The sequence below is a fragment of the Marinobacter santoriniensis NKSG1 genome, from assembly GCF_000347775.1.
In the GTDB taxonomy this organism is placed as follows: Bacteria; Pseudomonadota; Gammaproteobacteria; order Pseudomonadales; family Oleiphilaceae; genus Marinobacter; species Marinobacter santoriniensis.
This window is the reverse complement of the sequence record NZ_APAT01000023.1, coordinates 56,603-107,751: the sequence shown is the minus strand read 5'-3', so window position 1 is coordinate 107,751 and position 51,149 is coordinate 56,603. Positions and strand designations below refer to the sequence as shown.

General features: G+C 59.4%; 47 protein-coding genes and 1 pseudogene (1 of these 48 cut by a window edge). 19 read left to right on the top strand and 29 right to left on the bottom strand.

Annotated features, from left to right (window positions below):
- Positions 1–49: 49 nt before the first annotated feature.
- The 4 genes from oadA to MSNKSG1_RS15970 all read right to left on the bottom strand — a co-directional run bounded on the left by oadA (position 50) and on the right by MSNKSG1_RS15970 (position 4,386).
- The gene (gene oadA / locus MSNKSG1_RS15985) at positions 50–1,849 is read right to left on the bottom strand and encodes a sodium-extruding oxaloacetate decarboxylase subunit alpha (protein ID WP_008940334.1); all 1,800 of its coding nucleotides are present in this window, start codon (positions 1,847–1,849) and stop codon (positions 50–52) included.
- Positions 1,850–1,870: 21 nt separating this feature from the next.
- Complete coding sequence (locus tag MSNKSG1_RS15980) at positions 1,871–3,292, bottom strand: acetyl-CoA carboxylase biotin carboxylase subunit (RefSeq protein WP_040887014.1); 1,422 nt, start codon at positions 3,290–3,292, stop codon at positions 1,871–1,873.
- 103 nt (positions 3,293–3,395) lie between these two features.
- Positions 3,396–3,995, bottom strand: a complete 600-nt coding sequence (locus MSNKSG1_RS15975) for a CBS domain-containing protein (protein WP_008940332.1) — start codon at positions 3,993–3,995, stop codon at positions 3,396–3,398.
- 64 nt (positions 3,996–4,059) lie between these two features.
- Complete coding sequence (locus MSNKSG1_RS15970; RefSeq protein WP_152638804.1) at positions 4,060–4,386, bottom strand: hypothetical protein; 327 nt, start codon at positions 4,384–4,386, stop codon at positions 4,060–4,062.
- A gap of 429 nt (positions 4,387–4,815) precedes the next feature.
- Here MSNKSG1_RS15970 and MSNKSG1_RS15965 point away from each other — a divergent pair, with 429 nt between their 5' ends.
- The 6 genes from MSNKSG1_RS15965 to MSNKSG1_RS15940 all read left to right on the top strand — a co-directional run bounded on the left by MSNKSG1_RS15965 (position 4,816) and on the right by MSNKSG1_RS15940 (position 11,149).
- Entirely contained in the window at positions 4,816–6,222 is a 1,407-nt protein-coding gene (locus MSNKSG1_RS15965) for a hypothetical protein (protein WP_152638803.1), read from the top strand.
- Positions 6,223–6,363: 141 nt separating this feature from the next.
- Entirely contained in the window at positions 6,364–7,206 is an 843-nt protein-coding gene (locus tag MSNKSG1_RS15960; protein ID WP_008940329.1) for a hypothetical protein, read from the top strand.
- A gap of 240 nt (positions 7,207–7,446) precedes the next feature.
- Complete coding sequence (locus MSNKSG1_RS15955) at positions 7,447–8,643, top strand: acyl-CoA dehydrogenase family protein (RefSeq protein ID WP_008940328.1); 1,197 nt, start codon at positions 7,447–7,449, stop codon at positions 8,641–8,643.
- A gap of 10 nt (positions 8,644–8,653) precedes the next feature.
- Positions 8,654–9,796 carry an acyl-CoA dehydrogenase family protein gene (locus MSNKSG1_RS15950; RefSeq protein WP_008940327.1) on the top strand — a complete coding sequence of 381 codons (1,143 nt, stop codon included), beginning with the start codon at positions 8,654–8,656 and terminating at the stop codon, positions 9,794–9,796.
- A gap of 109 nt (positions 9,797–9,905) precedes the next feature.
- The gene (locus tag MSNKSG1_RS15945; RefSeq protein WP_008940326.1) at positions 9,906–10,664 is read left to right on the top strand and encodes a class II aldolase/adducin family protein; all 759 of its coding nucleotides are present in this window, start codon (positions 9,906–9,908) and stop codon (positions 10,662–10,664) included.
- 26 nt (positions 10,665–10,690) lie between these two features.
- Positions 10,691–11,149, top strand: a complete 459-nt coding sequence (locus MSNKSG1_RS15940) for a MaoC family dehydratase (RefSeq protein WP_008940325.1) — start codon at positions 10,691–10,693, stop codon at positions 11,147–11,149.
- A gap of 20 nt (positions 11,150–11,169) precedes the next feature.
- Here the strand turns inward: MSNKSG1_RS15940 and MSNKSG1_RS15935 are convergent, their stop codons facing one another.
- The 14 genes from MSNKSG1_RS15935 to MSNKSG1_RS15870 form a co-directional block, all read right to left on the bottom strand.
- Positions 11,170–12,105, bottom strand: a complete 936-nt coding sequence (locus MSNKSG1_RS15935; RefSeq protein WP_008940324.1) for a ketopantoate reductase family protein — start codon at positions 12,103–12,105, stop codon at positions 11,170–11,172.
- A 34-nt stretch (positions 12,106–12,139) separates the two neighbouring features.
- The gene (locus MSNKSG1_RS15930) at positions 12,140–12,922 is read right to left on the bottom strand and encodes an SDR family NAD(P)-dependent oxidoreductase (protein WP_008940323.1); all 783 of its coding nucleotides are present in this window, start codon (positions 12,920–12,922) and stop codon (positions 12,140–12,142) included.
- Between the two features lie 95 nt (positions 12,923–13,017).
- Positions 13,018–14,166: an ABC transporter substrate-binding protein gene (locus MSNKSG1_RS15925; protein WP_008940322.1), complete on the bottom strand. Its 1,149-nt coding sequence runs from the start codon at positions 14,164–14,166 to the stop codon at positions 13,018–13,020.
- Between the two features lie 50 nt (positions 14,167–14,216).
- Positions 14,217–14,924, bottom strand: coding sequence for an ABC transporter ATP-binding protein (locus MSNKSG1_RS15920; protein WP_008940321.1), 708 nt, complete (start codon positions 14,922–14,924; stop codon positions 14,217–14,219).
- Positions 14,911–15,678 carry an ABC transporter ATP-binding protein gene (locus tag MSNKSG1_RS15915; protein WP_008940320.1) on the bottom strand — a complete coding sequence of 256 codons (768 nt, stop codon included), beginning with the start codon at positions 15,676–15,678 and terminating at the stop codon, positions 14,911–14,913. Before MSNKSG1_RS15915 ends, MSNKSG1_RS15920 begins: the two co-directional genes overlap by 14 nt.
- Positions 15,671–16,705, bottom strand: a complete 1,035-nt coding sequence (locus MSNKSG1_RS15910) for a branched-chain amino acid ABC transporter permease (RefSeq protein WP_008940319.1) — start codon at positions 16,703–16,705, stop codon at positions 15,671–15,673. The genes MSNKSG1_RS15915 and MSNKSG1_RS15910 overlap by 8 nt, the downstream gene beginning before the upstream one ends.
- Positions 16,706–16,707: 2 nt before the next feature.
- Positions 16,708–17,571 (bottom strand): branched-chain amino acid ABC transporter permease, encoded by an 864-nt coding sequence (locus MSNKSG1_RS15905; RefSeq protein ID WP_008940318.1) that lies wholly within the window; start codon positions 17,569–17,571, stop codon positions 16,708–16,710.
- Positions 17,572–17,734: 163 nt separating this feature from the next.
- A complete protein-coding gene (locus MSNKSG1_RS15900; protein ID WP_008940317.1) occupies positions 17,735–19,399 on the bottom strand; it encodes a long-chain fatty acid--CoA ligase in 1,665 nt (554 codons plus the stop codon).
- Between the two features lie 5 nt (positions 19,400–19,404).
- Complete coding sequence (surE, locus tag MSNKSG1_RS15895) at positions 19,405–20,202, bottom strand: 5'/3'-nucleotidase SurE (protein ID WP_008940316.1); 798 nt, start codon at positions 20,200–20,202, stop codon at positions 19,405–19,407.
- 14 nt (positions 20,203–20,216) lie between these two features.
- Complete coding sequence (locus MSNKSG1_RS15890) at positions 20,217–21,281, bottom strand: phosphotransferase (RefSeq protein ID WP_008940315.1); 1,065 nt, start codon at positions 21,279–21,281, stop codon at positions 20,217–20,219.
- Positions 21,282–21,448: 167 nt separating this feature from the next.
- Positions 21,449–22,216: an SDR family NAD(P)-dependent oxidoreductase gene (locus tag MSNKSG1_RS15885; RefSeq protein ID WP_008940314.1), complete on the bottom strand. Its 768-nt coding sequence runs from the start codon at positions 22,214–22,216 to the stop codon at positions 21,449–21,451.
- Positions 22,217–22,379: 163 nt separating this feature from the next.
- Positions 22,380–23,582 carry an acyl-CoA dehydrogenase family protein gene (locus tag MSNKSG1_RS15880; protein WP_008940313.1) on the bottom strand — a complete coding sequence of 401 codons (1,203 nt, stop codon included), beginning with the start codon at positions 23,580–23,582 and terminating at the stop codon, positions 22,380–22,382.
- A 77-nt stretch (positions 23,583–23,659) separates the two neighbouring features.
- Positions 23,660–24,100 (bottom strand): PaaI family thioesterase, encoded by a 441-nt coding sequence (locus tag MSNKSG1_RS15875; protein ID WP_008940312.1) that lies wholly within the window; start codon positions 24,098–24,100, stop codon positions 23,660–23,662.
- On the bottom strand, positions 24,100–24,894 hold the full coding sequence (locus MSNKSG1_RS15870) for an SDR family NAD(P)-dependent oxidoreductase (RefSeq protein ID WP_008940311.1): 795 nt from the start codon (positions 24,892–24,894) through the stop codon (positions 24,100–24,102). The genes MSNKSG1_RS15875 and MSNKSG1_RS15870 overlap by 1 nt, the downstream gene beginning before the upstream one ends.
- Positions 24,895–25,038: 144 nt before the next feature.
- On the opposite strand from MSNKSG1_RS15870, the gene MSNKSG1_RS15865 reads away from it, so the two are divergent.
- A complete protein-coding gene (locus MSNKSG1_RS15865; RefSeq protein ID WP_008940310.1) occupies positions 25,039–26,631 on the top strand; it encodes a class I adenylate-forming enzyme family protein in 1,593 nt (530 codons plus the stop codon).
- On the opposite strand, the gene MSNKSG1_RS15860 is transcribed toward MSNKSG1_RS15865, so the two are convergent.
- The gene (locus MSNKSG1_RS15860; protein ID WP_008940309.1) at positions 26,628–27,368 is read right to left on the bottom strand and encodes an enoyl-CoA hydratase/isomerase family protein; all 741 of its coding nucleotides are present in this window, start codon (positions 27,366–27,368) and stop codon (positions 26,628–26,630) included. The genes MSNKSG1_RS15865 and MSNKSG1_RS15860 overlap by 4 nt on opposite strands.
- Before the next feature lie 169 nt (positions 27,369–27,537).
- Here MSNKSG1_RS15860 and dctP point away from each other — a divergent pair, with 169 nt between their 5' ends.
- From dctP to MSNKSG1_RS15840, 4 genes are all read left to right on the top strand, one after another.
- Positions 27,538–28,584, top strand: a complete 1,047-nt coding sequence (dctP, locus tag MSNKSG1_RS15855) for a TRAP transporter substrate-binding protein DctP (protein WP_008940308.1) — start codon at positions 27,538–27,540, stop codon at positions 28,582–28,584.
- Between the two features lie 76 nt (positions 28,585–28,660).
- Positions 28,661–29,209 carry a TRAP transporter small permease subunit gene (locus MSNKSG1_RS15850; protein ID WP_008940307.1) on the top strand — a complete coding sequence of 183 codons (549 nt, stop codon included), beginning with the start codon at positions 28,661–28,663 and terminating at the stop codon, positions 29,207–29,209.
- Entirely contained in the window at positions 29,206–30,516 is a 1,311-nt protein-coding gene (locus MSNKSG1_RS15845) for a TRAP transporter large permease (protein ID WP_008940306.1), read from the top strand. The genes MSNKSG1_RS15850 and MSNKSG1_RS15845 overlap by 4 nt, the downstream gene beginning before the upstream one ends.
- Positions 30,517–30,590: 74 nt before the next feature.
- Complete coding sequence (locus MSNKSG1_RS15840) at positions 30,591–32,435, top strand: methyl-accepting chemotaxis protein (RefSeq protein ID WP_008940305.1); 1,845 nt, start codon at positions 30,591–30,593, stop codon at positions 32,433–32,435.
- Positions 32,436–32,503: 68 nt separating this feature from the next.
- Here the strand turns inward: MSNKSG1_RS15840 and MSNKSG1_RS15835 are convergent, their stop codons facing one another.
- From MSNKSG1_RS15835 to MSNKSG1_RS15825, 3 genes are all read right to left on the bottom strand, one after another.
- Positions 32,504–33,901, bottom strand: coding sequence for a sodium-dependent transporter (locus tag MSNKSG1_RS15835; RefSeq protein ID WP_008940304.1), 1,398 nt, complete (start codon positions 33,899–33,901; stop codon positions 32,504–32,506).
- A 166-nt stretch (positions 33,902–34,067) separates the two neighbouring features.
- Positions 34,068–35,642 carry a methyl-accepting chemotaxis protein gene (locus MSNKSG1_RS15830; RefSeq protein ID WP_008940303.1) on the bottom strand — a complete coding sequence of 525 codons (1,575 nt, stop codon included), beginning with the start codon at positions 35,640–35,642 and terminating at the stop codon, positions 34,068–34,070.
- Between the two features lie 152 nt (positions 35,643–35,794).
- Complete coding sequence (locus tag MSNKSG1_RS15825) at positions 35,795–36,667, bottom strand: carboxylate/amino acid/amine transporter (protein ID WP_008940302.1); 873 nt, start codon at positions 36,665–36,667, stop codon at positions 35,795–35,797.
- A gap of 97 nt (positions 36,668–36,764) precedes the next feature.
- On the opposite strand from MSNKSG1_RS15825, the gene MSNKSG1_RS15820 reads away from it, so the two are divergent.
- The gene (locus MSNKSG1_RS15820) at positions 36,765–38,165 is read left to right on the top strand and encodes an MATE family efflux transporter (protein WP_008940301.1); all 1,401 of its coding nucleotides are present in this window, start codon (positions 36,765–36,767) and stop codon (positions 38,163–38,165) included.
- Here the strand turns inward: MSNKSG1_RS15820 and MSNKSG1_RS15815 are convergent.
- Complete coding sequence (locus MSNKSG1_RS15815) at positions 38,134–39,141, bottom strand: GGDEF domain-containing protein (RefSeq protein WP_040887012.1); 1,008 nt, start codon at positions 39,139–39,141, stop codon at positions 38,134–38,136. The genes MSNKSG1_RS15820 and MSNKSG1_RS15815 overlap by 32 nt on opposite strands.
- Positions 39,142–39,374: 233 nt before the next feature.
- Between MSNKSG1_RS15815 and MSNKSG1_RS15810 the strand changes: the two genes are divergently transcribed.
- Together MSNKSG1_RS15810 and MSNKSG1_RS15805 are read left to right on the top strand one after the other, a co-directional pair.
- The gene (locus MSNKSG1_RS15810) at positions 39,375–40,238 is read left to right on the top strand and encodes a substrate-binding periplasmic protein (protein WP_008940299.1); all 864 of its coding nucleotides are present in this window, start codon (positions 39,375–39,377) and stop codon (positions 40,236–40,238) included.
- Positions 40,239–40,339: 101 nt separating this feature from the next.
- Positions 40,340–40,726 (top strand): annotated as a pseudogene (locus MSNKSG1_RS15805) (PAS domain-containing protein); the annotation flags it as partial.
- Positions 40,727–40,767: 41 nt separating this feature from the next.
- Here MSNKSG1_RS15805 and MSNKSG1_RS15800 read toward each other — a convergent pair.
- Positions 40,768–41,463, bottom strand: a complete 696-nt coding sequence (locus MSNKSG1_RS15800; protein WP_040886998.1) for an EAL domain-containing protein — start codon at positions 41,461–41,463, stop codon at positions 40,768–40,770.
- Positions 41,464–41,704: 241 nt separating this feature from the next.
- Between MSNKSG1_RS15800 and MSNKSG1_RS18765 the strand changes: the two genes are divergently transcribed.
- Both MSNKSG1_RS18765 and MSNKSG1_RS15790 read left to right on the top strand, forming a co-directional pair.
- Positions 41,705–42,142: a helix-turn-helix domain-containing protein gene (locus MSNKSG1_RS18765; protein WP_083871119.1), complete on the top strand. Its 438-nt coding sequence runs from the start codon at positions 41,705–41,707 to the stop codon at positions 42,140–42,142.
- Positions 42,143–42,265: 123 nt separating this feature from the next.
- Positions 42,266–43,390, top strand: coding sequence for an HD-GYP domain-containing protein (locus MSNKSG1_RS15790; protein WP_008940295.1), 1,125 nt, complete (start codon positions 42,266–42,268; stop codon positions 43,388–43,390).
- A 24-nt stretch (positions 43,391–43,414) separates the two neighbouring features.
- Here the strand turns inward: MSNKSG1_RS15790 and fghA are convergent, their stop codons facing one another.
- Both fghA and MSNKSG1_RS15780 read right to left on the bottom strand, forming a co-directional pair.
- Complete coding sequence (fghA, locus tag MSNKSG1_RS15785; protein WP_008940294.1) at positions 43,415–44,260, bottom strand: S-formylglutathione hydrolase; 846 nt, start codon at positions 44,258–44,260, stop codon at positions 43,415–43,417.
- Positions 44,261–44,290: 30 nt separating this feature from the next.
- Positions 44,291–44,725, bottom strand: coding sequence for a CBS domain-containing protein (locus MSNKSG1_RS15780; RefSeq protein WP_008940293.1), 435 nt, complete (start codon positions 44,723–44,725; stop codon positions 44,291–44,293).
- A gap of 201 nt (positions 44,726–44,926) precedes the next feature.
- On the opposite strand from MSNKSG1_RS15780, the gene MSNKSG1_RS15775 reads away from it, so the two are divergent.
- Both MSNKSG1_RS15775 and MSNKSG1_RS15770 read left to right on the top strand, forming a co-directional pair.
- Positions 44,927–46,291, top strand: a complete 1,365-nt coding sequence (locus tag MSNKSG1_RS15775) for an alanine/glycine:cation symporter family protein (protein WP_008940292.1) — start codon at positions 44,927–44,929, stop codon at positions 46,289–46,291.
- Between the two features lie 142 nt (positions 46,292–46,433).
- The gene (locus MSNKSG1_RS15770) at positions 46,434–47,087 is read left to right on the top strand and encodes a peroxiredoxin (protein ID WP_008940291.1); all 654 of its coding nucleotides are present in this window, start codon (positions 46,434–46,436) and stop codon (positions 47,085–47,087) included.
- A gap of 113 nt (positions 47,088–47,200) precedes the next feature.
- Here MSNKSG1_RS15770 and MSNKSG1_RS15765 read toward each other — a convergent pair whose 3' ends face one another.
- The 3 genes from MSNKSG1_RS15765 to MSNKSG1_RS15755 form a co-directional block, all read right to left on the bottom strand.
- Entirely contained in the window at positions 47,201–47,989 is a 789-nt protein-coding gene (locus MSNKSG1_RS15765; protein WP_008940290.1) for a MetQ/NlpA family ABC transporter substrate-binding protein, read from the bottom strand.
- Between the two features lie 95 nt (positions 47,990–48,084).
- A complete protein-coding gene (locus MSNKSG1_RS15760) occupies positions 48,085–48,750 on the bottom strand; it encodes a methionine ABC transporter permease (RefSeq protein ID WP_008940289.1) in 666 nt (221 codons plus the stop codon).
- Positions 48,750–49,757 (bottom strand): methionine ABC transporter ATP-binding protein, encoded by a 1,008-nt coding sequence (locus MSNKSG1_RS15755; RefSeq protein WP_008940288.1) that lies wholly within the window; start codon positions 49,755–49,757, stop codon positions 48,750–48,752. Before MSNKSG1_RS15755 ends, MSNKSG1_RS15760 begins: the two co-directional genes overlap by 1 nt.
- Positions 49,758–49,982: 225 nt before the next feature.
- Between MSNKSG1_RS15755 and MSNKSG1_RS15750 the strand changes: the two genes are divergently transcribed.
- Positions 49,983–51,149: the 5' portion of an HDOD domain-containing protein gene (locus tag MSNKSG1_RS15750; protein ID WP_008940287.1), read on the top strand. 252 nt of this gene lie beyond the right edge of the window; 1,167 of the gene's 1,419 nt are visible here — the first part of the coding sequence; its start codon is at positions 49,983–49,985; its stop codon lies beyond the right edge, outside the window.

Sequence of the window (51,149 nt, the reverse complement as noted above, 5' to 3'; positions counted from 1 at the left end):
GAAAAAGCCCCTCAAAACGAGGGGCTTTTTTTTGTGTCCGGCGGGACCGTTATTCGATGTCCACCAGAACTTCACCGGGTACCACGCGGTCGCCCTTGGCGATGAACACGCCTTTCACGGAGCCGCTGATGGTGGCTTTCACCTCGGTTTCCATCTTCATGGCTTCGATGATCAGCACCGGATCGCCGGCTTCGACCTGATCGCCCTCCTTGACCAGCACGTCCACAATGTTGCCCGGCATGCTGGTGGTGACGTGCCCCTCTTTGGTGGCACTGGCACGACCGCCGCTCTTGCCGCCGCCCTCGTTGCCATCACTGAGCGACGCCAGGTGAATCTCCTCCGGCACGCCGTCCACGGTCATGTAGAACCGGCGCTCGCCATCGCTGACCGGGTTGGCACCGGTAACGTGAATGTCGTAGCTCTCACCATGCACGGTGATCTTGAACTTGGTATCCACGGGTCCGCCAGTGCCTTTGGCAGGGATGGGCTCGAGCGGCTCGGGCTCCAGGGTTCCGTCGCGACGCTGTTCGAGATAGGCGCGGGCCTGATCCGGGAACATGGCGTAGGTCAGTACGTCCTCTTCGGCAGTGGCCAGATCACCCACCTGCTTGCGCAACTCGTCGAGTTCGTGAGGGATCAGGTTAGCCGGGCGCTCCTCGATCAGGTCCTCCTTACCAACCGCGCGACGCTGCAACTCCTGGTCGACGGCGGCCGGGGCCTTGCCGTACCAGCCCTGCAGGTACTTCTTGACCTCGTTGGTGATGGACTCGTAGCGCTTGCCGGCGAGAACGTTGATCACCGCCTGGGTACCGACGATCTGGGACGTCGGCGTCACCAGCGGGGGATAGCCGAGGTCTTTCCGGACCCGGGGGATTTCTTCAAAGACATTCTGGATGCGATCGAGGGCACCCTGCTCCTTGAGCTGGTTCGCCAGGTTGGACATCATGCCGCCCGGTACCTGGGACAGCAGCACAGACGTGTCCACGCCGTTGTATTCGCTTTCGAACTGGTGGTACTTCTTGCGGACTTCGCGGAAATAACGGGTCGCCTTGTCCAGCAATTCGAGATTCAGGCCGGTCTCATAACCCGCATCATGAAGGGCCGCCACCAGCGATTCGGTGGGCGGGTGACTGGTACCGCCGGCGAAGGCCGACAGTGCGGTATCGATGTGGTCCACGCCCGCTTCCATTGCCGCCCACTGGCACATCGGCGCCATACCCGAAGTGGCATGGGAGTGCAGGAACACCGGCAGGTCCAGCGTGTCTTTCAGCTTGCCCACCAGTTCCGCGGTGACGCCCGGCGTCAGCAGGCCCGCCATGTCCTTGATGGCAATACTGTCGGCGCCCATATCAGCCATGGCTTTGGCCTGTTCCAGATAGGCATCGGTATTGTGAACCGGGCTGACGGTATAGCAGATCGTACCCTGGGCATGCTTGCCGGCTTTCTTGACCGCCTTGATGCTGGTCTCCAGGTTACGGACGTCGTTCAACGCATCGAAAATACGGAACACGTCCATGCCGTTTTCGGCAGCCTTGGCCACGAACGCCTCGACAACGTCATCGCCATAGTGGCGATAACCCAGCAGGTTCTGGCCCCGCAGCAGCATCTGCAGGCGGGTGTTGGGCAGGGCCTCGCGCAGGGTCCGCAGGCGCTCCCACGGGTCTTCCTTCAGAAAGCGGACACAGGCGTCGAAGGTGGCGCCACCCCAGCATTCCAGCGACCAGTAACCGGCCTGATCCAGCCACTCGCAGGCCGGCAGCATGTCTTCGGTCCGCAATCGGGTTGCGATCAGGGACTGGTGCGCGTCCCTCAGGATAACGTCGGTAATATGAATCTTGCGCTTACTCATCAGGATCTCTCCAATATTCTTTTACAGGCCCGCCTGGGCTGCGATGGCGGCAGCAATGGCTGTGGCGATGGATTCGGGGCGGGTCTTGCTGCTGTATTCCAACAACTGCGGATTGCGCTCGACAAAACCGGTATTGAAATCAGCGCCCTGGAAATCGGGGTGCTCCAGGATCTGCTTATAATAAGGAATGGTGGTCTGGACACCGTAAATGCCCATGTCGCCCAGCGCCCGGCGGGAGCGTGCAATCAGCTCCGGCCAGTCCATGGCCCAGACAATCAGCTTGGCACACATGGAATCGTAATAGGGCGGGATTTCATAACCGGTGTACATGTTGGCGTCAGTCCGGACGCCCGGGCCACCGGCTGAATAGTAACGGCTGATCCGGCCAAAGCTGGGCAGGAAACCATTCTTGGGATCTTCCGCGTTGATGCGGAACTGGGCGGCGAAGCCACGATAGCTTATGTCTTCCTGCTTGAGGCCCAGCGGTTCGCCGGCAGCAATACGGATCTGGGCCTTGATGATATCCACCCCGGTGATTTCCTCGGTGATGGTGTGCTCCACCTGCACCCGGGTGTTCATTTCCATAAAATAGAAGCTGCCGTCATGGTCCAGCAGGAATTCCACGGTCCCGGCATTCACGTAGCCACACTGTTTTGCCACTCGCTTGGCCAGATCGCCAATGTATTCGCGCTGGCTTTCTTCGAGCTGGGGGGACGGTGCCAGTTCGATCAGCTTCTGGTTGCGCCGCTGAATGGAGCAGTCACGCTCGTACAGATGAACCACATTGCCGTGACTGTCCGCCAGGATCTGGACCTCAATGTGGCGCGGCTCGATGATGCACTTTTCCAGAAACACCTCGGCGCTTCCGAACGCCTTGGTGGCTTCGGAAATCACGCGCTCGTAATTCTGGCGTAGCTCTTTTTCGTTATCGCAGCGCCGGATACCCCGGCCACCGCCACCGGACGTGGCCTTGAGCATCACCGGATAACCGATGTCAGCGGCCTGCGCCACGGCGTCCTCAACGTCCTCCAGGTTTCCTTCCGAGCCGGGCGTTACCGGTACGCCAGCGGCCAGAGCGGTTTGTCTTGCCTGGGTCTTGTCGCCCATGGAAGCAATCGCTTCGGAAGACGGCCCCACGAAGGTAATGCCCCGATCCTTGCAGATCGCGGCCAGTTCCGCGTTCTCGGACAGGAACCCATACCCCGGATGCAGGGCATCGCAGCCGGTTTCCACCGCCAGGTTCACGATGTGATGCGGATTCAGGTATCCCGACAGGGGATCCTTGCTGATCTGGTAGGATTCATCCGCTTTCTTGACGTGCAACGAGTACTCATCGGCTTCCGAATAGATCGCCACTGAGCGTACACCCAGTTCACTACAGGCCCGGGCAATTCTGACCGCGATCTCGCCTCTGTTCGCGATCAGCAGCTTCCTGATGGCCATGAATGTTACCTCTCGGTCTTGGGATGGATTTTGGAACACCAGCATCCTGGCCAGTGTTCCGGGTTTGGCCCGATACCACAAGGGCTGTCGGGCCTCCTTCGACCTAGAACCCTCCCTGTACCACGTTCACGATCTCGTAGAACTTGGTGGCACGGTGTTCAAGGTCGATCGTCAGCTCAAGCCGGCTGGCCAGCTCCCGCGCAACCAGCAGGCCGCGCAGGTAGGTCTGGCCGGGGTGCTGGCGGTCGTCATCAAGCACCATCAGGTATTCCTCGTGGACTTCCTGAAAGGTACTCACAAGATCGCCAACCGTCGCGGCTCGCAGATCACGGTAATGGATCGCCGGAATTTCACTCAGTGGGCGCATGATATCACGCACATGAATGTCCCGGAGGGCCGCGCCCTGACGGTTGGCCACCATCATGGGCTTTTTACCGTTCACATCCTGAATCGTCAGTATACCAATACAATCGCCGGCCTGGTTTTCAACCAGCTTGATCGGCGTGTCTGCAAGCCGCATCCACAGCCGGGCTTCGGTCACCGGCATGCCGGAACTCAGCGATGAGGGTTTCTGCTCGGCAAAATCGGTCAGAAGATGCACGGCCGCGTCGTCAGGGCCGATATGGGCCAGCGGCTTTGCCGTTGAGATGGCACTGGTGCGGGTCAGGTCCTGCACCGGTAACGCACTGAATAAACTGTTCATAGAAGATCCTCGCATAGTTGCAATCTGATTGGGCGGCAGGAACCGCCAGGTCAGTCGACAGTCACTACGCGAGCGCAGGCGGGCCCTGCGGCAAAGCCGGATAACTCAGGAGCCGCTCAGGCGGCTGAATAAACTCTAGGCTGACACAGAAGGACGCATCAGATTCCGGCAGGGAGAGGATCGGCGACAGGTCGGCGAGAACCGGGGGTTCGGAGGACGGTGAATCCCCGGACCCATCCACCGATACAATCTTGATGGACGCGGGCCCATCAAATTTGAGTTCAAGGGCAGGCTGGGCGGAAGTCGCAGAAAAAAGAAAAAGCAGGGCCACGATCAACGTCGAGAATACGCTGATACGGATGGCCGGATTGCTATACAAACGTCTTCGCATACACCTGTCTGCGTTGATGTCTTGGAATACTTCCTACTCCATTTCTATCACATGCGCTTTTTGACCCAAAGCAAATTCTTGATAATCCTCAATTGCAATTTGTTAGGAATTGCCTGCCACACCTGACTTTCCGGTTCAGATTTCCAAGTTTTTCACTTCAACGGGATGACAGCTATTTTTTCATCTGCTAACTTTACGTGGTATATGGTTTCGCTTTGCGAAATTATGTAGATTCAAAAGACATTTTTCGGAACAAGAAAACAACAATGACTGGCCGATTTGTCACAGATAACCCCATTTTTGATCCGCGCCAGCTACGGTGCGGATTCCCCTGTTTTGGCACCGACCGGTTCCAAAAATCCCGAGTAAAACCACGCATCCAATAACAAAGAGTCGTACCACCAAACCACAACAACAAGGGTTGAAAGCATGACACAACAACGTAGTAACGCTCGAAAGCACAACAAAACCAAAGCCCTAGGTTCCGTTTCCCTGCTGGCGCTCGCCGTCATGGGCGCGTCTTCCGCTCAGGCACTCCAGACCGACGTGAGTGTGGACTATGAAGCCAAGGCCTACTCCATCCGCTCCGGCGCCTGGGACACCAATTACACCAGCGATTGTTCTGACCTGAAGAATCCCGTTGCGGCTGGCTGCCATACCGCGGAAGCCCGTGACAACGGCTTTGCCAACCTGCTGCGCGTGACGTCGAATTTCAAGGACGAGGAAACCGGCGTATCCGTCCACACCCGACTGGAACTGTCCGGTGATCGCTGGCAGGGCGATGATCTGGACTACAACACCGGTGCCAGCGAAGCCTTCAACACCGACAACCGCGGTTCCCTGGTCAGCCTGGATCTTGGCTATGCCCAGATCCCGCTTCCGGGCCACGCCATCCTTCGCGTGGGCCGCCAGGAAGCCAACTGGAACAATGGACTCCTCGTTTCTGATGACCGCCGTGACCGGATCCTCGGCATCGTACCCACCGGCATCGGCACCATCCTGGCTCTGTACGACCGCCGAGGCGACCAGCAAGGCTTCTTCGCCAACGACAACGGCGACATGACGGCACTGGGTATCGTGACCAAACTGGGCGGATTCAAGACGGGTGCACTCTGGGTGCACTGGTTCAGCAACCACAGCGGTGCCAGCCAGGGTTATGCCTTGCAGGGCGCTGACATCATTTCCCCATACATCACCGGCGATGTTGCGGACATGTTCACCCTGACCGCCGGCTTTAACTGGATGGGCAACAACCAGATCGATGAGTATGCCCCGGGCGTCCCATACAGCAGCCCAGCTGTTGGTCTGGACGGCCTTGTCTACAGCGACTCGTCCTGGGCGGAGTACATCCGCGTCGAGAAGACCCTGGGCGACCTGGATCTGGGCCTTCAATTTGTGGGCACCCAGGACGGCGGCCTGATCTCCTCCGGTTTTGACACCTACTCCAGCATGATCAACAACAGCCCCGAGTCCACCGCCAACCCGACCAGCGTTTATCGCATGGGCGGAAAAAGTGGCCTTAAGGACTACAACGAAAACCTGGTCATCGCCAAGGCCGGCTACAACCTGACACCGCAGTTCAAGCTGACCGGTGCCGTGGGCAACCTGGCCGTTGATAACGGTACTGACAGCGACGACTCCCTGGTTCTGGACCTTCAGGCCAGCTATCAGGTGAACAAGGCCGTTCGCGTCTGGGCTACTGCCGGCATGATCGCCAGCAACAAGGTCGGCACCCTGACCGGTAACCCGCTCGTTGACAGCACGCCGATCAAAGGCACCAGCTTCGACAGCAACCACGTTTCCTCCGGCAGCCTGAACCTCTCCGTGAAGTTCTAAGTTCCGGAAACGACCCACACATGTTGCACCCTTGGGCGAATCGGTTCCCGCACCGGTTCGTCCTTTTTTATGGGGGCACCGGGTGGCACGTGCGAAAACCATGCAATACGCTTACGACTCACCCACAGACAGGATTCCACGATGACGGTCATGGCCCGAAAACTGATGATCGCAACCAGCCTTGTCGGCTTTCTTCTGACTGGTTGTACAACCGCCCCGCCGGATGAGCAGATCTCAGTGGCGGATTCCAGCGAAGCACTGGGTTATGAAAAACCCGACTGGCAAACCCCGTTCTGGGAACGCAACCGGACACCGGAAGCCAGTGAGGCAGAGGCAGCACCACCGCCTCAGGCAAGCCCGTCAACGGATGGCGTCCTCCGGGCCAATATCGGAATTGTCGTCGGCGAAAACGTCAGTCCCGGGCTGGAGACCGCCCTGCGCAACAAAGCGACCCGCTATGGCTTCATACCCGTTCCGACATCGGCACTGCGGGATGCGGCCCGACGAATTCCTGAATGCAGCGACCTGCGCTCATTGGCCTGTGCCAGGGCATTGGCGGTCTATCCTGGTGTTCGCCTGATGATGATCGTGAAAAACCGGGAACTCACTCTGATCGACCCCAGCGCCGGAGCAATCTACCCGTCCACCGAGCTGCCATCGGACAATCCGGCTGACGCGGCCCTGAAACTGGCGGCCGAACGCTCGACCCTGAGCCCCTGGGTGCTGCGGGCGTTTCCCGGTGACGACGGCCAGCTTTATATCAGTGCGGGTTCCGATAACGGCGTAACCCCGGGAACGGAACTCACCGTGCATGAACCGGGCACTCTGGTCCGAGCGCCCAGCGGACAACCGGTTGCCTGGCGGCCCGGCAAAACCATCGGCAAAGCGCGTGTCGTTGAGCTGGTGGGTTCCAACCTGGCTGTCGTCGTCAGCAAAAGCGGAACCTCGCTGACACCGGACATGGACCTGCTGATCTCTCGCTGACAGCCCTTTTGCCCGGGAACCATCCCCCTGTTCCCGGGCTTTCAACACCCGCTCCACCTCGATTTCGGCGAACACCGTCCCCGTCCGCATATCCATTCGCAAGTTCGCCACTACCCAGCCAATATTTGCGACTACGCTCTTCATTAATGGGCGATTGACACAGCGGTTATGATGTTCCATGATTAGGCAATTCTGCTATGCGGTATAGATTTTCGCTTTTACTCACAAAGAGGCTATCCGATGAACATGAACTACACGGCTGAGGAACTTGCCTTCCGTGATGAGGTACGGGCGTTCCTGGACGAGAAGCTTCCGGAAGACATCGCTGCCAAGGTGAAAGGGTTCCGTCGCCTGTCGAAGGAAGACCATCAGCGTTGGCAGAAAATCCTGTCCGAAAAAGGCTGGTACGCAACGCATTGGCCGGAAGAGTACGGCGGCGTTAAGTGGTCACCGGTCCAGAAACACATCTGGGACGACGAATCCTGCCGCTACGGTGTTCCCCGCTCAATCCCGTTCGGGGTGAACATGGTGGCGCCGGTCATCATCAAGTTCGGTACCGAAGAGCAGAAGCAGAAATATCTGCCGCGTATCCTGAGCGGCGAGGACTGGTGGTGCCAAGGCTATTCCGAGCCGGGTGCCGGTTCCGACCTCGCCTCCCTGAAAACCCGTGCGGTTCGTGAGGGCGACCATTACATCGTCAACGGCCAGAAAACCTGGACCACGCTGGGCCAGCACGCCAACATGATTTTCTGTCTGGTTCGCACCAACACCGAAGTGAAGGCCCAGGAGGGCATTTCCTTCCTGCTGATCGACATGAACACCCCGGGCATTACCGTGCGTCCGATCATTACTCTGGACGGTGAGCACGAAGTCAACGAAGTGTTCTTCGAGGACGTGAAGGTTCCCGTCGAAAACCTCGTGGGTGAGGAAGACAAGGGCTGGACCTACGCCAAGTACCTGCTGACTTACGAGCGCACCGGTCTGGCCGGCATTGGCATTTCCAAGGCGGCGCTGTCGCACCTGAAAGAGCTGGCCGGTCGTCGTCTCAAGAACGGCCGCCCGCTGATCGAGGATCCGTCCTTCAGCCAGCGCATCGCCCAGGTCGAAATTGACCTTACCGCTGCTGCCATCAGCAACCTGCGGATCATTGCGTCCGTCGAAGGCGGTGGTGTACCGGGTGCCGAGAGCTCCATGCTGAAAGTACGTGGCACCGAGATTCGCCAGACGATCAACGATCTGGCACGTCGGGCCATTGGTCCCTACGCCATTCCGTTCGTGGAAGAAGAACTGGATCTGGACTACGACGGCGAGTTCCTCTCTGATGAGAACGCAGCGCCGCTGGCCGCCCAGTACTTCAACAACCGCAAGCTGTCGATTTTCGGCGGATCCAACGAGATCCAGAAGAACATCGTGTCGAAAATGATTCTCGGGCTCTAAGGAGGCGACCATGGATTTCCGATTGAACGAAGAGCAGCAGATGCTGCAGGACACCGTGGCCCGCCTGGTTCGCGGTGAGTACAGTTTTGAAAAGCGCCTGGAGTTCAGCGAATCCGAGCTCGGTTTCAGCGAGGATTTCTGGAAGCAGCTGGGCGAACTGGGCCTGACCGCCGTTCCCTTCCCCGAGGAGCTCGGTGGTTTTGGCGGCGGTGGCGTCGAAGTACAGAGCGTAATGACCGAACTCGGCCGCGGCCTGTGCATCGAACCCTACCTGCAGTCGGTCGTCCTTGGCGGCGGCCTGATCAGCCAGGTCGGTAACGATGCCCAGAAGGAACAGTGGCTCGGTGGCATCGCGTCCGGTGAGGTCCGGGCCGCCGTGGGCCTTCAGGAGCCGCAGAGCTTCTACGACCTGAACAACGTGGAAACCCGTGCCGAAAACAGTGGCGACGGCTACGTGCTGAACGGTCGCAAGGCCGTTGTGATCGGCGGGCACTGCGCCGACGTGCTGTTGGTGTCCGCCCGCACCGGCGGTGATACCCGCGAGGCCGACGGTATCAGCCTGTTCCTGGTGAGCCCGGATGCCGACGGTGTTGAACGACGCACCTACCCGACCATCGACGGCGCCAAGGGCTGCGACCTCGTGCTGAACAACGTCAAGGTGGGCACCGATGCCCTTCTCGGCGAAGAAGGCAAGGCCGCCGACATCATTGAATACCAGACCGGCCGTGCCATTTCCGGCCTGTGCGGCGAAGCCGTCGGCGCCATGGAAGTGGCCTGCGACCTGACCCTCGATTACCTGAAACAGCGCAAGCAGTTCGGCGTTCCCATCGGCAAGTTCCAGGTCCTGCAGCACCGCATGGTGGACATGATGTCGGAGCTGGAACAGGCCCGGTCCATGGCCATTCTCGCCGCCAGCGTCGCCGACGAGCCCCAGAGCGATGAGCGTCGCCGGATCCTGGCGGCCGCCAAGAACGTCATCGGACGTGCCGGCCAGTTCATTTCCGAGAAGGGCATCCAGTCCCACGGCGGTATTGGCATGACCTGGGAATACAACTTCGCCCACTACGCCAAGCGCCTGGTGATGATCAACCATCAACTTGGCGATGACGATTTCCATCTGGAACGTTACGCCGCTCTGTTACAGGCCAGCTAAATCCCCTTCATCAGTGAGCCTGAGGCCTCCCTCAACCAGTCAGAGGCCTTTTTGGGGGTGGCCAGTGGCCACCCCCTTTTTTATGGTAAGAACACAAGAGGTGATAATCATGACAACAAACACCAACGAAGACCTTCAGGATCTGCGAAAGGCAGAATGGAAAGTTCGCACCGAACTTGCCGCGGCTTATCGCCTGGTCGCCCTGTTTGGCTGGGATGATCTGGTCTTTACCCATCTGTCCGCCCGGGTACCCGGTCCGGACCATCATTTCCTGATCAACCCCTACGGCCTGCTGTTCCACGAAATCACAGCTTCCTCCCTGGTCAAGGTGGACAAGAATGGTGAGGTGGTCGAATCAGGCAGTGTCAGCCGCGTCAATCCGGCCGGCTTCACCATTCACAGCGCAGTGCATATGGGCCGGGAAGACGCCGGTGCGGTCATGCACCTGCATGCGCCGGACGGTGTCGCCGTGTCCGCCCATCGGGATGGCCTGTTACCCCTGAGCCAGACCGCCATGCTGTGCCTGGACCACCTGAGCTACCACGATTATGAGGGCGTCGCCCTGAACCTGGATGAGCGGGAGCGGCTGATCCGTGACCTCGGTGACAAGTCCATGATGCTCCTGCGCAACCACGGCGTGCTGACTGCCGGGAAGGACGTGCCGGAAACCTTCACCTACCTCTATTTTCTGATGAAGGCCTGCGAGATCCAGGTTCGCGCGCTGGCCTGCGGCCCCACCTACCTGCCATCCGAACAGGCGATTGCCACCACCGCGGAGCAGTCCCAGCAACTCGGTATGGCCTCGGCACTGACCTGGCCGGCACTGGTTCGCCTGCTGGACAGTAAAAACCCCGGCTACGGCGTTTGACCGCCCCATCGCGACAGGAGAGCAATATGGTCAGCATTCCGATCACGGAGCTTGAGAGCCACGTGGGACAGGTCATTGGTGAAAGCCCCTGGACCGAGATCAGCCAGGAACGGGTAAACGCCTTCGCCGACGCGACCGGCGATCACCAGTGGATTCACGTGGATGTGGAGCGGGCGCGCCGGGAATCTCCCTGGAAAAGCCCGGTGGCCCATGGTTTTCTCACCGCGTCCCTGCTTCCCATGCTGAACAAGCAGGTGCTGGAAGTGACGGGCCTGTCCGCCACCATCAACTACGGACTGAACAAGCTCCGGTTTCCCGCCGCCGTGAAGGTCGGGGCGGAAATCCGAAGCCGGATCAAACTGGTGGAACTACAACGGGTGGACGCGAACCGTACCCTGGCGACTTACCAGACCACCATCGAGATACGGGGTGAGGACAAACCGGCCTGCGTCGCCGAGAACCTGGCCATGTACGTGACCGGCTGAGGCTCCCGGGCCGGTGGGAGCTAGTCCTCGCCGGCCAGTTTGGCACGCATGCGGAGGGTCACCAGAACGGTGTTGAGGTGGGGCACCGGAATGCCGTGGCGCTCGGCAATCGTCACCACGTTGCCCAGTACGGCATCCCGCTCGATCGGCCGTCCGTTCAGGTAGTCCAGTGCCATACTGTTCTTGTAGGGCGGCATCTTCCGCGTGCCCTCGATGTTCAGATCAATCAGCTTCTCATCCATCGGATAGCCTTCGGCCTCGGCGACCGCCATCACCTCCCGGATCATGGCGCGGATCAGGGCCTCACCGCCTTCGGCATCCAGAATGGTTCGGGTATCGGCGCCGTTGGCAATGACCGACAGGGGGTTGAACGGGGTATTCCACAGGCATTTGCGCCAGCGTTCGCCGACCACCTGCTCCGTCAGGTCAATCCCGATGCCGCCCGCCTGGAACAAATCCGACAATTCCCGACAGTGGTCATCAATCCCTTCCGGATAACGTCCCATAACCAGTTTGCCATAGGCCTTGTGCTCCACCACACCGGGTTCGGTCCGGCTGGCTGCAATAAAGGCGAGGCAGCTGATCAGCGGATGGTCCGGGTAGGCGTCCGCCAGTTCCCGCTCGATATCCAGACCGTTCTCGATCAGTACCAACCGGGTGGACGGCCCCATCCAGGGTTTGACCAGGGCAACACGATCCACGCCCGGAAGTACCTTCACGCACAGGATCAGGTAGTCCGGATAGTCTTCGGGCGTTTCACCATCCCGATAGACGTGATCCGGTCGGTATGACAGGTCGCCAAGGGAGCTACTGATACGGATACCCTGCTCTTTCACCACATCGTATTCGGAGCGCAGCACCGTGCTCACAGAACAGCCGGCCTTTTTCAGAATGGCGCCGTAAAAGCTGCCAATGGCACCGGCGCCAACAATCAGAATGCTTGGTTTTTCACTCATGTTCCGGAAATTCCTCTTCAGGGATAGTGATGGATTATCGGCGCAGTGGCGCCGTTCCGAGATGGGCGCCGCCATCAATCAATACGGTTTCACCGGTGGTAAGATCGCCACCGATGATCAATCCAAGGCACACGTCCGCCACCGTTTCCGGGGACGCGGTCCTTTTCAGCGGAGCAGCCGCCTCGTATTTTTCCAGCATGGTCTGGTACCGGGCCTCGCCCAACCCCTGTTTCAACCACTCTCCCTGGACAAATCCGGGACACACGGCATTGACCCGGACCTCCGGGCCCATGACCCGTGCCAGTGAGCGCGTCATGGTGATCAGCGCGCCCTTGGAGGCGGCATAGGCGATCGAACTGCCCACACCGGCCAGGCCTGCGACCGAGGCCATGTTAATGATGTGACCGGAGCCATTGGCTCGCAAGGCTTTCTCTGCAGCCCGGGTCATCTGAAACGGCCCCACGGTGTTCACGGCATACAGATCGAGAAAATCCTGCTGGTCCAGCCCCTCCAGATCCCCGTGCGGACAGAACTTTGTGGTACCCGCATTGTTGATCAGGATATCAAGTCGGCCAAAGGCCGCCATGGTTTGGTCAACCAATCGTCGGCAGTCATCGTCGTTGGCCACGTCGGCCTGACACATGAGAGTCCTCACTCCCTCCCGTTCACAGGTTTCGGCCACCGATCGCGCGCCGGCTTCATTGCGGCTGTAGGTGATCACCACGTGGCAGCCGTACTGGGCGAATACCGTTGCTATCGCGGCACCAATTCCCGACGAGGAACCGGTAATGACCGCGACCGAATCTTTCAGTTTCATGGTGCCTCCTCTGTTCGGCTCCCGCGTTCATCTGGTCGATACGAACAAAAAGGGGCAAGCCATCGCTGGCCTGCCCCCATGGTCAGATGGCCGGTTTACTGCATCGGTACCATCTTGATCTTGCCGTCTTCGACCACGGCCATGTCAGGCGTGGAGACAAAGCCGCCGTCCTTGGTCACGTCGGTGACGTCGTACGGACGCTTCATCGCCGGCATGCTCTTGAGCGCATCGCCCAGGGCTGCACGGATGGTCTTCGGATCGGTGGACTCGGTTTCGTCCATCGCGGTCACAATGGCGTTCAGGGCCAGGTAGTTGTACGCAGCCTCGGAACCCGGGGTACGGTCGAACTTCTCCTCGTAGCGCTTGATGAAGCTCTGGGCCGCCTCGTCTTCGAACGCGCTCAGCGGAACCACGCCCACGGCGCCATTCAGCATATCCAGACCGCCGGCAACCTTGGACACTTCGTCAATCTTGGCCTGGTCCATGATGATAAAGCCGCCCTGGAAGCCCATCTGGCGCGCCTGCTGAACCACCAGACCGGTCGGCTCGGAAGCACCGCCTACGAACATCACGTCCGGCTTTTCAGCCAGTACCCGGCTGACGCCGGTGAAGAAGTCGGCAGACTTGTTGTAGTCCATCGGGTTCTCGGAGACGACTTCGCCCCCCTTGGCCAGCCACTCTTTCTTGATCATGGACGCCCAGATCTTGGCGTATTCGTGGGTGGCACCGGCCATGCCCAGTTTCTTGCCTTCGTGCTCCAGCGCATAGCTGGTGAACGGGTCCATGTAGCTGTCGAACGTCGGCGGAATGCGGACCGTCAGCGGGTTACCCTTCTTGGTAACGGTGGGTACGCTGGTGTAGGCCATGACCAGGAAATCGTCTTTTACGTTGAATTCCTGCAGCGCAAACACGCCGCCGGAATGCGGGACAAAGATCACCGGCGCGTTGTTTTCCTGCTTCAGACGCTTGGCATTGGTGGCGGCCTGTGCGGGAGAGTACCGGTCGTCGAGGGCAACCACGTTGATGGTGGTTTTCTCGCCGTTGAGATCGAATCCGCCAGCGGCGTTGATCTCGTCTGCGGCCATACGCAGGCCGGACAGGGTGTTCTCCCCGTACAGGGCGGCGCCGCCGCTCAGCGGACCGGTGAAACCGATGGTGACTTCACCCGCCATAGCACCTGTGGCAATGGTCATGCCCAGTGTTGCCGTCGCGACTGCCTGACCCAGTTTTTTTACTATTCTCATTGTTTTCTCCTGGTTTGTTGCGCTCGTCGTTGCTCAGTGTCCGGGACTCGTCAGGCCCCGATGTATGCTTTGCGTACCTCTTCATTGCCCAGCATGGCTTCCCGATCGCCTTCCATCACCAGGCGTCCGTTCTCCATGACGTAGGCCCGGTGAGCGATCTTCAGGGCCGCAAAGGCATTCTGCTCAGCCAGAAGCACCGTGGTGCCCAGGCTGTTAATCTGTTGAATGGTTTCAAACATCTGCTTGACCACCAGCGGTGCAAGGCCCAGAGAGGGCTCGTCCAGCATCAGCAGACGCGGCCGACTCATCATCGCCCGGCCGATGGCGACCATCTGCTGCTGACCACCGGACAGCGATCCCGCCGGCTGCCCCGCCTTGTCTTCCAGGATCGGAAACAACTCCAGCACCTCGTTCAGGCGCTTCTTGTTACCATCCCGATCCCGCCGGTGGACATAGGCCCCCATCATCAGGTTCTGGTGGACACTCATCTGGGGAAACAGCTTGCGGCCCTCGGCACACTGCACCACGCCCGAAGAGACCACCGCGTTGGGCTTCATGCCGTTCAGGTGTTTGTCTTCGAAACGGATATCGCCGGCGGCCGGTTTGATCAATCCGCTGATGGCGTTAAACAGGGTGGATTTGCCGGCACCGTTGGCCCCGAGCAAAACCACCAGTTCGCCGGTATCGACGGTCATGTTGATGTCGGACAGGGCCTTGAAGCTGCCGTAGCAGACATCGAGATTCTCAAGCTGCAGCATCTTCGTCACCTCCCAGGTAGGCTTCGATCACAACCGGGTTATTGCGGACCTCTTCCGGGGTGCCCTCGGCAATTTTTTCGCCGTGATCCAGCACCATGATCTTGTCTGCGAGGCTCATGATCATGTCCATCTTGTGCTCGATCAGACAGACCGTCAGGCCGTTGTCGACCATCTTGCGCATGAGTTCGGCAAATCCCTGGGTTTCCTCCGGGTTCACGCCCGCCGCCGGCTCATCCAGCAGGACGATTTTCGGATCGGTCGCCAGCGCCAGGGCAAAGGCCACTCGCTTGCGTTCTTCCTGGGTAATATCCGCGATGAACTGGCCGGCAACATGAGTCAGACCGACAAAATCCAGCGCTTCCATCGCCTTGTCCCGTGCCGCCTTTTCTTCACGCTGCAGGCGTTTGCTGTTGATCAGCACGTCCCAGAGGCCGGATTTGGTGCGCAGACGATGGCCGACGATCAGGTTGTCCAGCACCGAGGCCTGTTCAAACAGGTTCGTGGTCTGGAAGGTGCGGCCAACCCCCAGGCGAGCCACCTTGTCCGACGGCATATTGGTGACATCCGTCCCATCCAGCAGAATGCGTCCGGAGGTGGGCTGGTGCAGGCCGGAGATCAGGTTGAAAAACGTGCTCTTGCCTGCCCCATTGGGGCCGATAATGGCGTTGATCTTGCCCGCCTCGAAATCGACGGACACGTCGTTGACCGCCGCGAGGCCGCCAAACATCTTGGTCAGGTGTTCCACTTTAAGCATTGTTCTTCACCTCCCCGGAAGTGGCGGTCTGGACCTTGCTCGATTTTTTCTTTTTGGCCGGTGACAGGGTCTGGGCCTTGTGGTGCATCCAGGTCAGGAACTGGCCGTTAATGCCCCTCGGGAAGAAGATAACCAGCACCACCAGCAGTGGGCCGAACAGGATCATCCGGTACTCCTCGAGGAACTGCAGGGACTGGGTAATCCAGACAATACTGATGGTGCCCAGCAGCGGCCCGGTCAGGGTGCCGATGCCACCCACCAGCAGGTAGGTAATCATGTCGAACGTATGAATAATGTTGGCCTCTTCCGGCCCGATGAACCGCACCATACCCGCGTAGAGGGCACCGGCCAGGCCGGCGTAGGTGGTGGACAGAACAAACGCCAGCACCTTGTTGCGCATCAGATTGATGCCGAGCGACTGGGCCAGTTCGTCACCATTGCGGATAGCAATGAAGGTGCGCCCCAGCAGGGAACGGGAAAGACGTCCCATGAACCAGATGGAAAACACCAGGAACGCCAGTACCAGGTAATAGAAGGGTGTGGTTTCGGTGAAGTCGACCACTCCGAACCCATAGGGTGCGGCGATATCCCGCACACCCACCGGCCCATGGGTGAGTTCTTCCCACTTGTCCATCAACAGGTAAATGATGAAGCCGACACACAGGGTGAAGATGGCAAAGTAGTGTTCCTTCAGGCGGAGTGACACGACACCCACGAGGAAGCCGAGCACCGCCGTCACCAGCAGGGCCGCCACAAACGCCGGCCAGAAACTCCAGCCTGCATCCGAGGTCAGCAGGCCCAGGGTGTAGGCACCGATGGCAAAGAAGCCGCCATGGGCCAGGTTCAGCTGGCCGCAGTAACCGGTGATGATATTCAGGCCGTAGACGGCAATCGCCCAGACGAAGGCGGAGGCCATCACGTACACCTGGTACTCGTTGCTGGCCAGGGCGGGAAACACGATGGCCAGGGCCAGCAGTGCCATCTTGGCACCGGGCTTCATGAACAGACTTCCGAGTTTGAACAACATGGTCAGTGCGCCCCCTTCGCAAACAGCCCCTGTGGGCGAGCAGACAGAATCAGAACCAGCAGACCGAAGGCGATGATGTCCTTATAGGCCGTGGAGATATAGAAGCCACCGAATGCCTCGGCGAAACCGATGATCATGCCGCCGACGATGGCTCCGGGCACACTGCCCATACCACCGAGGATGATGATCACGAAGGCTTTCATGATGACCAGGTGCCCCATGGCCGGGTAGACCAGGTTGATGGGCGCATAGAGGCTGGCTGCGACCGCTGCCAGCGCGCCAGAGATGCCAAAGGTCATCATGGCCACCCGGTTGGAGTCGATCCCTACCAGGAACGCCCCTTCCCGGCTCTGGGCCATGGCGATGATGGTGGCGCCGGTCATGGTCTTGCGCAGGAACAGCTGCAGACCGATCACCAGGGTAAAGGCGCCGACAATGATCAGCAGGCGCTGCTCGGGGATGATCAGACCGTCAAAATTCATGATGCCGGTGAACGGCGAGGACATGCGCCGGAAGTCCGAGCCCCAGAACATCTGGATAGTGGCTTCCAGGAAAAGCAGCACCCCGATAGCGGCGATCTTGTCGTGTATCGGGGGTGAATTCCGCAATGGATGAAACACCAGACGCTCGCACAGGATGCCAAGGATGGCCACCACCGCAGCCGAGCCCGCCATGGCCACCCAGTAATGAACCCCGAGGTCCACCATGAAGAAGTAGGACATGAAGGCCCCGACCATGTAGAGCGCGCCGTGGGCAAAGTTCGGAATGTGCAGAATTCCGTAGACCAGGGTGAGACCGAGCGCTACGAGACCGTAGATGCTGCCCAGGGTCAACCCGTTGATAATTTGCTGGAAGAAAAGGTTCAAATCTGCCCCTCCGTGTTTGTTGTTATCGGATGGTTTGAGGCTTTAAACCGCGGGGCGGGCTCACCCCGCGGCGTTACCTGAAACAATTACACTGATCGTTTCGCATGTCAACATAATAAAATTATGTTTCGCTCTGCGTACTTTTTGTTAGGTTAGTGACTATTCAGGCCTGTTTTTTCCACTCCTCTTCCTGAAGGGCTCGCCACATCAGCTTGCCGGTGGGCGACTTCGGTAACTCATCGACGAATTCGATGATGGTGGGCACCTTGTAGGCCGCCATCTGCTCTTTGCACCAGCTGGTGATGTCCTCTTCGGCCGTAGTGCCGTCCGCTTCCGGGGTCAGCACGATGCAGGCTTTCACCGTCTCTCCTCGCTTGGGATCCGGTGCCGAAATAATGCATACCTCATGGATGGCGGGATGGCGGTACATCAGCCCTTCAACCTCGGAAGGCCATACCTTGAAGCCGGAGGCGTTAATCATCCGCTTGACCCGATCCACCATGAAGAAATAGCCGTCCTCGTCGTAATACCCCAGATCACCGGTCCGGAAGAACCGCTTGCCATCGATTTCCACAAACGCTTTCTCGGTCTCGGCCGGTCGATTCCAGTAGCCGAGGGTGACCTGAGGACCACAGGAGACGATCTCGCCGGTTTCCCCGGGGCCTTTTTCCTCCAGCGTGTCCACATCGATGATCCGGCAGTCCACGTCAAACACCGGGATACCGAGGCACTGGGCCTTCGGATGGTCGGGCGGGTTGATGTGGGTGGCTGCCATGGTCTCGGACAGTCCGTAACCCTCGATGTAGTCCAGGCCGGTCATCCTCTTGAGTTTCTCTGCCACGGCTTCCGGCATGGCAGCACCACCCCCGCCAATGGTGTTGAGGCTGGTCAGGTCGTATTGGCCAATGTCCGGGTTGGACAGGAAATCCACCGCCATGGTGACAATGTTGGTCCAGCCGGTAACCTGGTAACGTTCGATCAGCTTCGCAGCGGTGGTCCGGTCCCAACGGGTCATGATCACCGAGGTGGAACCGCTGTAGATCGGGCTGTTCATGGACCCGGTCATGCCGGTCACGTGGAAGAACGGCAGCGTGGACAGCTGGACCGTATCCGGGGTACTCAGGTTCCAGAACGCACGGTGCAGGGCCGTCGCCATCACCGACCGGTGGGTGTGCATGCAACCCTTGGGTGCGCCGGTGGTGCCTGAACTGTAGGGAATCACCGCCAGATCGTCGGGCTGTGCGGTGTGTTCGGAGGGCCTATGCCCGGACGCCATTGCGGTGTCCCAGCTGACAACGCCCGGAATCTCTTTCGACCAGGCCGGTGCCGCCACTTCCGCCGGCAGGTTCAGGTCGGTCTCCAGGTTGATGTAGGTGTTGTAGGAGGCCACCACCACCTGCTCCAGATTGGTTTCGCCAATCAGGGGCACGATGAAGCTGGCCAATTCCTGACCCGCCAGACACAGGGTGGCGCTGGTGTCGGCAATGTAATGCTCCAGCTCCGCGTGACGGTTCATCGGATTGACCGGAATCACCACCGCATCCGCACGCAGGATGGCGTAATAACCAATGACGTACTGGGGCGAGTTCTGCATATACAGCAGCACCCGATCACCCTTTTTGACGCCCTGCGCCTGCAGATACCCGGCCATCGCCTCCACTTCCTCATTGAGCCGGCGATAGCTCATGGGCGCATCGTAGAAAATGATGGCGGTGTGGTCCGGATAGCGCCGGGCGGAGATCTCCAGGTTGGTATACACACTGGTCTCCGGCAGCGTCATGGTCTTGGGCAGTTCCTTCGGCCAGACGTTGTAATGGCGTGTGAACATGTTGATTAGTCTCCCCGGTTTGATGCGTCGGCCGCGCCGGCGGCCAGGTCGAAAGTATCAGTGCCCCCTGGCAGGGGGTCTTCGTGTCGTAATGGCGTGATGGCAATGGCCTTTTCCCTCAGCACCGTCACGTCGGCATCGGGTGCCACGATGTGCCGGGAACTGCGCTCAAAACCCAGCCACCAGTAAGGCAGGCTGCGGGCGTCCTGACCGGCCAGCAGCCGTGGCCGCTGTATGGATCCGGTGGACTGCCGGCACCAGCGCGCCTCGGAAATCTCTCCAGCGTCGCAGGCCGGGAAATTTACATTCCAGGCCCGCACCCGGTCGCTCTGGTACAGACGCCGGATAACCGCTTCGCCGTAAGTCTGAACCGGTGACCAGTGAATCCCTTCCCGATTCAGGAAGGCCTGGCTCAGGGCAATGGCGGGAATGTTCATGTGCAGGGCACTCAGCGCGGCCCCGACAGTGCCCGAGTACTGCACCGAATCGCTGATATTGGCGCCACAGTTCACGCCAGACAGCACCAGATCGGGTGGCGTCTCGCCGAACCACTCGGCCAAGGCATAGAGGACGCAGTCCGCCGGTGTCCCGGACAGGGCGTAACGTTTCTCCCCGGACCGGTAGACCCGAAGCGGGCTGTGAATGGAGATACTCTGTCCGGCACCGCTGCGATCGTGCTCCGGTGCCACGATCCAGACCTCCTCGGCCAGGCGACGGGCGATCCCTTCCAGCACCGCAATGCCGGGAGCGTTGATGCCGTCGTCGTTGGTGATCAGGATGCGGTTGACCATAGGGCTTTTCATAACGGTGACTCCCTTCAGCGTTTCTGCCCGTCGCAGGCGATTTGCCAGCCGATGTCTGCGAGCAGACTGGCGCGCTTGCCCACTTCCAGGGCATTGGCATTGGCGGCGTTACCATCCAGGGCCCGCTTGTAGACACCCTGCAGAATGGCCGCCAGCCGGAACAGTGAAAACGCCAGGAACACATGCCAGTCGTCGATGCCGTCCCGACCGGTCCTGGCGCAGTACCGGGCAATGGTCTCCTGCTCATCGGGAACGCCCAGGGCTTCCAGGTCCTCGCCCCGAAGGCCGCGCATGCCTTCCATGTCCGAAGGCAGGTAATAGGGCAGGCAGTAATAGGCCAGATCCGCCAGCGGATGGCCCAGGGTGGAAAGCTCCCAGTCAAGGATCGCAATCACCTCCGGGCGATCCGGCGCCAGCATCAGGTTCCCGAACCGATAGTCACCGTGGGCAATCGAGGTCTCATCCTTCGCCGGCAGATTTTCCGGCAGCCAGGCCATGAGATTGTCCATTGCCGGCAACTCATCGGTCTTCGACGCAAGATACTGCTTGCTCCACCGGGACACCTGACGGGCCACATACCCTTCCGGCCGCCCGTAATCCCCCAGCCCGATGGCGTTCACATCCACCGAGTGCAGCGCAGCCAGCGTATCGATGGCTGAATGGTGCGCCGGCATGCGGTCCTTCCGATCAAGCGCCCGAAGCGCGGAATGGCTGATGATCCGACCTTCCAGGAAATCCATTACATAGAAAGGCGTGCCGATGACAGAACTGTCCTCGCAAAGCACTCGCACGCGCGGCACGGGAACCTCCGTATGGTCGTGCAGTGCGCCCATTACCCGAAACTCCCGCTCCACCATATGAGCGGAAGGCAGTGTCTTCCCGGGCGGTTTTTTGCGCAGCACATAGCGGCCACCATCCGTTTCCAACAAAAACGTCGGATTGGACTGCCCACCCTGGAACTGTTTTACATCCAGCCGACTACCAACCTCCGGAAGCTCCGTTTTCAGCCATTCCAGAAGCCCTGCTTCATCAAATTTGTGAGCAGGCAGGACCTCTACCAACTCTGGTGCGATACTCATGGATTTTGTTGCCTTCAATTTGTTCGTCGCTGCTCCACCGCGGGGGCGGCGGCCGTCGGGTGGGATGTCTTCCTTCCGGGAAAAATAACTCGCTTCGCTCGGACATCTTTTTCCCTGCACGAAGACACCCCACCCACCGGCCTCGTCTTACTGTGTTATAAGCCGCCTTAACAGATGGTTTCGCCACCGTCGGCGACGATTACCTGGCCAGTGATATAGGCACTGGCTTTGGTAGACAGAAATACCGCAAGGCCGGCGATATCGACCGGATCACCGATGCGGCGCAGCGGGGTTTTGTCCTCCGCACGCTTTACGCGGACGGGGTCTTCCCAGAGAGCCTTGGCGAAATCTGTCTTGATCAACCCCGGGGCGATCGCATTAACACGAATACCCTGTGGGCCCCATTCAACAGCGAGGTTGCGTGCAAGGGCTGCTTCGGCCGCTTTGGATACGCCGTAGGTACCAATCACGGTGTTACCGCGCAAGCCGGCGATGCTGGACAGCAGGACTACGGAGCCTTCGCCCTTCTTCGCCATCTGCGGCAGAACCATGTTGGTCAGCCAGAAGGTGCCTTTGACGTTGGTGTCCATGATCTTGTCCCAGGCATCGTCGGTCAGTTCGGACGTCGGGCTGTAGACCGGGTTGGTGGCGGCGTTGCACACCAGCACGTCGATGTCGCCCCAGGCTTCGTTGGTCTTGTCCACCAGGTTCTGGAGATCTTCTTTCTTACCAACGTGGCAGGGAATCGCGAGGGCCTCATAGCCCTGCGCCTTCAGTTCCTCGGCCACCTGCTCACAGACTTCGGCCTTGCGGCTGGAAATCACGACCTTGGCGCCACACTTGGCCATTTCCTCGGCAATGGAACGGCCAATGCCTTTGGTGGAACCGGTGATGACGGCAACCTTGCCGGTCATGTCAAAAAGGGGGTTCGTCATTATTCGATCCTCATGCTCAGTGCTTGGGGAACGAACGGGGAGGGACCTGCCGGGACTGTGCAGCACATGGATGTGCTGCTCAAGCCTACAGGGACGTATTCACGGCGCGTCCCGGCAGGTCCCTCCCCGTTTGTTCATGCGCCCGACTTGGCGGGCTGAATAATCAGCGGTACTGCCGAAGCTCCAGCTTGGCGACACTGTCCAGATGGACCTCATCCGGGCCATCGGCCAGACGCAGGGTACGGACCTTGGCCCAGGCACCGGCCAGGAAGGTGTCCTGGCTGACGCCGGCACCGCCGTGAACCTGAATAGCACGGTCGATGACCTTCAGCGCCATGCTCGGGGCAATCACCTTGATCATCGCAATTTCCTGACGGGCCACCTTGTTACCCACGGTGTCCATCATGTGCGCGGCCTTCAGCGTCATCAGTCGCGCCTGCTCGATCTCGATACGGCTGCGGGCGATGTCCTTACGGATGGAATCGAACTCGGACAGCGGCCGACCAAAGGCCTCACGGGCATTGGCGCGCTTGCACATGGACTCCAGCGCGCGCTCGGCCACACCGATGGTACGCATGCAATGGTGGATACGGCCCGGCCCGAGCCGGCCCTGGGCAATCTCGAAACCACGGCCTTCACCGAGGAGAATGTTGCTCGCTGGCACCCGTACATTGTTGTACTCGATCTCGGCATGGCCGTGCGGCGCGTGGTCATAGCCGAATACCGTCAGCGGACGAATCATCTTCACGCCCGGGGCATCCAGCGGTACCAGAATCATGGACTGCTGCTGGTGCTTGGGCGCGGTCGGATCCGTCTTGCCCATCACAATGGCAATCTTGGACGTGGTGGTCATGGCACCGGACGACCACCATTTGCGACCATTGATCACATACTCATCGCCCTCACGACGGATCTCACAGGCGATATTGGTGGCATCGGACGACGCCACGTCCGGCTCAGTCATAGAAAAGCATGAACGGATCTCACCGGCCAGCAGCGGCTTGAGCCACTGTTCCTGCTGCTCTTCGTTGCCGTAACGGGCGATGGTTTCCATGTTGCCGGTATCGGGCGCGGAACAGTTGAAGACCTCCGGCGCCATCTCGGACCGGCCCATGATTTCGCACAGGTGGGCATATTCGAAATTGGTCAGCCCCGCACCGAACTCGCTTTCCGGCAGAAACAGGTTCCACAGCCCGGCCGCCTTCGCCTTCACCTTGAGCTCTTCAATAATGGGCACCGGGGCCCAGCGGTTTTCCGCTTCCTCGATCTGCTGGTGATGCTTCTCTTCATTCGGATAGATGTAAGCATCCATGAAGTCGTTTAGCTCGGCCTGAAGTTTCCTGGCCTTCTCTGACAGCTCGAACATGTCCGCGTCCTCTTGTTGTGTTGTCCGTGTTTCTGCCACGGTTCCGCAGCAGCAAATGATGGGTTCGGGGCCGCCCCTCAGATCGGCACGCCCTCCGGCTTCTCGCTGCCCGAGCGTATACGGAAGGTGCCCTCGGCAATCGCCAGCAGATTACCCTGCTCGTCGTGGACCTCGCCGGTACTGTTGAAAATGCGGGTACCACCCGCGCGCTTGCGACCGGTTACCCGGATCACCCCACCGGAACATTGCCCGGTAAACGTGGTGGTCAGGGACAGGGTGATCGCCTTGCGCATCCGCCCGGGATAGGGGCAATAGGTGCCCGCCTCAGCCATGGCGATATCCAGAAGCGACGTCAGCACGCCTCCATGGATGACGCCCCCGAGGTTGAGGTGCCGGGGTTGCAGTTCCAGCGAAATGACCGCCTCGTCTTCTTCCCAGGACACCTGACGGTAGCCCAGCAGGTTATGGAATCCGGGCAGGTCATCGCCGCCGCTAATGTGGGGGTTATCCAGACTCATCAGACTTTCATTCCTGGCAGGTTGAGGGAGGCCGTGTTGCCGCCGTCCACCGGCAGCGCCTGCCCTGTAATGTAGCTGGCGTCGTCGCTCGCAAGAAAAAGAATGGCCGCCGCGATCTCTTCGGGCGCGCCGTAACGACGGAGTTCGCAACGGGACCCGAGTTTGTGCGCTTTTTCGTGGGCACGGGCATAATCAAAAACGGCACGGGTCATGCCGGTTTCAACCAGTCCGGGGCAAACGGCATTGACCCGGACGTTGTCGCCGCCAAGATCACAGGCCGACGTCTTCGTGAGGTTGATCACTCCGGCCTTGGAGGCACTGTAGGCATTGCCGCCCGCACCGGACCGTATCCCGGCGACCGACGCAACGTTCACGATGGCACCGAGCTTACGGGACTGCATGTGGGGAGCCGCGTGTTTGATGAACAGCATGGTGCCGATCAGATTCACAGACAGCACCTTTTCCCATTCATCGCGGTCGTTTTCGGTGATCGCCGGATGGGCGCCGGAAACGCTGGCAATGCCGGCGATGTTGCACAACACATCGAGCTTTCCATAGGTTTTCAGGGTTTCTGCCACCAGCGCCTGGACCTGCTTTTCGTCCGAGACGTCCACCTGACGCCGAAGATAACGGGCGCCCTCGGGCATCAGGCTCTCGGTTTCCAGCAATCCCGGCTCGGAGACATCCACCATCACCACGGTCGCTCCCTCACGGGCCAGGCGAACGGCGGTTGCCCGGCCGATACCACTGCCCGCTCCGGTCACTAGCGCTATTCGCTGATGGAAACGCTCCATGGTGATACTCCTCGTTGTTGTGCCATTGTTATTGTGATCAACGCTGTGTCTTTTCGATAATTTGTCACGCATTCCGGTTTTGAGTCAATATATTTGGAAGTTAATTTCATCTAGTAAAACTATAAAGTGTCGAGAGAGATAAAAATGAAAAAGACAACAAATGACCTGCCCGTGTACGCGCCCGTGCAGTCAGACGAGACCATGGACCCCATCGGCCACCGGATTCAGGCCTACTCGCAGACACAGGGCGACAAGGTGGCGCTGATTGATGAGCGGGGCAGCATTACCTGGCGGGAACTGCTGCAGCAGGTCAACCGGATTGCCAACCGCCTCCGGGACGCGGGTCTGGAAACCGGCGATTGCGTGGCCGGGCTCTCGGAAAATACCCGCGAATACCTGGCACTGTATCTCGGGACGCTGGTGGCCGGCGGCTGCATGGTGCCCCTGTCGGGCATGGCCAGCGCCGAGGCCCTGACCCTGATGATCCGTGACTGCGGAGCCCGATTCCTGTTTGTCTCTCGCAAGAATCTCGACCTGTGGCGGGAATTCCGCGATAGCCTGGATCTGCCTGCCGAGCAGATGATCGGGCTGGACACCATGGAAACGGAGTTATCCCTGCCGGAATGGCTCGGAACCGTCAGCGATGACGCCACCCCTGCGGCGGTGTCGCTCGACGATGCCTTCAACATCATCTACAGCTCCGGGACGACGGGTACCCCAAAAGGCATTCTCCACGACTACCGGTTCCGTCAGCGCCAGATGGTTCGCATGGCCCGATTCGGCCTGGATGATCACGCCATCAACCTGGTTTCTACTCCGCTGTATTCCAATACCACGCTGGTTTCCGTCCTGCCGACACTCTTCAACGGCGGCACCCTGGTCATCATGGCCAGGTTCGATGCCCACCGGTTCCTGGAACTCGCGGAACAGCACAGGGTCACCCACGCCATGCTGGTGCCCGTCCAGTACCAACGAATCCTGGCCGTGCCGGATTTCGACCGGTTCGATCTGTCCAGCTTCGAACTGAAACTCTGTACCAGCGCACCACTGCGGGCCGACGTGATCGCCGACGCCATGCGTCGCTGGCCCGGCAATATCCGGGAAGTCTATGGACTGACCGAGGGTGGCATTTCCACGAGCCTGGATTGCGCTGCTCATCCGGATAAGTGGGATTCAGTGGGGGTACCTACGGAAGGCGCCGAAATCCGGGTGATCGACGAGGAAGGCCGCGAACTGCCGCGGGGCGAGATCGGTGAGATCGTCGGCCGGGCCATCTCGATGATGCGGGGCTACGTTAACCGGCCGGAGCAGACCGCCGAGATGCTGTGGACCAGCCCGGAAGGTGACGTGTTTTACCGCAGCGGCGACATGGGGCGGATCGACGAAGACGGCTTCATCTACATTCTGGATCGGCGCAAGGACATGATCATTTCGGGCGGCTTCAACATCTACGCGGTGGATCTGGAAAAAATCCTTCTGGGCCACCCGGCTGTGGCTGACGTCGCGGTCATTGGCATTCCCAGCGACCACTGGGGGGAAACGCCCCTTGCCCTGGTTGTCCGAAAGGACGGAAGCGGGGAGAGCGAAGCGGACCTGCTGGACTGGGCCAACCAGCGACTGGGCAAGACCCAGCGACTGGCGGCCGTCGAGTTCCGCGATGAACTGCCCCGCTCCACCATCGGCAAGGTACTCAAGCGAGAGTTGAGAACTCCCTATTGGGAAGCGCCCAATCCTTAACGGCGCTGCATCGCGGCAAGCGCGCTCTGGCAGTCGTCCGAGCGCAGGCGCTCGGCGAACACCGAGCGTTCCCGCTCCAGCGCTGCCTGAATGGATTCCTGCCAGGGCGCCCGCATCAGGCGCTTACTGGCCCTGAGCGCCTCCCGGGGCTTGGTGGCCAGACTCCTGGCCAGGCGACCGGCTTCCGCCAGGGCCTGGCCATCGTCGACAGCCCGGGTAATCAGCCCACACTCGCTCGCCTGCTCGCCGTTGAATACTTCCCCCAACAGCAGAAGCTCCGCCGCTTTTCGCGCCCCCAGGTGCAGGGGCATGGTCACAGTGGACGCCGCCTCTGGCACCAGGCCCAGATCGATAAATGCGGTTTTGAATTTCGCGGAGCGACCAGCGATAACAGCGTCGCAATGCAGCAGCATCGTCGTACCGATACCGATCGCAAGGCCTTCCACCGCCGCAAGGACCGGCGTATCACAGTTCATCAGCACTTCGATGAACGCCAGTCCAGAAGACGGCCTGGGATTGGCATCCGTTGCCCGGGCCCGGAAGTCATCCAGGTCGTTACCCGCGGTAAACACATCGCCCTCGCCGGAAATCAGGATCGCGTGGACGCCCTCATCGGCGGCGGCTTCCTCTACTGCCTGCCCCAACGATTCGTACATGTCCCTCGTCAGGGCGTTCTTCTTCTCCGGGCGACTGATAACCAGGTGGACATACCCTTCGTGCCGGTGAGTTTTGATCATGACTCCGCTCCTATGGGCTATTCTGATAATTGTCGGCAAACATCCTATTGCAAAAGCCGGTGCATGTGTTAGATTCCAAGAATACTAATTCACTATGCAGTTGTTAGTTTTGCATAGCGAAACAATAAAGCAACATCAACCACCACTACAACAACGAATGAGGTCCAGCATGAACCTGTTCTCTCTGACTCGAAGGAAGTTCTTTGTCTTTGCTTCGGCAATGACTCTGGGCGTTTCCGCTAGCCTGTCTGCCATTCCCGCCAATGCCCAGGAAACCGTAACCTGGAAAGTACAGTCACACTGGCCGGGTTCCAGCAGCTCCTACACCGACAGCCTCGGTCGCCTGAAGCGCGTCATCGAAGAGCGTACCGACGGCCGGCTGAAGCTGCAGCTGTTCGAAGCCGGCGCCCTGTTCAAGGCCAAGGACACCTTTGACGCGGTCAGCCGCGGCATCCTGGAAATGGGCACGATTTCCCCGTCCTATGCCCAGGACAAGATGACCCTGGCCGGCATTGCTTCCGGTCTGCCGTTCGCCTTCCGTCACGTCTGGGAAGCGGCCTACTTCCACCAGAACATGGGCTTCGAGCAGATGCTGCGCGACGAAGCCGCCAAGTACGGCGTCTACTGGGCGACCGACAAGGTCTATCCCACCGAGATGGTCGTCAAGAAGCCGATCAAGAGCTGGGACGATTTCACCAGCCTGAAGATCCGTTCCTCCGGCGCTCTGCAGACCTTCCTGACCGAGGCCGGTGCCGCCGCCTCCTATATCCCGGGCAGCGAACTCTACTCCGCACTGGATTCCGGTATTGTTGACGGTGCCCACTGGGGTGCCGCCCAGGGCGCGTACAGCATGGGCCTTTACGAAGTGGCCAAGTACCACGTGAAGCCGGCCCTGAACATTGCCGGAACCGACGTCATCATCGTCAGCCAGAAGGCGCTCGACAAACTGCCGGAAGACATGCAGAAGATCGTCAAGCAGGCGCTCGACGAGCAGTTCTGGGTACGCACCAACGAGTACCAGTACAAAGAGCGTGTAACTCTGGCGAAAGCCATTGCCGAACAGGGCGTCCAGATCAACACCCTTCCGGACGACGTGCAGGCCAGGCTGGTCAAGACCGCGCAGGGCATGTGGGACGAGGAAGGCAAGCGTAGCGAACAGGCCAAGAAGGCCCTCGGTATGCTGAAAGAATTCCTGGGCAACCTCGGTTACCTGTAAGACATTCGTTCTGAAACACGGCCGGGGATTTTCCCTGGCCGTTTCCCGTTAAAGACCAATCATTCCGGAGCGTGCCATGGGTGTGCTGTCAGCCTTCATGAAGGGAATCACACGCTTGAACGACTTCGTCGGGCGCGGAATCGCCCTGCTGGTGTTCGTAATGTTTGCGTTCCTGCTTCTGGAAGTGGGATTCCGCTATCTGTTCAACTCGCCAACGGTCTGGACCAATGAGCTGACCCAGCTGCTGTTTGGCGTCTATGCCGTCATGTCCGGCGGCTACATCATGGCCCACCGGGGACACGTGAACGTCGACCTGATCCACAGTCACCTGGCACCGAGAAAACGGGCGTTTCTCGATATCATCACCTCGGTGGTCTTCTTCATCTTTACCCTGGCCCTGCTGTGGTTCGGTATCGAAATGGCCCGCGATTCCATGTCCAGCTGGGAAACCTCGTTTTCCGCCTGGAACCCGCCGATCTGGCCGGTAAAACTGGCCATCCCCGTTGGTACGGGTCTGCTGGTCCTCCAGGGACTGGTGAAACTGCTTGAAGACATCGCCATCGCCTTCAACCTGGATTATTACCGCCCCTCCGAGCAAGCCGAAGAAGAGGAAGAGTACCTGTGAGCATCGAACTACTGACCCTCCTGTTTTTCGGGTCGCTGCTGTTTTTCCTGCTACTCGGCCTGCCGCTGGCGTTTGTACTCGGTGGGGTTTCAGTCGTCTTCCTTTATTTCACCTGGGGCTTTGACTCCTTCTTCATGGTCGCCTCGCAGATCTGGGGCACCATGGGCAGCTTTACCCTGGTGGCTATTCCCCTGTTTGTGTTCATGGCCATGGTGCTGGAACGGACCGGTGTCGCGAAGGATCTCTACCGCATGATGCACCTCTGGTTCGGCGGCATTCGAGGTGGGTTGGCGCTGGGTACCCTCGCCATCTGCGCCGTGTTTGCCGCCATGGTCGGCATCAGTGGCGCCGCCGTGGTGGCCATGGGCACCATCGCCCTGCCCTCCATGCTGGAGCGGGGCTACGATCGCAAAATGGCCCTGGGCGTCATCAATACCGGGGGCGGCTGGGGCATCCTGATTCCACCCAGCATCCTGATGATCCTGTACGCGCTGATCACCGGCGTCTCGGTGGGCCAGATGTTTGCCGCCGGCATTATGCCAGGTGTCCTGCTGATGGTGCTTACCGCCATTTACGTGCTGGTCCGCGCTCATCTGCAGCCGCACCTGGCGCCGGCGCTTCCCAAAGAGGAGCGTGGCACCTGGGGCGAGAAATTCCGGGCCCTGCGCGCCGTCCTGCTGCCCATCGGCGTGGTGGTCATGGTACTCGGCTCCATCATCGGGGGTATCACCACGCCTACCGAAGCCGCCGCCATGGGGGTGCTGGGTGCACTGATTTCCGCCGCGGTCTACCGCCAGTTCAAATGGTCGATCATGCAGGAAGCGGCCATCCGCACGTTCAAGCTCACCGGCATGATCATGTGGATCCTGTTCGCCGCACACGCCTTCAGTGCCGCCTATCAGAGCATGGGGGCCCAGGACCTGATCGAAAGCCTGATGCAGGGCATTCCCGGGGGCGCCTGGGGCATCATCATCGCGATGATGGTCATCGTTTTCTTCCTGGCCATGGTGCTGGATCCGGTGGGCATCATGCTGATAACCCTGCCGGTGTTCATGCCCATCGTGAAGTCCCTGGGCTTCGATCCGGTCTGGTTCGGCATCCTGTTCGTGATCAACATGGAAATCGGTTACATGACGCCACCCTTCGGCTTCAACCTGTTCTATCTGAAGGGCGTGGTGCCACCGGGTATCACCATGAAGGATATCTATACGTCGGTGATTCCGTTCGTGCTGATCGAGATTGTCGCCATCGGCATCATCATGGCATTTCCCGAAATCGCCACCTGGTTGCCGGGCGTGTTTTTCTGAGTGTTCAACCGGGGAGCGCCTGACGGTCGCTCCCCGACCTTCCTCATGACAATAACAAATCAGAGGTCGCAGCTATGCCGTCGCTTCCCCGCGTATTCACCGCCTTCACCATAGGCAAGAAACTCGCCATTGGTTTTACCCTGCTCATTGTCCTGACGGTCAGCACAGGCCTGATCGGTATCCGGGCGCTGGACCAGTATGGAACGAGTGCCAACAACGTTGCCCGGACCAGCCAGATCGAGGCGGTGCTCCTGCAGGCCAGAAACGAAGAGAAGAATTTCCTGCTGGAAAACGATCCGGCCTACGCGGAGGCGGCCACAAAGTTGCTGAAGCAGGCGTCGGATGAAGCGGGCGCCCTGACCGGGAACAACAGCGAACTTCCGGCACAGATCAGCGCCGGTGCGCTCCGGTTCGGAAAGCTCCTGCAGCAGGTGGTCGATATTCAGACGGAGACCGAAACCGCCCGGGACAACCTCACCATGCAGGGCCGGGTTCTGGAAGCACAGATGAACAACGAGACCCGGCTTTACCTGGCCAACGCCATGTTCAAGCAGATGCAGCGGGAAGAACGGAACTATCTGATTACCCGGGAAGCCGACTCCATCGACCAGTTCGATCAGCGGCTGGAGCGGAGTCTCGCCTCCATACGGTCCTCCACGCTCAGTGACGACGAGAAAAAACAGGCGAAGGAGTTGTTCAATAACTATGCCGAGGCTTTTCACGAGGCGGCAGCGCTGATCAGCAAGACCGAAGAGCTGAACCAGAACATGGAAACCGTGGCCAAGCAGAGCATGGCCGCAGCGGCCGACCTGCAGAAGCAGGAGGTGGCAAGGATGGAGAGCCAGCAGCGGCAGGCGATCATCGCAATTGCCATTGCCACACTGGTTTCCATTGTGATCGGCATTGTGCTGTCCATCCTGCTCACTCGCGGCATTGTGCGGCCAATCCGTGCGGCGGTGGATGCGGCGAAAAACGTGGCCGGTGGCGACCTGTCTGCCAACCTGAGCAGTGATCGGACCGACGAATCCGGGCAGCTTCTCAATGCCCTCGGCACCATGATCGAAAGCCTCCGGGGACTGGTTCACCAGATCAATGCAAACGCCAACGACATCGCGTCCTCGTCCAGCCAGCTGACTGAGATCACTGCCGAGAACAGTCGCGGTGTCACTGAGCAGAGCGAGCAGACCGATCAGGTCGCAACGGCCATGAATGAAATGGTTGCGACCGTGGGCGAGGTGGCACGCAATGCCGAGGACGCCTCAAACGCCGCGTCCGATGCCAGCGACAAGGCCGGTGCCGGAGAGCAGTCAGTGGAGCAGACGGTGGCGAAAGTGACCGAGCTTAACGCCCAGGTGATCCAGGTGCAGGAACGCCTCCACGCGCTTCAATCGGACACCCGAAACATCGGAACCGTTCTGGACGTGATCAAATCGGTGGCAGAACAGACCAATCTGCTCGCGCTGAATGCCGCGATCGAAGCAGCCCGGGCCGGCGAACAGGGCCGGGGCTTTGCCGTGGTCGCGGACGAAGTCCGTTCGCTGGCTCAACGCACCCAGCAGTCAGCGTCGGAAATCGAAGAGCTGATTGATCGGCTGGTCAACAGTGCCGAAGAGACCGTCACCGTCATGGCGGCGGGAGCACGATTGGCGGAAGACACCCTGAGCACGGCCCACATCACCGGCGAGGCCATCGGCACCATCACCCAGGCCGTTGAAAGCATTCGCTCACTGAACCAGCAGATTGCCACGGCGGCGGAACAACAGACCTCGGTGGCCGAAGAGATCAATGAAAACATTACCCTGATTCGTGACGTCAGTGACCGGACCGCCACCTCCACCGGCCAGGTGTCCGGTGCCAGCTCGGAACTGGCGGGCCTGGCCGAGAGCCTGAGGAGTCAGGTCGCCCGGTTCACGGTGTAGGTATAAACCAAAAAAAGCCCGGACCACATAGCGACCGGGCTTTCCGATTCCGGACGAAACGCCGGTCATCAGGACAACAGGTTGTAGACGAACACCACGGCAACGGCAACCGGCGTGACATAGCGTGTCAGGCCATACCATACGCCGAACAGCTTGCCATCCAGGCCCACATCCTTCTTCAGCGATTCCCGGGCCACACACCAGCCCACAAACAGCGCCGTGAGCATGCCCGACAGCGGCAACATCACGTTCGCGGTAAAGTAGTCCATCAGGTCGAAGAAGGTTTTCCCCTCAAACCGCTCGAACATGGCCAGTGGCGTGACGTCGGACCAGAGGTTGAGCGACAGTATCGAGACGATACCGAGCGCCCAGCACAGGAAACCGACCAGCATGGCACTGCCGGAGCGTCCCAGGGTGGTCTTCTCTTCCACCCACTCAACCACGGGTTCCAGCAGCGAGATCGCCGAGGTCCAGGCCGCGAACACCAGCAACACGAAGAACAGGGTACCGAACACGCTGCCCATGGGCATCTGGCCAAAGGCCAGCGGAAGCGTCTGGAAAATCAGGCCGGGACCGGCCCCCGCCTCGAGGTTGTTGGCGAACACCACCGGGAAAATCGCCAGCCCCGCCAGCAGTGCCACCAGGGTGTCGGTGACACCAACAATCACCGCCGTGCGGCCGATGGACACATCGCGCCCCAGATAAGAGCCATACGCCATCATGATCGCCATACCCAGACTCAGGGTGAAGAAAGCATGGCCCAGGGCAATCAGAACGCCATTGATGGAGAGCTTTCCAAAATCCGGCTTGAACAGGAAGGTGACGGCTTCCCCGAAATGACCAGTGGTGGTGGCATAGCCGACCGCCACCAGCAACAGCACGAACAGGGCGGGCATCAGGATGGTCACCGAACGCTCCAGCCCTTTTTTCAGGCCCCGGGACACAACCAGAACCACCAGGGCCATGAACAGACTGTGCCACAGCAGCAACTCGCCGGGACTGGCCAGCAAGTTACCGAACATAGCGTTGATGGTATCGGGATTGCCACCGACGAAATCACCCGTGGCGCCGTGCCCGATATAGGCCGCCGCCCAGCCGCCGATGACGGAATAGAACGACAGAATGACGAACGCTGCGATCATGCCAACAATGGCCGAAACCCGCCAGAGCGGCGACGCCAGATTGCGCTCGGCCACCAGACGCATGCTGGTAATGGGATTATGCCGCCCGTTCCGGCCAAGGAACACCTCGGCCATCAGGATGGGAATGCCAATGACCGCAATGCAGGCAAGGTACACGAGCACAAAGGCGCCGCCGCCATTTTCACCGGTGATGTAGGGGAATTTCCAGACGTTACCGAGACCGACGGAAGAGCCGGTCACAGCCAGAATGAATGCCAGCCGCGACGACCAGAGGCCACGGGATGACGTGTCACCATTGGCTGCAGACGGGTTGGACTGAGTCATGATGGGTTCCTGTGCTTTTGGCTAGGGAATGAGACAAAGAGTGCGTGCCGGGACAGGCCCGAACGCTATTGGGGCGCGATTCTGCCAGTACCGGCCAACGGATGCCAGAGGCGGCGAGGGAGGAACCGGGCCCCGCGTGCCAACTGCAGCGGGACCCCGGTTATAACTAGTGGTTTTTGCTGATAAAGCGGGACACCAGGTCTTTCAGACCCTTGGCCATAGTACTCAGCTGGTTACTGCTGTTGCGGGCCGCGTCGGCCTGCTGATCGCTCTGATCCGCCAGCTCGGAGATGTTGACCACCTGCTTGTTGATTTCCTCCGACACCTGACTCTGCTCCTCGAAGGCCGCAGACATACTGATGAAGCTGTCAGAGATGGTCTGTATCGACGACACGATCGCCCTCAGCGAATCTTCGGCATCCCGGACCTTGTCCAGCCCGCGGCCGGCCACCGCTTCACCGTCCCGGGTCGCCTGTACCGCAGTCTCGACCTGTTGGCGGAAATCGTCGATCACATCCTGGATCCGCACGGTGGATTCCCGGGTGCGCTGTGCCAGGGAACGAACCTCGTCCGCCACCACCGCAAACCCTCGACCCTGCTCGCCGGCGCGGGCCGCTTCAATGGCGGCATTCAGTGCCAGCAGATTGGTCTGCTCTGCGATCTCGGAAATCAGATTGGCCGCCTCGCCAATGCTCTGCGTGGACTCACCCAGCTTTTCGATGGTCGAACCAATGCTGTTGACCCGGCCCACCAGTTCTTCGATAGCCTCCAGTGCCTCGGCACTGCGCTGGCTCCCCGTATCCGCCAGACGATTCGCCTCTTCGGCTTCCCGGGCGTTGCCCGTCACCGATTCGGCGACTTCATGAATGGAGGCGGTCATTTCGTTCACCGCGGAGGCCACCTGATCGGTTTCCGAACGTTGCCGTGCGATCGCGGACGCCCCTTCGGTGATGTAGCCATGGGAGGCCCGGGCCTGCTCGGCCAGCAGCTCGGCCTGATCGTCAATACGGGCCAGCGCGGTGCGGATGCGGGCATCCTCACTGATCAGCAGCAGGGCCATCTGGGAGAACAGGCCGCTCTCGTCGCTGTAGGTCCGGGCCACCACCGGATCCTTGAACGCATCCGGACGCAGGTCCAGCAGCCGGTTCAGACGGCCGGTAACGGATTTCAGCAAGAAGGCCGCACCCAGAACGTGCGCACCGATAATCAGGCCGACCGCCAGGGCCACATTGCCGGTCGACAGTGCCCCGAGACTGACAGCCAACGAGAAGATCCAGGGCCATCCCGATTTCACGATGGAGACAACTCGCCCCATACCACTGAGCAGGGATTTGCCAGCGTTGATCCGGGCATAGAGCGCTTCCGCCCGCGCAATCTGCTCCCGGGTTGGCGCCACCCGAACGGACTCATAGCCAATCATCTGGCCGTTTTCGCGGATGGGGGTGACATAGGCGTTCACCCAGTAATGGTCGCCGGATTTAGTCCGGTTTTTGACAACCCCCATCCAGGCTTTCCCGGCCTTGAGGTAATCCCACATATCCTTGAAGACCGCCGGGGGCATATCGGGATGACGGATAATATTATGGGCCTGGCCCATGAGCTCATCGCGGGAGAAGCCGCTGATGTCCACAAACTCGTCATTGCAGTAAGTGATCACTCCCTTGAGACTGGTGGTACTGATCAGTCGACCACCTTCCTGCATTCTCACTTCACGCTGGGTAACCGGGAGATTCTTGCGCATAGACCAACCTTACTGTTCCCGGGATTTCGCCCCGGGATAACCAAAACCACAATACCCCGGAGCCTGTCCGGATATTGCAACCAACACAACGGAATTCAGGGGAAGTTAACGGCCAGCCAGACCCAATCTTGAGTCGTCAGGATCACCTATTTTCAGGCGCTGGCCGCCAGCCTTGCCCGTGGATGGAACCGCGCATTGAGCCACAGGGAAAAGGCAATCACGCCGCCACCAACCGCGAGCCGCATCAGATCAGCGTCCCGGTTCCAGATCAGCAGGTTAACCAGCAGACCCGCCGGCACCAACGCGTTGTTCATGATGGCCAGAGTGCCGGCGTCGACCTTGCACGCGCCACGATTCCACAGGAACAGGCCGAGGCCGGAAGCCGCAAAACCCAGCCAGGCCAGAACGCCCCATTGCAGGGAAGTGGACGGCAGGCGATCGGGATGCCCGAAAATCAGGAAAGAAGGCAGCGCAATGGTCAACGCGCCCAGGAAAAAGTAGCCGAAGGTACGGTGCGCCCCCAGTTCGATGGGAAAATGCTGCATCACGTGCTTGTAGCCCACTTGTCCGGCCGCAAACGTGAAATTGGCCACCTGCAGCAACAGGAAACCGATGATGAAGTCCTCGCTCAGTCCATCGTAGCGGATGATGCCGGCCCCCAGCGTGGCCACCGCCGCCGCCAGCAGGGCAACCGGTGAGAAGCGCCGGAACAGGGCATCGTCTATGAGGGTGACGTACAGGGGCGTGAAGATGGTGAACAGCAACACTTCCGGCACGGTGAGGTAGCTGAACGACCGGTACAGGCACAGGTAGGTGATACCAAACTGCAGCATGCCTGTGGCCAGGATGCCCAATTTCATGCCTCCGGGCACGCCACGCCAGCGGGTAAATGGCAAAAACACCAGGGCGCCGATCAGGACCCGGCTCAGCACCGCGAAATCGCTGTCGACCTGCCCGGCCAAGAACTCTCCGATAAGACTGAAAGAAAAGGCCCAGAGGATTGTTACGAAAACCAGCAAACCCATAGCACACACGCTCCTGCTTGAAGAGGGGCGTACTTTACCGACTTTTCCGGTAGGATGCAGGCCTGTTTTTGAGGATGATCAAGGCGCCGGAGCACCGATGGACGAGACGCATCAGCCATTGCCCCATAGCCGGCAACCGCGGCTGCGCCGGATGCTGGAAGAATGGCAGACGCTGGCCATTCTGGGCGGCCCCATCCTGATCGCCCAGATTGCCCAGATGGCCAACGGCGTCATCGACACCGTCATGGCCGGCCATGCCAGCGCAGAAGATCTTGCGGCAGTAGGCATCGGCAGCAGCCTATGGATGCCCCTGTTCCTGTTCTTCATGGGCGCCCTTGGTGCGCTCCAGCCAATCATCTCCGGACACAACGGGGCCCGGACCTTCCACCGCATCATGCCGATCACCTGGCAGGGGCTGTATCTGGCTGCCGCCGGTTCGGTCATCATGATCGGGTTATTGATTAACGTCCGGCCCGTGCTCACCGGACTGGAACTCGATACCCACACCGCCCACATCACCCAGGGCTATCTCGATGCCTTTGCCTGGGGGGTTCCCGCACTTCTGCTGATGACCGCCCTTCGCGGCCTCACCGATGGCCTGGGCCATACCCGGGTGATTATGGCGTTCTCCGTGCTCGGCACCCTGATCAACCTGCCACTGAACTACGTGTTCATGTTCGGGAAGCTGGGGCTGCCGGCCATGGGGGGCATCGGGTGCGGCTGGGCCACCTCCATCGCCAACGGTATCGCGGCGCTGGCCCTGCTGGCCTATCTGAACCGGAGTCAGGCTTACCGCCGCTTCCATCTGGTGACCGACTGGTCGAGGCCGGTTCTGCGCGAAATGGTCGACATCCTGCGTATCGGTCTGCCGATCGGCTTTACGATTTTTGTCGAGGCGAGCATGTTTTCGGTAATCGCGCTGTTCCTTGCGCCGCTCGGTCCGGTGGTGGTCGCCGGGCACCAGATCGCCTTGAACGTGGTCTCCCTGCTGTTCATGCTGCCCCTGAGTCTGGGCATGGCACTGACCTTGCGCGTCAGCTTCCTGATCGGCGCACAGGCCCCGGATACCGCCCGGCTCATATCCCGGAGTTCGCTGATCCTTGCGGCGCTGATTGCCTTGCTGTTCGCGTCCCTGCTGTACGTCTTTTCACCGGAGATTGCGGGACTATATTCCAGTGAGGCCGACGTTCGCGGGGTCACCATCCGCCTGCTCGGTTTCGCGGCACTGTTCCAGATCGCGGATGTCGTGCAGGTGACCTGCATCAGCGCCCTGCGGGGCTACAAGGACACCCGTATCCCCATGTTCATCATGCTGTTTTCATTCTGGGGGGTGGGCCTGCCGCTCGGTTATCTCCTGACGTTCACTGACGTACTCTGGCCGGCCATGGGGGCTGCGGGATTCTGGGTGGGCCTGACCGGCGGTCTGACCTCGGCCGGCCTGCTACTCGGGTGGCGGCTGTTCCGGTTCAGGTCGGCTGAAACTGCGCCTGGTGCATGAGTTCATCACTGAACACGATCTGGTCCCGCCCGGATTCCTTGGCCTGATAAAGGGCATCATCGGCCCGGCTCAGCCAGCTTCCCACGCTCTCTCCGTGCCTGAGAATTGCTACCCCGAAAGACGCCGTCACCGGGCCGCCGGGCGATTTCAGGTATTTGCGCAGGGTCTGCTGCAGGTTGTTGAGTACGGCCTTGAGCCCGTCGCCATCCACACCCGCGAGCAGCAGCACGAATTCCTCGCCACCAAACCGGAACAGCTGATCCGACCGCCGGGTGTTCTGCTCCAGCAAAGCGATCAGATCCACCAGGACCTCATCACCCGCAGTGTGGCCAAACTCGTCGTTGATGCGTTTGAAGTGATCGATATCGAGTATAACCAGGGCGTGGGAAATACCGGTCCGTTCGGCGCTGGCCGCTGCCGCATCCAGTTCCTCGTCCATGGACCGGCGGTTTTTCACCCCGGTCAGGGGATCCACCGTGGCGAGATGCTCCAGCCGCCGGCGCTGATCCTGGTTCCGGCTGGCAAAGACGAAAGCACAGGCACTGACTACCAGCGCGGTCGATACGAACGACCACATCTGAACCTGGCTCCGGAACGCCTCGCCGATAATGACCATGAGCCCAACCGCCGACACATTGATGGCGATCGCCGCCCGGGGCGGGGTCATGAAGAACGTGGTAATCAGGCAGGGATAGAGCCAGAACAGCCCCGGATCCCCCACAATGGTGCCCACCAGCACGGCGCCATAGGACGACACCACAGCCATGAAATAACCACTGCGCCGGGTATCGCCAGTCAGCCAGGCATAGATCACACCACCGCTCACGCCCAGCAGAATGCATACATCGACAAAACCCGCCTTAACGTTTCCCTGGACGAAACGCATCACAGCAAAAGGGGTAATACCCAACAACCCGCTGACACCCAGCAGGGTAATGATCGACAGGCGAAAATCGGTTTTCAGACGGTAAAGCATCAATCTCCGACCGGTGGCTTTCATGGCAACCCAGAATAGCCCAATGCCCCGCATGCTTCGCCCTCGGGCTACGATTTTTAACATTAATTTGCTGAAAGCCGGCGGCCCGCAATGGGTCAAGTCTGTGCGACTACCGGCGTCAGCGACTCCTCAATATGCACTTGACGCATTTCTGAACTAAGCTGAGGATGCTGCCGTACCTACTCGCATACGCACAGTCTTAAGGAAAAGCCATGGTGCACCCGCTCAGTGCCGGATGGATCACCCGGACCGTATTTCTGGTTCTTCTGCTTTTCAACAGCCTTGAGACCCAGGGGCGCACCGTTGAAATCGGCACCGGTTTCTGGCCCCCCTATCTCGACCAGTCTGCCGAAGGCGGCGGATTTCTTACGCGGCTGATTCGGGAAGCGTTCGCCACTCAGGACATTCAGGTCCGGTTCATTTACGTGCCCTGGTCAAGAGCGCTGGCCATGACGCGATCGGGGCAGTTTGATGCAACGGCGGTGTGGAGCTGCACTCCCACCCGGGAAGAAGAGTTTCTGTTCAGTCGTCCGCTGTATCCATTCCGGTACGTCCTGTTCCACCGGAAGAACGACGGCTTTTCCTGGTCATCGATCAAGGACTGGGCCGGCCTGAGGATAGGCCTGACCCAGGACTATGCCTACGGATCGAAGGTCGCTACCGCAATCGCACGAGGGTTGGTGCGGCCGGACATTACTACCTCCGACCGGGCGAATTTCCAGAAACTGCTGCTCGGACGAATCGACCTGTTTCCGATGGACCCACTGACCGGTTTCGCCATGCTCTCGGAAACGTTCGATGCCAGCACCCTGGAACGCATTACCTTCGATCCGCATCCAGTTCGATTGGCCTGGTATCACCTGATGTTCAACCGAAGTTCCGACGAGGCAACAGGGTTCCGGGAGGCATTCGATACGGGATTGGCGACGTTGATTGAAAACGGCCGTTATCAACAGCTGGTAACCGCGATGGAATCAGCCTGGTTATCCGACGCCATCACCTCGACTTTCAAACCCGGGTTGGCTGAACTGATTCAGCAGGGCCCGACTCTACCTCCGAATGAGCCCTGCCCTTAAACGGGACCTGGCGCACTAATTGCCTTAAATACACTTATTAACTGTATATTTTATTGATATGGCATATTCTGCAAGGCGACACCGATTCCAACGAGCTCATTATGAAAAAGAACCTTCCGGTCACACAGACTGAACGCACGTTTCCGGAACATCAGAAACTCATTTCCTCTACGGATCTCAAAGGCCGCATTCGTCATTGCAATGACGCTTTCGTGGACGTCAGTGGCTTTTCCCGGGAGGAACTCATTGGCAAGGCCCACAACATCGTGCGCCATCCGGACATGCCACCGGAGGCCTACGAGAACATGTGGGGCCACCTGAAAGCCGGAAAGCCCTGGATGGGTATGGTGAAAAACCGGTGCAAAAACGGGGATTTCTACTGGGTAAGCGCCTATGTCACTCCCGTGACCGAAAATGGCAAGGTTGTCGGCTACGAGTCGGTAAGGACCTGCCCGGACCGTACCGATGTCAATCGCGCCAAGATGATCATAAAGAGCACTTTTTAAAGTCCATTAATGCACTCAAAACACTAGCCTACTCTCGTAAAAGACGCAAAAGCAGGTCGGAAATCTCCCAATTCCAACGCAGCCAATGGTCCTCCCACGAAATCACCCTGGAAGTACCGGGGGCCCAATTCGGCCAATACCGCTACATGCTCTTCCGAATTTACCCCGCTGATCACCAACTGCTTCTCCAGTGATTCCGACAGGGAAAACAATCCTTTGATGAAGCTCTGTTTGATTGGGCACTCGCGAATATCGGCGGTGACACTCTGATCCACTTTGATCGTGCTGATATGGGGGTGAGACAGAATGGAGAAACTGGCATCGTCGCCCAGGAAACAGTCTACTGCCACATGAAATCCGGCAGAATGGCAGCTCGACACTACGGAGGCTCCTGCCTCGTTCGTCACAAGTTCTGGTTCCTTCAGCTGAATCTGAACCCGCTTGGCGTCAAGCTCCTGTTTGTCACAGGCATTCCTTAACTGATCCAGAAAGTCCGCCTGGCTGATCGTCGGGAAATCCAGATTAATGGCCAATCGTGTATCTGGCCCGGTGATTGCCAGACCTGAAGCCACCTGATCGACTAACTGGTCAAACAGAATCGCTTTATCCTTAGGGCTTCCAATTGCCGCAACGCCCGACATGAGCGCTTCGGCATAAATCAACTTGCCGGATTTGATGTCACAGGCGGGAAGGAACCGGAAGTCGGATTTCAAAGACACAGTTTTTTAACCTCGGTCAATAAACGATTCAACGAACCCGCTATGGTTCAATTCTGGTGAACGATTTTTCTTGTAAATCGAACACAAAATACAACAATAAAAGATACATGTTTTCTTTTTATTATGCGATAACCGCATACCTAGATAGCCGATAATGCCACTTTAACATCGTGCCACTATTGAGTTTTGTTAATTTTCGCAAGCCCGATTATGATTGGCTCTTCCACCAGACAGGGCAGCTATGAGTTTAGGTCAGGCACTGAGACAACTTAGAAAACAGAAAGGGCTGACGTTGGCCGAGTTGGCAGACAGAACGGACTCCTACGTTGGCAATCTGTCCCGAATAGAACGCAACGTCGCCAAACCAAGTCTCGACCTCCTTTATCGTATTGCCGAAGCGCTCGGCTATACGATGGCCGATATTTTTTCGATCTCTGAAGCCTCCAAAGATCACCGCGATCCCAAGCAGGTCGCACTGAACACGATCTTCATTGCCCTTCTCGAGCAGGATCGCGAGCTTCTTCTGGAGTTTGCCCGTCTGTTGCAGGAGCGGGCACAAAAAAACATCTCGGATATCACCGTAGACGCGAAACCTCTACCCGTCGCCCATGAGCAACCGGCCGATCAAGATAACGACGATCCGCGGGGGGACGGGATCCCCCCGTCTGCCACTGATTAACGATTAACGTCCGCCACCTTTCTTAACGCCTGTCCCGATGCAACTGGCCTGTTGCCACTGGCCTTGAACCAAAGTTCAGGGTTAGACTAAAACGTTATTGAAACAACGTTCAGGAATAACCACTTGCCCAACCTCGTCCGCATAGCCCCAGGCGCTCTGGAAATCGGCCGTCCGCTGCCCTGGACGGTCTACGATGCCGACGGCAACGTACTGTTGCGGCAGGGTTACGTGATCAACAGCGACAGCCAGCTGGAACAGCTGTTCGAACGAGGCCGTTTCAAACCTCGGAAGATCGAGGTACCGCAGGAAGAGATCTTTGAAGATAACCGGGACCGCAACCCGTTTGCCGATTACGCCGAGTTCCTGCAAAGCCTGGAAGCAACCCTGACCGCCATCACCGACCGCGATGCCAGCGCCCGCCCGCGCCTGCTCGGGCTCTGCCGGATGATCGAGAAAACCTGCAAGGAAGCACCGGATGCGACCCTCGCTCTGGTGCATCTCTACTCGATCGGCCCGACGATCCAGGAACAGATCATCTTCTACGCGATCCTGAGTCAGTTCATCGGTCGTCAGTTTGGCCTGGAGGAGAAGCGGATCGCGGTGCTGACCGGCGCGGCGCTGACCGCCAACCTCGCCCTCGTACCGGTCGCCAATCAGTTGAATGCCTCGAATAAAGTGCTGACGGACGAACAGCGGCGGGTGATTCGAAAGCATCCCCAGCGCAGCATCGAAGCCCTGAAAGCCGCGGGCATCACCAATCCGTTACTGCACACCATCATTGCGCAGCACCATGAACAGGCGGATGGTTCGGGTTATCCGGATGGTCTGAGTGGCACCGACATCCGGCCGGAAGCGGAAATTCTAGCTCTGGCGGAACGCTACATCGCCATGATCACCAAACGCGCCTACCGTAACCGCATGACCGTGACCGAGGCCCGACGCCTGATCGCAACCCTCGCCGACGGCAAGTTCCGCCCGGCGATCCCGAAAGCCCTGCTGGAAGTGCTCGGAGAGTACCCTCCTGGGATCCTCGTCCGCCTGGACAACAACGAAGTCGCCGTGGTCACCGGCAGGCCCGTACGGGCCCGAGGTCCATTCGCGAAAGCCATCTTCGGTCCGCGGGGCAATCGCTACAGCGGTACCTTCGAGCGCGATACCAGCCTGCTCGAATACAACATCCGCGCACTGGAAGAACCCGAAATCATGCCGTCCATGGATTTCAGCCTGATCTGGGGGTTCCGCTCCTGAGCCAGCGTCGGAAAGGGCGGGCCGTCAGGCCAGCCCGAGCGCCCTTGCATGGTGGTTCAGGTGCTCCTCAATGAATGAGGCAATGAAGAAATAGCTGTGATCATAGCCCCGGTGCATCCTCAGGTTGATGTGGTGATGGAATTTTTCACACACATCCGCCAGGGCGTCGGGGTTGAGCTGACTGTCCAGAAACTCATCCGCCGTACCCTGATCCACCAATAGCGGCAAACGTTCCCGCGCCGTCGGGATCAGCATCGTGGCATCCCATTCTTCCCAGCGGCTCTGATCATCACCCAGGTAACCACGGAACGCCTTCTGGCCCCATGGGCACTCGGTGGGATTCGCAATTGGAGCGAACGCCGACACTGAACGGTAACGCCCCGGGTTCTTGAGCGCACAGATGAGGGCACCGTGACCGCCCATGGAGTGGCCACTGATAGACCGCTGGTCGGACACCGGTAGCTCACGCTCCACCAGTTCCGGCAACTCACGGACCACGTAGTCGTACATGCGGTAGTGTGAGGCCCACGGCTCCTCGGTGGCATTAATGTAAAAGCCGGCACCGGAGCCAAAATCGTAGCTGTCATCCTCGCCAGGCAGGTTCAGCCCACGGGGGCTGGTGTCCGGGCAGACAATGGCCAGCCCGAGTTTCGCGGCCAGCTTCTGGGCGCCGGCTTTCTGCATGAAGTTCTGGTCGGTGCAGGTCAGGCCGGACAGCCAGTAGAGCACTGGCACCGCCTTCGGCTCTCGCCCCACTGCCGAGGGCGGCAGAAAGACCGCAAATTCCATATCGCCGTTGACCGTTTCCGAAGTGTGGCGATAACGGCGATGCTCTCCGTCAAAGCAAACGTTGGTCGATAGCAGTTCCATAAGTTTCCTGGTCCTGAAAAATAGGTGAAGTCAGTCTTCGTCGGCACTGGCGTATCGAGGCATTTCCACACCAAACCCTGTTTTGGCCAGCTCCGACAGAATAGCGGTACGAGTGACGATGCCAACCAGTTTTCCGTGATCCACTACCGGGTAGACCTTCGGCTTGCCGGCACCGAGATTCTGTGCCAGATCCACAACCGCCAATTCCGGCGACACCGTCAGCGGCTCGCGAAACATCACATCGTCTACCGTCGGATCGCCTTCATGATGGTAACCGCTCACCAGCAGGGCATGAATACAATCCTGTTCCGAGATGAATCCCAGGACATGCCGCTGATCATCCACCACCGGCAATCCGGTCACGTGGTTGCCGAGCAGCGTCTTGACCACCGAGGTCAGAGGCGTGCCGACCCGTATCGGTTCGATGTGATTCCACATAACGTCGGACACTTTCAAAGAACGCATAGGCAGATCCCTCTCTCATGGCTCGCGTGTGACCAGGCAGAACCTGGCATGCTTCTCCCCTAACCATAGGCAAAGGGCACTCAAAAGGAAATCGGATTCCTCAATAACAGTTTACAGCGAAAAATATCCGACTAAACTCAACCGGTTATACCCTGCAGGGTCAAAAATCCAATTCCATCCGGCAGACAAAGGGAGATCCCCGTGGAAGCCATCCAACATTTTTTCAGCAGCGTTAACGGTCTGGTGTGGGGGCCTCCCATGCTGGTCCTGATTCTGGGCGTCGGCCTGTTCCTGAGCATCGGCCTGAAGCTGATGCCGATCCGCAAACTCGGTGCCGGATTCCGATTGATGTGGACTGGCCGCAAAGCCACTGGCGCCGAAGCCGAGGGTGAGATTCCGCCCTTCCAGGCACTGATGACCGCCCTCTCCGCTACCGTGGGTACTGGCAACATCGCCGGGGTCGCAACGGCGGTGTTCCTCGGCGGACCGGGCGCCCTGCTGTGGATGTGGCTGACGGCACTGGTGGGTATGGCCACCAAATATTCCGAAGCCGTTCTTGCTGTGCGGTTCCGGGAGGTGGACGAGCGAGGCGATCACGTTGGCGGCCCGATGTATTACATCCGGAACGGTCTGGGACAGAAATGGGCCTGGCTGGGCATCCTGTTCGCGGTTTTTGCCGCCGTTGCCGGATTCGGTATCGGTAACACGGTTCAGGCCAACTCCGTGGCCGATGTCATTGAAGCCAACTTCGGGGTACCACACTGGGTATCCGGCGTGGTCCTGATGGTCCTCGTAGGCCTGGTACTGATTGGGGGAATCCGCCGGATTGGCCACGTGGCCAGCGCCCTCGTACCATTGATGGCGATCTCCTACCTTGTCGCCGGGGTTGTCGTGCTGGCCCTGAACGCGTCCGAGATTCCGGCTGCTTTGAGCCTGGTCTTTTCACACGCCTTCACGCCGATCGCCGCCCAGGGCGGCTTTGCCGGTGCCGCCGTCTGGGCTGCCATCCGATTTGGCGTGGCCCGGGGCATATTCTCCAACGAGGCCGGCCTGGGCTCTGCACCGATCGCCCACGCCGCCGCCCAGACCAAGGATCCGATCAACCAGGGTATGGTGGCGATGCTGGGCACCTTCATCGACACCATTATCATCTGTTCCATCACCGGCCTGGTGATCATCACCTCCGGCACCTGGACACAGGGCGTGTCCGGCGCCGAGTTGACGTCCCTGGCGTTCGCCGAAGCCCTGCCCGGAGTCGGCAATTACATCGTGGCAATTGCGCTGGCCATCTTCGCCTTCACAACGATCCTGGGCTGGTCGTTCTACGGTGAACGGTGCATCGAATTCCTGTTTGGCGTCAAAGCCATCGTGCCCTACCGGGTTGCCTGGATTCTCGCGATTCCCGTGGGCGCCACGCTCAAACTGGGTTTCGTATGGCTCGTGGCGGACACTCTGAATGCCATGATGGCTCTGCCAAACCTGATTGCGTTGCTGCTGCTGAGCCCCGTGGTCTTCAAGCTGACCCGTGAGCACTTCGCCCGGCAACAGGCCCCAGGCGCACGATGAGTGTCTTGATGAGGTGGATACACCCTTGTATTCACCTCATCCGCCACCATGAAATGTCGTATACACTGTTAATTCCATCTCCGGCAGAGTTATGCCGAACCCTGAAAGTTACTGGCAACACACACGATCAAGGAGATCAGTCATGAGCTTACGTTTAGGCGATACTGCACCGGACTTCGAACAGGATTCCTCGGAAGGCAAGATTCACTTTCATGAGTGGCTGGGTAACAGCTGGGGTATTCTGTTTTCTCATCCGGCTGACTTCACGCCGGTCTGCACAACGGAACTGGGTCTGACGGCAAAGCTGAAAGACGAGTTCGAAAAGCGCAACGTCAAGGCGATCGCCCTGAGTGTGGATCCGGTAGACTCCCACAAGGAGTGGATCAAGGACATCAATGAAACCCAGGGGTGTGCGGTCAACTTCCCGATCATCGCGGATCATGATCGCACCGTGTCCGATCTTTACGACATGATCCACCCGAACGCCGACGACAGCCTGACGGTCCGTTCCCTGTTCATCATTGACCCGAACAAGAAGGTCCGGCTGATTATTACCTATCCGGCCTCAACCGGTCGTAACTTCAACGAAGTGCTCCGGGTCATCGACTCGCTGCAACTGACCGACGAGCACAAGGTGGCGACCCCGGGTAACTGGGAACGCGGCGGCGATGTAGTGATCGTGCCTTCCCTCCAGGACGAGGAAGAGATCAAGCAGCGCTTCCCGAAAGGCTACAAGGCCGTGAAATCCTACCTGCGGATGACGCCGGATCCGAAATCCAACTGGAGCGGCGAGTAAAAGCTGAAGCTGAAAATGGGGTCAGATGAAGTTTTCATCTGACCCCCTATTAAAAAAGCCGGGCAGCCTATCCGCTGCCCGGCTTTTTTGTGCGTGCTCTGTAAGGACCCCGATCAGAACGCCGGAACCACTGCACCCTTATACTTGTCCAGAATGAACTGCTTCACGGCATCGGAGTGCAGGGCTGCTGCCAGCTTCTGCATCGCCTCACTGTCCTTGTTGTCCGGGCGAGCCACAAGAATGTTCACGTAGGGTGAATCGGAGCCCTCAATCACCAGTGCGTCTTTGGTCGGGTTCAGGCCCGCTTCCAGCGCGTAGTTGGTGTTGATCAGCGCCAGATCCACCTGGTCGAGAATGCGTGGCAGGGTCGCCGGTTCGAGCTCCTTGAAATCCAGGTTCTTCGGATTTTCCGCGATGTCACGGGGCGTCGCGGTGATCTTGCTGGCGTCTTTCAGCTTGATGAGGCCGGCCTTCTGCAGCAGCAGAAGCGCACGACCGCCGTTGGTCGGGTCGTTGGGAATCGCCACCACGGCGCCATCTTTCAGATCGTCAAGGGAGTCGATCTTGCTGGAGTAGGCACCAAAGGGTTCCACGTGCACACCGGTCACAGCCACCAGGTTGGTACCACGGCCTTCGTTGAACTCATCCAGGTACGGCTGGTGCTGGAAATAGTTGGCGTCCATCCGCTTCTGCGCCACCTGAATGTTCGGCTGGATGTAGTCGGTGAACACCTTGATATCCAGATCCACGCCTTCCTTAGCCAGCTTGGGCTTGATGAACTTGAGAATTTCGGCATGCGGCACCGGAGTCGCGGCAACCGACAGTTTTTCCGCGGAAGCGGACACCGAGAAGGTGGTTACCGCAGCGGCCGCCAGGGCCACGAGAGTCTTTTTGAGGTTCATAGATTTACTCCTTGAGTGGATCATGAGAAAACGGCCAGTCGCGGCGTACGGCCGTCGGATGGGCACCCCATCCGCCGACCTATATCGAACGGTTGCTATTTACGACTGAAATACAGCACCAGGCGGTCACCGACCATCTGGAGTACTTGCACAAAAATGACCAGTAAGGCGACAGTAATCACCATGACGTCGGTCTGGAATCGTTGATAACCGAAGCGGATGGCCAGGTCACCCAGGCCGCCACCACCGATGACACCGGACATGGCCGCGTAGGAAACCAGCGTAATCGCCGTGACGGTAATGCCGGCGATGATGCCCGGCAGGGCTTCCGGCAGCAACGCGCCGAAGATGATTTGCCGTACCGTGGCGCCCATGGCCTGGGTGGCTTCGATGATGCCCCGGTCCACTTCCCGCAGCGAGGTCTCCACCAGCCGGGCGAAGAATGGGGCACCGCCGGCGACCAGCGGAGGAATGGCGCCCGCCACCCCCAGGGAGGTGCCGATCAGCATGACGGTAAAGGGAATCATCACGATCAGCAGGATAATGAACGGCACCGACCGCAGCACGTTGACGACGAACGACAACACCGCGTAGGCCGCCGGCTGTTCCAGCAACTGGCGCTTGCCGGTGAGGAACAGCAGCACGCCAATGGGCAGGCCGATCAGCACGCTGAACGCAAGCGACAGCCCGACCATGACCAGGGTGTCCCAGCTGGCAAATCCGATTTCCGCCCAGTCTACATTGCTCAATAAACCTTCCATCAGCGCACCACCTCCACATGCACGTCTGCAGCATCGAAGGCCTGCATGGCCAGGTCCAGGTCACCGCCCACCAGGGACAGTGTCAGCTGGCCGTAGGGGGTGTCCTTGATATGATCGATACGCCCGGACAGGATGCTGAAATCCACGCCGGACTGGCGAGCCACGCTGCCCAGCAGTGGTTGGTAAGTCGATTCGCCCTTGAACGTCAGGCGGAGGATCCGGCCGTTGGCCTTCTGCAGATCTTCCTGTAACTCCTGGCCGTCGATGTTCTCACTCTCGAACACAAAATCCCGGGTGGTGGGGTGTTTCGGATGCAGGAAGACGTCACTGACCGGCCCCATCTCGACCACCTCGCCGGCGTCCATCACCGCCACCCGGTCGCAGACCCGGCGGACCACGTCCATTTCATGGGTAATCAGGACGATGGTCAGACCCAGTTCCCGATTGATGTCCGCCAGCAGTTTCAGGACCGACTGGGTGGTCTGGGGATCCAGGGCGCTCGTGGCTTCGTCACACAGCAGAATCGTGGGCCGACAGGCCAGTGCACGGGCGATGCCGACCCGTTGTTTCTGACCACCGGAAAGCTGGGACGGGTACTTGGTGGCATGATCGGTCAGGCTGACCCGGGCCAGCAGCTCGTCCACCCGATCCCGGATCTCGGTCTTCGAATAGATACCGGCGAGCTTCATCGGAAAGGCAATATTGTCCGCCACCGTTTTGGACGACAGCAGGTTGAAGTGCTGGAAAATCATGCCCACTTTGCGGCGGAATGCCCGCAGCTGGGCCGGGTTGTAACGGACGACGTCTTCGCCATCAATCAGGATGCGGCCGCCGGTAGGCGGTTCCAAGAGGTTGATCAGCCGAACCAGCGTGGATTTGCCCGCGCCGGAGTGACCAACAATGCCGAAGACTTCACCGGTTTCAATGGTCATATCGGTGGGATGCAGCGCAGGGATCGCCCGGCCGCCCACCTGATAAGACTTCTGTACCTGGTCGAATACAATCACAGTCAGCGCCTTGTGGGTGCAGCGTTAAAACCGGCGATTGTACCGCATTATCAGCGCAAACCCGAATGAGAACGAATGCCAATCATCATCAAACCGTATGGGTAGTTGCCCTTACAAAGCTGCCACCAACGGTTACCTGACAGGAGTGCCAGCCCTGCTCTAAACTGTTCATTCAAGAGGCATCTTTTTTTCCAACTCACCCACAACCGGCCCGAGAATAATAACGTGACCAATCAGAGCGAGACGCTTCCCGAACGCATGACATCGACCAAGGCATGGGTCACCTATCTGAGCAAAGTGGAATTGCCGGTTCTTGCCAACACCCTGAAACGCATCAACGAACTGACCGACAGCAGCAACAGTACGGTCAACGAGCTGGCCAATGTGATCCTCAACGACGCCCAGCTCACCTCCCAGGTCCTGCGGCTCTCCAATACGGTGTTCTACAACCAGACCCGCACCCAGGTCAGCACCGTCAGCCGGGCCATCACACTGATCGGCTTCGATGCCGTCAAATCCATGGCCATCTCCTCGCTGCTCGTCGACAGCCTGCTCAAACGCAATGACCGGCCCCATCTGCTCCGGTGCCTGGCGCGAGCTATCCATGCCGCCGTCCAGGCCCGCTACCTGATGCCCAAACGCAACGAAAACGCACTGGAAGAGGTGTTTATCGGTGCCTTGCTGATGAACATAGGCGAGCTGGCCTTCTGGTCCTGCGAAACGCCGCAGGCGAGCGAACTGGAGGAGCGGCTGCGGCTGGAGGAACCGCCGGTTGAAGCTCAGAAAGCCGCCCTGCACACCACCTTTCCGGAAATCACCCGTGGTCTGGTGGAAGCCTGGTCTCTCGGGCCGTTCATCCGCGACGTGGTCTCGCCGGGACAGCCCAACTCCATGGCCAGCAGCCTGGTTCGCCACTCGGTGGAGATGGCGAGGCTGGCGGAGCAGGGATGGCGTGGCGCCGAGATCGACAAGGTGCTCGATAGCCTGAGCAAGGACACCGGCGAGCCACCGGCCACCCTCCGCGACCGGGTCAAGGTAAACGCCGGTGAAGCCGCCAAGGTCGCGGTCTCGCTCGGCATTCCCCAGGTCACCGCGATGATGCCGGGAAACCAGGAGGAATCCGGCCCTGAAAAGGCACCGGACATCGATCCCAACCTGCAACTGCAGATTCTCAGGGACCTGACCCTCAGCCTTGCGGAAAAACCGGACATCAACGAAATCTGTCAGCTCGTCATCGAGGGAATCCACCGGGCCGTCGGCATGCAACGGGTGGCCCTGCTGATGAGCGACCGCACCGGCCAGTTGCTGCTCCCCCGAAAACTCGGCGGTCGGGGCACCGAGGCCTGGCGGGACAACCTGATTCTGAACAAGGATCGGTCCGGCCCGCTGGGC

Bases quoted from the DNA above. Each gene is read 5' to 3' on its own strand.
- MSNKSG1_RS15925 (WP_008940322.1), bottom strand. From the start codon at position 14,166: ATGAGAATAGTAAAAAAACTGGGTCAGGCAGTCGCGACGGCAACACTG.
- MSNKSG1_RS15860 (WP_008940309.1), bottom strand. From the start codon at position 27,368: ATGATCAAAACTCACCGGCACGAAGGGTATGTCCACCTGGTTATCAGT.
- MSNKSG1_RS15975 (WP_008940332.1), bottom strand. From the start codon at position 3,995: ATGAACAGTTTATTCAGTGCGTTACCGGTGCAGGACCTGACCCGCACC.
- MSNKSG1_RS15890 (WP_008940315.1), bottom strand. From the start codon at position 21,281: ATGAGTATCGCACCAGAGTTGGTAGAGGTCCTGCCTGCTCACAAATTT.
- MSNKSG1_RS15810 (WP_008940299.1), top strand. From the start codon at position 39,375: ATGGTGCACCCGCTCAGTGCCGGATGGATCACCCGGACCGTATTTCTG.
- dctP (WP_008940308.1), top strand. From the start codon at position 27,538: ATGAACCTGTTCTCTCTGACTCGAAGGAAGTTCTTTGTCTTTGCTTCG.
- MSNKSG1_RS15920 (WP_008940321.1), bottom strand. From the start codon at position 14,924: ATGCTGCAGCTTGAGAATCTCGATGTCTGCTACGGCAGCTTCAAGGCC.
- MSNKSG1_RS15840 (WP_008940305.1), top strand. From the start codon at position 30,591: ATGCCGTCGCTTCCCCGCGTATTCACCGCCTTCACCATAGGCAAGAAA.
- MSNKSG1_RS15910 (WP_008940319.1), bottom strand. From the start codon at position 16,705: ATGTTGTTCAAACTCGGAAGTCTGTTCATGAAGCCCGGTGCCAAGATG.
- MSNKSG1_RS15850 (WP_008940307.1), top strand. From the start codon at position 28,661: ATGGGTGTGCTGTCAGCCTTCATGAAGGGAATCACACGCTTGAACGAC.
- MSNKSG1_RS15935 (WP_008940324.1), bottom strand. From the start codon at position 12,105: ATGAGTGAAAAACCAAGCATTCTGATTGTTGGCGCCGGTGCCATTGGC.
- oadA (WP_008940334.1), bottom strand. From the start codon at position 1,849: ATGAGTAAGCGCAAGATTCATATTACCGACGTTATCCTGAGGGACGCG.
- MSNKSG1_RS15770 (WP_008940291.1), top strand. From the start codon at position 46,434: ATGAGCTTACGTTTAGGCGATACTGCACCGGACTTCGAACAGGATTCC.
- MSNKSG1_RS15950 (WP_008940327.1), top strand. From the start codon at position 8,654: ATGGATTTCCGATTGAACGAAGAGCAGCAGATGCTGCAGGACACCGTG.
- MSNKSG1_RS15820 (WP_008940301.1), top strand. From the start codon at position 36,765: ATGGACGAGACGCATCAGCCATTGCCCCATAGCCGGCAACCGCGGCTG.
- MSNKSG1_RS15880 (WP_008940313.1), bottom strand. From the start codon at position 23,582: ATGTTCGAGCTGTCAGAGAAGGCCAGGAAACTTCAGGCCGAGCTAAAC.
- MSNKSG1_RS15815 (WP_040887012.1), bottom strand. From the start codon at position 39,141: ATGCTTTACCGTCTGAAAACCGATTTTCGCCTGTCGATCATTACCCTG.
- MSNKSG1_RS15885 (WP_008940314.1), bottom strand. From the start codon at position 22,216: ATGACGAACCCCCTTTTTGACATGACCGGCAAGGTTGCCGTCATCACC.
- MSNKSG1_RS15825 (WP_008940302.1), bottom strand. From the start codon at position 36,667: ATGGGTTTGCTGGTTTTCGTAACAATCCTCTGGGCCTTTTCTTTCAGT.
- MSNKSG1_RS15970 (WP_152638804.1), bottom strand. From the start codon at position 4,386: ATGCGAAGACGTTTGTATAGCAATCCGGCCATCCGTATCAGCGTATTC.
- MSNKSG1_RS15965 (WP_152638803.1), top strand. From the start codon at position 4,816: ATGACACAACAACGTAGTAACGCTCGAAAGCACAACAAAACCAAAGCC.
- fghA (WP_008940294.1), bottom strand. From the start codon at position 44,260: ATGGAACTGCTATCGACCAACGTTTGCTTTGACGGAGAGCATCGCCGT.
- MSNKSG1_RS15835 (WP_008940304.1), bottom strand. From the start codon at position 33,901: ATGACTCAGTCCAACCCGTCTGCAGCCAATGGTGACACGTCATCCCGT.
- MSNKSG1_RS15760 (WP_008940289.1), bottom strand. From the start codon at position 48,750: ATGGAAGGTTTATTGAGCAATGTAGACTGGGCGGAAATCGGATTTGCC.
- surE (WP_008940316.1), bottom strand. From the start codon at position 20,202: ATGAAAAGCCCTATGGTCAACCGCATCCTGATCACCAACGACGACGGC.
- MSNKSG1_RS15865 (WP_008940310.1), top strand. From the start codon at position 25,039: ATGAAAAAGACAACAAATGACCTGCCCGTGTACGCGCCCGTGCAGTCA.
- MSNKSG1_RS15830 (WP_008940303.1), bottom strand. From the start codon at position 35,642: ATGCGCAAGAATCTCCCGGTTACCCAGCGTGAAGTGAGAATGCAGGAA.
- MSNKSG1_RS15900 (WP_008940317.1), bottom strand. From the start codon at position 19,399: ATGTTCACACGCCATTACAACGTCTGGCCGAAGGAACTGCCCAAGACC.
- MSNKSG1_RS15940 (WP_008940325.1), top strand. From the start codon at position 10,691: ATGGTCAGCATTCCGATCACGGAGCTTGAGAGCCACGTGGGACAGGTC.
- MSNKSG1_RS18765 (WP_083871119.1), top strand. From the start codon at position 41,705: ATGAGTTTAGGTCAGGCACTGAGACAACTTAGAAAACAGAAAGGGCTG.
- MSNKSG1_RS15930 (WP_008940323.1), bottom strand. From the start codon at position 12,922: ATGAAACTGAAAGATTCGGTCGCGGTCATTACCGGTTCCTCGTCGGGA.
- MSNKSG1_RS15765 (WP_008940290.1), bottom strand. From the start codon at position 47,989: ATGAACCTCAAAAAGACTCTCGTGGCCCTGGCGGCCGCTGCGGTAACC.
- MSNKSG1_RS15780 (WP_008940293.1), bottom strand. From the start codon at position 44,725: ATGCGTTCTTTGAAAGTGTCCGACGTTATGTGGAATCACATCGAACCG.
- MSNKSG1_RS15960 (WP_008940329.1), top strand. From the start codon at position 6,364: ATGACGGTCATGGCCCGAAAACTGATGATCGCAACCAGCCTTGTCGGC.
- MSNKSG1_RS15980 (WP_040887014.1), bottom strand. From the start codon at position 3,292: ATGGCCATCAGGAAGCTGCTGATCGCGAACAGAGGCGAGATCGCGGTC.
- MSNKSG1_RS15955 (WP_008940328.1), top strand. From the start codon at position 7,447: ATGAACATGAACTACACGGCTGAGGAACTTGCCTTCCGTGATGAGGTA.
- MSNKSG1_RS15945 (WP_008940326.1), top strand. From the start codon at position 9,906: ATGACAACAAACACCAACGAAGACCTTCAGGATCTGCGAAAGGCAGAA.
- MSNKSG1_RS15875 (WP_008940312.1), bottom strand. From the start codon at position 24,100: ATGAGTCTGGATAACCCCCACATTAGCGGCGGCGATGACCTGCCCGGA.
- MSNKSG1_RS15870 (WP_008940311.1), bottom strand. From the start codon at position 24,894: ATGGAGCGTTTCCATCAGCGAATAGCGCTAGTGACCGGAGCGGGCAGT.
- MSNKSG1_RS15915 (WP_008940320.1), bottom strand. From the start codon at position 15,678: ATGCTTAAAGTGGAACACCTGACCAAGATGTTTGGCGGCCTCGCGGCG.